This is a genomic window from Acrocarpospora pleiomorpha (assembly GCF_009687885.1).
GTDB lineage: Bacteria > Actinomycetota > Actinomycetes > Streptosporangiales > Streptosporangiaceae > Acrocarpospora > Acrocarpospora pleiomorpha.
In genome coordinates this window covers 56,638-109,940 of record NZ_BLAF01000040.1, presented here as the reverse complement: position 1 = coordinate 109,940, position 53,303 = coordinate 56,638, and the positions used below count along the sequence as shown (strand labels likewise).

Here is a 53,303-nt window from a genome sequence, read left to right as displayed (position 1 = left end):
ATGGGTTGCGGGTGGCTTGTGAGGTTTTGCCGCCGGGGGCTCGTGGGTTGTTGCCAGGGTTGGTCGTGGGGGATGTTTCGCGGCTGGATGCGCAGGTCAAGGAGGATTTCGCTGACGCTGGGCTGAGTCATCTCAATGCTGTGAGCGGGGCCAATCTCGCGATTGTCGCGGGGGCTGTTCTGGTGGTGGGGAGGTTCGCGGGGTTGCCCCTGGTGGCGAGGGGGGCGCTGGTTGTTGTGGCGATGGGTGGGTTCGCGGTGGTCGCGAGGCCGTCGCCTAGTGTGTTGCGGGCGTTGGTGATGGGGACGGTGGCAGCCATCGCGCTCGGGACCGGTCGGTCGCGTGACGGGATGGCGGCGCTGTCGGGGACGGTGTTGCTGCTGATTTTGTTCAATCCCGGGCTGGCTCGGGAGTACGGGTTCGCGCTCTCCGTCGCCGCGACCGGAGGGATCCTGGTGCTCGCGCCGCGCTGGCGTGATCGTATGGCCGTCCGCATGCCCGCCTGGATGGCCGAGGCGATCGCCGTCCCGGCCGCGGCCCAGGCGGCGGTGACGCCTTTGCTGGTGCTCATGTCAGGGGAACTCGGTCTGGCCGCGATCCCGGCCAATCTTCTCGCGGCGCCGGCCGTAGCGCCCGCGACGGTCCTCGGCTTTCTCGCCGCCCTGATCGCCCCGATCAGCATGGACCTGGCACAGCTGATCGTCCGCCCAGCGGGACTGTCCGCCAGCTGGATCATCACAGTGGCTGAATGGGCGGCCGAGCTTCCACTCGCCACGGTCGGATGGCCTGCCGGAATGCTCGGACTCGTCTTGCTGGCAGCGATCTCTGTAGCCGTGTGGCTGGTGCTTCGGCGGCAGACCGGCAGACGATTGGCGATCGCCCTAGCCGGCGGTTCGCTGATCGCGGTTCTGCTCGTGGGCCCCGCGACGTCGACCTGGCCGGCCCGTGGTTGGCTGCTCGTGATGTGCGATGTCGGTCAGGGCGACGCTCTCGTCCTGTCCGCTGGGGAAGGGAAAGCCGTGGTCGTCGACGCAGGCCCGGAACCCGGACCGGTCGATCGATGTCTGCGCAGGCTGGACGTGCACACGGTTCCGCTGCTCGTTCTCACCCATCCGCACCTCGACCATGTCGGCGGCCTGACCGGAGTCCTTCGAAACCGCCGCATCGGCGCCGTAGTCGTCAGCCCCATCCGCGTCTCCCAACGGGAAAGCACCCGCGTCTCGACCGAACTGCGCACCAGAAAGATCCCCGAATGGGTCGTACGCCCCGGCACCCGCTGGCATTTCGGTCAAGCCGAGATCACCGTGCTGGCCCCCAACGCCGAAGACCCCATCCAGGGCCAGGGCGAAGGCTCCATGACCAACAACGCCAGCGTCGTCCTGCTGGTCCGCTGGCCGACGGGATCCGCCCTCCTCGCCGGAGACCTCGAAACCGAAGCCGAAGACACCCTCCTCCGAACCGGCGTCCCACCCGTGGACATTCTGAAGGTCCCTCACCACGGTTCCGGCCGCCAGTCCCCCGCCTTCCTCGCCGCGACCAGATCCCGAGCCGCCCTCATCAGCGTCGGCGCCGACAACAACTACGGCCACCCCGCCCAGACGACCATAAGCCGCCTCACTTGGCTCGGCACCCGCGTCTACCGCACCGACCGCGCAGGCGACCTCGCGGTAATCCCACACCAAGGCCGCCTCGCGGTAGTTCCGCGAGGCACTTCCTGATAGCCCCCTGTCCCTTTCGGCGACGCCACACAGGAGTGAAATTGGGCGAGTTGCCCAACGATGCGGGAGCAGTTGCCGCGCGACTGCCCTGAGGTCGTCAATTTCCGAGCAGAAAGGGCCGGTTTTCGGCCAGGCCTTTCGTGTTGAGGAACATTACAACGGTCCAATTGGTGGTTGACGGCAGTGATCTGCGTACATAGCGTCGCGGGCGGGCCACGAGAGGACGGCGGCGACTCGATGTACAGACGCGGAATGCGGAAGAAGTCCCCCACGCGCACGAGCGACGACGACAGGGACGACAGAGAAAAGGGCGAGTCCTCGGACGAGTCGTCCGGGGGTGATCGCACCACGCCGCCCCTGACCAAGACGAAAGGCAAGCGCACGCTCGAGACGGTGACGACGGAGGTTGCCCCGGGATCCCCCGTCCAGGACGGAGGCGTTGCCGGGGGCCGTACAGACGTTCCCAAGCGTTCCAGGAAAGTCGGTGAGTTCACCGGGACCCAGACGAACATCGGCGGCGAACCGGCGCAGGCGCCCCCTCCACCGCGTGCTCTGCGGAAGACGGCCGTCCTGTGCAAGGACGGCGCCCTGGTCGCCTTGGACCAAGCGGACAGCGAAGATTCGGTTGTGCAGGTGCTCCGGTTCATCCTGACGAACCCGATGTTCGCCGGTCTGCTCGACGCCGCCGCCGCCAAGGCCGCCAAGACGGAGGACGTCGAGGCGCTTGTCGAGCAGCAAGGGCAGCTCGAATCCTCGATCAGACGTCTCAACGAGCTCATGGCGATCACCCAGGGCCTGGTCGCCGGGGCGCAGGTCGTGGTGATCGACAGCAGGGACGATGCCAGCCTGCGGGCGGATCACGATCCGTACGAGAACGTGATCAGGATCGGCGAGATTCAAGCCACCGAGCCCGGCTGGCACCAGGACACCGCGGACTATTGGCCCTGCCTGGTCCGCGTGCTGTTCGAACTCTGCAACGCCGCCCGCGCTGACGTCAACCGCAACATCATGCGAGAGTCGCGCGAGGGCCAGCTGAACTGCGTCTCCTTCGTCCTGTCGATGGAGCTGAACGAGGCCCGCACGAACGTCGAGTTCGACCGGCTCTGGGGCACGATAATGGCCGCCGGCCCGCACCAGGTCAGGAAGGGCGGCCAGACTGTCACGAGCGACGTCCCGGACCTGCGCTTCGTCAAAACGACCGGTCTGAGTCCCAAGTCGACGCGCAGCTCAGATGGCAGGCGCAGGTCATGGGAGGACACGTCGCCGACTACGTGGCCATGTGGTTCGGGAACTACGGGGCGATCTTCAAGGGGAAGAACTCGGAGGACTGGCAGGACCTTCTCGATCTCATCGACCCGCCTCCGGATTCGGATGCGGGCTCGGACAACGAGCCGGAGAACGAGTCGGACGATGAGTCGGACGGTCTGGACAACGAGGACAGGCATGAGATCGTCACAGACGTCGAGTACCTGGTGGGGGTTCAGGTTCCCCCGCTCCACATCGTCGACGTGGTGAAAGTCATGCGCGCCTGGTACAAGCTGAAGAAGTCGAAGGCCTAAGGTCAGCGCGTCGAAGCGCCGCCACGCCACCCGTCGGGGGCCGCAGGGTTCCAGGGCGGGCTCCGCGGGCGGGGCGGCATGGTGATCTTTCGAGTGTGCGCGTCGGGGGGTTCGGGGGCGTGGCATGCTGCGTGGCATGGGGAATGTTGCGGCGGTGACGTTGGTGCTCGGGGATGAGGAGTTGCTTGCGGATCGGGCTGTCGGGGATGTGGTGGCCGAGGTGCGGGCGGGGGGTGCGGACGCCGAAGTGCATGATCTGCTGGGGGGGAAGGTCGAGCCGGGGGAGTTGACCAGGCTGACCTCGCCGTCGTTGTTCGGGGATCAGGCGATCATTGTGATTCGGGCGGCGCAGGATCTGCCCAAGGATGTGATCGCCGAAGTCGTGAAATATGCGGCGAATCCGGGGGACGATGCGGTGGTTGTGCTGGCGCACCCAGGTGGGGTCAAGGGTAAGGCGCTCGTTGATGGCGTGAAGAAGGCCGGCGCGCGTGTTGTCACCGTCACCAAGCTGACCAAGGCGGGCGAGCGGATCGACTTCATCCGGAACGAAGTCCGGCGGACCGGGCATTCGATCACGCCGGCCGCGGCGCAGGCGCTACTCGACGCGGTCGGCAGTGACCTCCGAGAGCTGGCGGCCGCGTGCAGCCAGCTCATCTTCGACACGGGGGACAAGAGCATCGGCGAGGCCGCGGTGGCCCGTTACCACCGAGGCCGCGCCGAGGTCAGCGGCTTCACCGTCGCCGACCTCGCCGTGGAGGGCAAAGCGGGCGAAGCTCTGGAACAACTGCGCTGGGCTCTGGCCACCGGCGTCGCCCCCGTCCTGATCGTCAGCGCCCTGGCCGGCGGCCTCCGCTCCCTCGCCAAAGTGAGCAGCGCCCCCAGGAACGCCAACGAGAACCAGCTCGCCTCCCAACTCGGCATGCCCCCCTGGAAAATCAGAAACGCCCGCCGCCAGCTCAACGGCTGGGGCCCGGAAGGCCTCTCCCGCGCCATCCAGGCCGTCGCCCTAGCTGACGAACAGGTCAAGGGAGGCGGCACCGACCCCGCCTACGCCCTCGAAAACACCGTGCAAACCATCATCGCCAACCGCACCGGCCGATAACCGACTTAGGCGGGGGTGGGTTCTGGGGTGAGGAAGGCGCCGTCCTTGAGTTCGAGGACTCGGTCGGCGAGGGAGATGAGGCTGGGGTCGTGGGTGGCGACCAGGGCGGTGACGTTTTCGCTGCGGACGACCGCGCGGATGAGTTGCATGATCTGGCGGGCGGTCTGGGAGTCGAGCTGGCCGGTCGGCTCGTCGGCGATGAGGAGTTTGGGGCGGTTGGCGAGGGCGCGGGCGATGGCGACGCGCTGCTGCTGGCCGCCGGACAGCTCGTACGGCCGCTGGTTGGCGTGCTGCTCCAACCCCACGAGCGCGAGCAGCAACTCCACCCGTTTCTCCCGCTCGTCGGCCGCCATCCGAGCCAGCCGCATCGGCACCCCCACGTTCTCGGCGGCGGTGAGCACGGGAATCAGCCCGAACGACTGGAAGACGAACCCGACGACATCCCGCCGCAGCTCGAGCAGAGCCTGTTCGGGAAGCTCGGTGACAGCTTTGCCGTCGACCGTCACCGAACCCGCCGCGGGCCGGTCGAGGCCGCCGACCAGGTTGAGCAGGGTGGTCTTGCCCGAACCGGACCGCCCCCGGATGGCGATCAACTCGCCGGGGTTCGCGGAGAAGCTGACACCGCGCAGGGCGACCACGTCGCGCGGGTAAACCTTCCGCAGGTCCCGTACGGAAACCAGAGGCTCACTCATTGTTCTCCTCCCCGGGAGTCGACGGCCAGACGCCGATGTGGTCGCGTTCGAGCTCCAGCCGCACCCGCCGTTCCATCTCGAGCGCGTTCATGAAGTCGCGGGGCAGCTGGAGCCGCCCGACCCGGTCGAGCACCGCGTACTCTTCGGCGATCACATCGCCGTCCTCGGAGGTGCGGCGCAGGGTCTCCGAGGAAGTGCGCCCGTCCCGGATGCCGACCGTCCGGTCGACCTGCTCGGACACGAGCGGGTCGTGGGTGACGATGACCGCGGTGACGCCGAGTTCGCGGTTGGCGCGGCGGAGGGCGCCGAAGACCTCTTCCGAGGTGTCGCTGTCGAGCTCGCCGGTCGGCTCGTCGGCCAGGATGACCTCGGGTTCGTTGGCGAGCGCGACGGCGACGGCGACGCGCTGCTGCTGGCCGCCGGACAGCTCACCGGGCCGCCGGGTGGCGCAGTCGGCGACGCCGAGCAGGTCGAGGAGGTCGCCGGCGCGGCGGCGGGCGTCGCGCTTGTTCCCGGCCAGCCGCATCGGCAGCAGCACGTTCTCCTGCCCGGTCAGGTACGGCAACAGGTTGCGACCCGTCTGCTGCCAGATGAACCCGACCACCGAACGCCGGTAGCGCAGCCGATCCCGCGAGGTCATGGACAGCAGGTCCATCCCGGCCACCCGGGCCAGCCCGGCCGTCGGCACGTCAAGCCCGGACAGCACGTTGAGCAGCGTCGACTTCCCCGACCCTGACGCCCCGACGATCGCGATCAGCTCGCCCTTCTCGATGAGCAGGTCGAGCCCCTGCAACGCGACGACCTCGACGCCTTCGGTCTTGTAGATGCGGACGAGGTTGTCGCAGAGAATATGGGCGTGCTCCCCGAAGGCCGGCCGATTCCGTACGGCCTGCGCCTCCAGATCCGACAGCGTGGTCATGTGGATTCCCCCACTCGAAGTGCGGTGGTGACGCGGCGGCCGGTGCTGGCGTGCCCGAACGCGCCGAGGATGGAGACGACGGCGAGTCCGGCCGCCAGCAGGATGGGCGTGGTGAAGGTCAACGGAAACTCGGTCACCGCTATCCCGGCATAGGCCGACAAATCCAGACCGGGGCCGAGGGCGGCGGGCAGCAGCATGCCGAGCGCGAGCCCGGCCAGCGAGGTGAGCACGATCAACGGCGCCACTTCCAGCACGGTCAGCAGCCTGGCCTGCCGCTGCGACAACCCCAGCGTACGCAGGAAGGACAGCGCCCGGGCCCGGTCGGCCGCCCCGATGACGAGGGCGATGACGACGGCGATCAGCGCGTACCCGGCGAGCGCCACGGTGACGATGGTGAAGCTGGCGATGATCGTCCCGGCCAGCGGCGCCTCGGAGATGCGCGCGCGGGTGGAGTCGAGGGTGTCCACCAACGCGTCGGAGAGCCCGACCGTGCGCTGCAACAGGCCCTGATCGACGTGCCCGCCGATCAGCAGGATGTTGGTGTAGGTCCGCAACCCGGCGATCTTGGGTCCTTCGTACGGCATGACGATCAGGTCGCTGCTCTCGAACGCCAGCCCCGGCAGCTTCTCGATCGACCCCACGTTGGTGAGCTTCATCCGGGTATGCCACCCGATCTCAATCGACGGGTACGGCGTGAGACTCCCCGACACCAGCGCCGGAATACCGTCCCCGACCGGCGGATCCGGCACCACCAGCGGGCTTCCCGCGACCAGCTCCCGATAGGCGGCCAGATCCATGGCGAGCACGGTGGCCGTCCGCCCGCCGGTCGCCACCTGCACGGTCCCCTTGGCGACCGGCAGCACCGACGTCACCCCGGGCAGCGCCCGCACCTTCGCGATCACGTCCGCGGGGATCTCGGCGGCGCGTTCGACCCGCGCGGGCGCGCCGACGGTCTGCCAGGCGGCGGTCCGCTGGGTTTCGAAGATCGCCCCCGAGACCAGGGCGCCTAACACGGACACGGCCAGCGCGGGCAGCAGGATCAGCACCGGCAGCGACGTGGCGCCCCGGGACCGGGCGGCCAGGGTCAGGCCGAGGAAGGGCACGGCCCCGCGGCGCCGGTTGGCCAGCCGTACGATCAGGCGGAGCGGCAGCGGGTAGCAGCGCAGCGTGATCAGCGCGGCGGCCAGGGTGAGCGCGGCGGGGACGAGCAGCAGGAACGGGTCGGCGCCGAGCTCGGCCACGTCGGTGGTGAGGCCGCGGGTGCGCAGCAGGTATGCCCCGCCCAGGGCGAGCACGATCACCAGCAGTTCGAGCGCGATCCGGCGCGGCGACGACTTCGGCGCGACGACGTCGTTGCGGCTGTCGTGCAGGGGCTTGCGGTGCGCGAACGCGAGCCGAACCGCCGCGAAGGCGATGGTCGTCACCGCCAGGATCGCGGGGCTGAGGTGCACGATCGGCGTGATCGGCCCAGGGACCAGGTAGGACGCCGCGTATCCGGCGAGGGCGGCGGGCACGACGATCAGCGCGGTCGCCCCCGTGCCCGCCCTGGTGATCTGGCCGAGCGAGCCGCCGCGCGCCCGCACCAGGCCGAGCCCGGCGCGCATCCGCTCGGCGAGCAGCTGGACGGCGAGCGCGATCACGCCGAGCGCGACCACCGCCAGCCCGCCCAGCATGAGGAACATCAGCGTCTGCGCGGTGCGCAGCTGGGTCAGGAATCCTTCGAGCAGCGGATCCAGGCTGGTGTTCAGCTCGAACCTGGCCGCGGAGATCTGCGCGATGCCGGTGTCGCCGCCCTCGTCCTGCTGCTCCACCCGCTGCCGGAAGTCGACGATGTCCTGGATCATCGGGGTCGCGTTCCTGGCGTTGATCGGGGATCCGTCGATGCCGAGCACCCACGAGTAGTACAGCTCGCGCCGCGAGTTCAGCTCCCGCAGCCCCGCGTCCGGAATGACTCCGACGGCCATCAGGTCGGGTTCGTCGGCCTGCGGGAGCCATCGTACGGTGACCCGTTTGACCTCGGGGTTGTGCTCCCAGAAGCCGTCGGACGGGTCGATCGCCTCGAACAGGCCGACGACTTCGGCCGCGATCGTGTAGCTGTTGCCGAGCAGCACGGTGGTGCCGACCGGGAGCCGCATGGCGTCTGCGGCTTCCGGTACCAGGCCGATCTCGAAGAGCGGGACGTTCTTCAGGTCCGGGTTGCCGGGCACGGTGGCGAGCGTTCTGGGGGCGCCAGGCTCCCGTCCCTCTACATAGCGGATCTTTTCCTCGAGGTTGGACGCCCAGGCCAGATCCACATACCGTTGCGGCGGCGTCGGCCTTCCGATCACTCCGGAAACCGGCGTTCCGTAGGTCTGGGCGGACTGGTGGCTGGTCCCTCCGGCGATGACGGCGGTGGACAGCAGGGGCGGCAGCGCGTTCCGCCACAGCCGGTCCAGCGCGGTGAACTCGCCGCGCTCGTGCAGTTCGTCCTCAGGGGAGTTGGGGCGCAACCGCACCGCCAGGTCGGTCTGCGGGGCCACCACCTCGTCGATCATGGCGGCCAGCGCATCGTCGTACGCGGCTTCGAAACCCCGGGGGAGTCCCGCCATCAGCAGCGACGCGGTGAGGGCGAGCAGCGCGAGCACGGCCGCCGCGCCCCGATGCACCCGGACCAGCTGCCAGGCGTTCATGTCAGTCCTCCCCGATGCGCAGCGCGCGGCCGAGCCCCTGGCGGCGCAGCGTGCGGGCGAGCCCGCCCACCACCGCGAACAGCACCACGGTCACGGCCGCGAGCAGGGCGATCGTCGCGCCCCATGGAATGTCCAGCAGCACGCCGGGCGTGACCGAGGTGGCCTGCCCGGTCAGCACGATGTGCGGCACGACCAGGGTGGCCACGACGGCGGCGAGCACGGTGCCGCCGAGCAGCGAGAGGCCGATGATGAACGCCTGCTCCACCGCGAGCAGCCCGAACACCTGCCGGAAGCTCACCCCGAGCGCGCGCAGCAGCACGAACTCGGTCATCCGCTCCCGGGCCGCCACGGCCGCGTTGACCATGAAGCCGAGCACCGCGAACACCAGCGCCGCCGCGAAGCCGAGGATCAGCGCCCCCTGCAGGCCGCTGGCCAGCGGGTCGTCGCGCAGTTGCCGGGTCAGCGCGGCCCGATCCACCACGGTGTGATCCCATTCGGGGTGCGCGGCCAGCTCGGCCGCGGCCCGCTCGTCCGGGGTGGCCAGCCACCACTCCCCGGCCAGGTGCGGCGGCCGCGCCGTCGTCAGGTCCCGCGCCTGCAAGGTCTCCAGATCGGCGAGTACGGCGGGAGCGTTCCCACTCGTCCCCGGCATCGCGGTCACGATCCCGACCGGCATGACCGGAATATCCTGCCCGTCGATGGACAGCTGCGAGGCCCGCCCCACGGCCAGCTTCGCCGACGCGGCCACGTCGGCGGTGACCACGACCGGCAGCAGCGGCGTCTCGGGCGTCCCCGGAATCACCGCCACGAAGCCCGGGCTCTGCGCTTCGGGGAACTCCTCGGCGTTGGCGCGCGGCACCTGCAGGGTGAGCAGCCCGCCGGCGATGGCCTCCGGCGGCGGCAGCTGCCCGGTGCCCCGGACGATGGCCGTCCACTCGGGCGCGGCGAGCGGCTGCCCGTCGGCGGCGATACCGGACACGCTCATCGTGAACGGCGACCCGATCGCCGGCACCGGCACGTCCAGCAGCAGGCCGGTCAGGCTCAGCGGGTACGCGATGGACCCCGACCGTCCCGCGAACGCGGTCAGGTCCACCGTGAGCACATGGTCGGCGCCGTCCGGAACCAGCAGCCCGGCCCCGGCCTCGTGCCGCGCGCCGAGCGCGTCCCGCAGCACCAGCCGGGGCGCCAGGCTCCGGTAGGACGCGGCCACGTCGGGTTTGCCGAGTTCGAGCCGGACGGTCATCGCGAGCGTCTTCGGCGTTCCGGGAACCTGGACCGCCGGGAACTCGGGCCGCTCCCCGGCCAGATCCCGCCCGAGCGTGGCCACCGGGTCCTCGGCCAGGTCGCCGCGGAGCGTCATCAGCCGGTCCAGCTTGGTCGCGTCGACCGCCAGGAACGTGGCGTCCACCGCGCCCACTTCAACCGAGCCGCGGTAGACCGGGCTGGCCGTGGTCACGCCGGGCAGCTTCGCGAAGGTGGGGCCCCGGCCGAGCGGGCCCAGTTCGGCGCCCGCCACGGGACCCGCCACCCGAAGATCGGCGGAGGCGAGGTGATCGGCCTGATCCCGCTGCGAGTTACGCCAGGTCGCCGCCGTGGCGATCGACACCACGCCGATCGCGATGGCCATGGTGAGCAGCAGCACCGGACCCGAGTAGCGCAGCGGCCGGCGGCTCACCTGCCACGCGCCCAGCGCCGGAGCCAGCGACCGCCGCCTGCTGGTGAGCCGTTCTGCCAGCTTGGCCACGATCGGGACAAGCCGCAGCCCCAGCATGCCGCCGCACAGCAGCGCCAGCGCCGGCCCCATCACGATCAGCGGGTCGATCCCGAGCCCGCCGCCCGCGGTGGACGTCACCGGCGCGCCGTAGCGCCGCAACTGCCACACCGCCAGCGCCGCCACCGCGAGCAGCACCAGGTCGCCGCCCGCCCGCTGGATCAGCCCCTGCTTCTCGCCCCGCCCGCGCGCCGACTGCTCCTCCACGTACGTACGCCGTGCGCCCCGCACCGCCGGCAACGCCAGCAGGATCGCGCAGGCCACCGCCACCCCCGCCGACACCACGAATGTCATCGTGTCCGGCGTGGGCGTGAGCCGTACGCCCGAGGCCTTGAACCACGGGATGGAGCTGACCAGCTGCAGCAGCGGCGGGGCCAGGAACGGCGCGACGATTGCGCACGGCACCGCGACCAGCAGCGACTCCGCGCCCGCGAGCAGGCCGAGGCGCACGCTGCCCGCGCCGCGCGAGCGCAGCAGCGCCACCTCCATGCGCCGGTGGTCGGCGAGCAGGCGCGCGGTCAGCATCAGCGCGTAGGCGGCGAGCAGGAGCAGCTGGAGCACCGGCACCAGCATGGTCGAGCGGGCCACCAGGGCGGCCTGGTCGAGCTGGGCGAGCATGTCGGGCAGGCGGCTGGAGGCCGTACAGGCGGAACAATCCGCTTTGAGGCGATCGCCGAGCCCGGCGACGTGGTCGGCGAACGGCCGTAACTCGTCCCGGGGCAGATCCCGCAGATCCGGTACGGCGAGCCAGGACGCCGTGACATTCGTCGCGAACCTCGCGACGAAGGTCTCTCTGGGCACGACCAGCGGCCCATAAGTCGTGTAGTTGCCGATGGACGAACCCCGGCGAAGCACATCATCCCCGGCCCAGCGGTCACTGTACGGATCGGTGAGCTGGAAGATCCCGGCCAGCCTGACGTCGACCGGCTTGTCGTCGAGGCGTCCGACGATGCGGAACTCGCTGCCGACCGAGACGTTCATGGCCTGGGCGGCGGGCTGGGAGAGCACCGCCTCGACCGGGCCGGACGGCTGGTCCTTCGGCCAGGCGCCGTTGATCAGGCGAGCGTGCCGCTCAAGCCCTTCATAGGCGGCGAAGCGGGTGAGTTCCGGCAGTTCACGCTTTTCCTGGCCGGGCAGGGCGAAGGAGTCGGAGCGGATGTTGACGCTGACCTCGGCCGGGATGTCGCCGTAGGTTTCGGTGAATTCGAGCCGTACGTTCCGGTCGAAGGCCTGGAAGGTGGTCGCGTCCACCGGCGCGCTGACCCGGGCCGACACGGTCTCCAGCGACGCCGTCTCCATGGCGCGCCGGACGCCGACCTCGGTGACCGACACCGCGTACATGGTCAGCGCGACCAGCGCGGTGGTGGCGAGCAGAATGGAGCCGAACGCGGCCACCAGCAGCAGCGGCTCGCTGACCGCGCGCCGCAGGACCAGCGGTGTTCGCCCCCGCATCGACGACCCCCAAGGTTTTCGCCCCGATGTCCGGTATTTCGCTCACCTTAGGGGATTTCGGGCGCTTGACCATGGGTCAAAGGAATAGGTGATCCAGCCGATACGCTGCGGCGATGCACATGTGATATCGAAAACGTGACAATTTCCCTCTTGAGATCACATAGCGATCCCGATACGCGAGGCAAGATCGTTCTGTCTGGTATGGGGATCTTTTGGGCGCATGCCGCACCGGTGAGGGGTTCACTCCTCGCCGGAGAACTTCTCCCAGGCGGACTGGCGGGTGGTCCCGAGGGCGGCGCCGATCCTGGCCCAGGTGACGCCACGGTCGCGCAGCCGCTCCACCCAGACCTTGAGGTTGGCGTCCACCTGCGCGCCAACCGACGCGATCCTGGGCAGGAAGTCGAGAATCTCCTCGTCGGTCATCGCGTCCGGCCAGGGCACTTCCGGTATTTCGGGCAGCTCAGCGGTCGGTACGGACTGCGCGGCCGGAGCGGCTTCGGACTCGGCGATCTCTTTCAGCATCTCCGCACAGAGCTGCACACATTCGTTGCAGATGAAGACACCGGCGCCCGCGATCAGCTTGGCGACCTCGTTCTTCGGCTTGGCACAGAACGAGCAGCGAATGTCCTGCTCGGCGAGGCTGGGGGCGGGCATGGGCACTCCTCATCTGAGTGATGTCAGGCTGACCCTGACATCATGCCCTGTCAGGGTTGGCCTGACAAGGGGAGGCGGGCTCGGAACGACAAAGCAGCCCCCCACATGAGGAGAGGCTGCTCTTTCGCGCCGGTATGACTTCGTCAGATCATGTCGTCGAATTCGCCGTCCTTCATACCGAGCCGGAACGCTTCCCATTCGGCAGGGGTGAAGTACAGCTTGGGGCCTTCCGGATTCTTGGAATCACGGAAGACGATGAGGCGTTCCTGGTCGGCTTTGTGGGCGGCCGCGTCGGTCGGTGAGTGGAGAACGCCGACTTCGACACAGTTCGCGCCGCCGTTGCTGTGCCAGTGGACGTCGGAGGGGTCCATTTTGGACATCCTTACCTTCCTCTCCAATGACCTATGCGGGGATCTTGTCGGCTATCGAACTGATCAGCTCTTGAGATTTTTCTGGGCCGAGCGCCCGAGCCACGAGAAGATCCAGGACCTGGATATATGCGGAAATATCCACATCCTGCTCCATGTAGATGGAGCCCCCCGGAAGTATTCGAAGTATACGACGTCTCGGTCAATAGCCTCCCGAAAGCGGAGGACGTGGAAGCCACCCTGAATGCCTGAATGCGCGCCCGCGCGGAAGGGCGAGATCTGCACGGTGACGTTATTGGGCCGCGACGTCCGCAAGAGATGGGTGTCCAAGGTCTGCCAGCTTGATCGCCTTCGCGGTCACCGGCTCTTGGCCGTGAATGTCAGATGGGTGACGCCAGAGGGCGTCGAGACCGCCTCGATGTGGTACGCCTCCTCCAGCGACTCCAGGCCGTCCCAGAGTCGGACACCGCGGCCGAGCACGATCGGGACCTGTACCAGGTGCATGTGATCGACCAGCCCTTCGGCGAGGAAGTCGCGTACCACCGAGGGCCCGCCGCCGAGACGCACGTCCTGGCCACCGGCCGCCTCGCGGGCCCTCTTGAGCGCCTCGGCGGGTGTGGCGTCAAGGAAGTGGAACGTGGTGTCGCCCTCCATCTCGATCGATGGCCGCGGCCGGTGGGTGAGCACGAAGACCGGCGTATGGAACGGCGGGTTGGCGCCCCACGCGCCCTTGTAGTCGGGGTCGTCCTGCCAGCCCGGCGGGCCGAACTTGCCGGCGCCCATGATCTCGGCGCCGATGCCGGGACCGTGCATCGCGGCGAACACGTGGTCGGCGCCGCCACTGCCGCCCCGGCCGCCGCCCATCTCATGCCAGAACTGGGTGGCGAACATCCACTCGTGCAGGCGTTCGCCGGCGTGCCCGAACGGGGCGCCGGGGGCCTGACCGGCGCCGGTAGCGAAGCCATCGAGCGAGATCGAGAAGTTGTGAACTCGTACGTCGGACATCAGAGTGCTCCTTCGATGGTGAGTTATGGACACCAGCATGGACCAATAGATTAATGACGTCTAATGCTAATATTTCGACAATCTCATCGATATTCTCGATGAATGCTCAACCTGATCCATCTCAAGGTTCTGGCCGCGGTGGCGCGACATGAGTCCGTGACCGAAGCGGCGAAGGAGCTGCACTACTCGCAATCGTCGGTGAGCCACCACCTGGCACGCTTGGAAGCGGCCACCGGCGTCAAGCTCATCCAGCGCGTCGGCCGCGGGATCCGATTGACCCCGGAAGGGCGACTGCTGGCCATCCGGGCCAGCGAGATCGTGGGACGGGTGGACGCGGCCACCAACGAGCTGGCAGCACAGGTCGGCTTGCAGGCGGGGCGGGTTCGCCTGGCCGCCAACGCGTCGGCGCTGAGCACGATCGTGCCCAAGGCGGCCGCCACGCTGGCCCAGGCGCACCCGGGACTCGAGCTGAGCCTGATCGACCGTCACCCGGTCGAAGCGCTACAGATGCTGCGACACGGCGAGATCGACATCGCACTCATCTTCCAGCACGCCGACGCCCCACTCGAAGAAGAGGAGGGATTCCGCCTCGTCCACCTCTGCGACGACCCGATCTACCTCGTAAGCCGGCGACCCGACGACAGCATCGCCAACCATCGCCATTCCGCCTGGATCGGCGGTTGCCGGCGGTGCCAGGACGAGCTGATCACCGTGTGCCGGCAAAAAGGCTTCACCCCACGCATCGCATCACTCAGCGACGACATGGTCGTCGTGCAAGCCCTCGTCGCCGCCGGCAACGGCGTCGCCACCCTGCCCGGACTCGCGCTGCGAGCCCACCGCCGCCCCGACATCCACACCACCGAACTCACCGGCTTCCCCCGCCAGATCTACGCCGCCACCTACGGCGAACCACCCGACCCGCCCGCCACCGCCGCCGTGCTGGCAACTCTTACCGAGGCAGCCAAGCGAGCGACGTCGAATGCGCTGACGACGCCCCTCCACTGACGATCAGGGCTCAACCGTGTCGGCCATCGACGCCGCCGTGCCGGAAGCGGCAAGGCCGGGTGTGATTCCTAGGGCTCCGCGTGTTCGATGCATACCGGCAGTACCAGCCGCAGTGTCGCGCCACTTTGACACGGTACGACTTCTGCTGTCCCGCCATGAGCTTCGGCGACCTGTCGGACGATGGCCAGGCCTAGGCCGGAGCCGGGGTGCGCGCGGGCTGCGGGTGAGCGGTAGAAGCGGTCGAAGACGAATTCGAGGTCGCTTTCGGGGATCCCTGGGCCGGTGTCTGCGACGTCGAGGATGCCCGCCTTGACGCTGATCCGGACTCGGCCGCCGGACGGGCTCCACTTCACGGCGTTGTCGACAAGGTTCGCGACGGCGCGTTCGAGGGCGTCGGGGTCTCCGTGGACGAGAGTGGGCGTGCAGGTCAGCTCGAATCCGATCTTCGGCGCCCGACGCGCCGCGCGGGCTGCGACGCGCTCGGCGACGAGGTCGAGGCGGACGTCTTCGGTGTGGAACGCGGGCTGGCCGTACCTGGCCAGGTCGACCAGGTCGTTGACCAGCGTTTTGAGTTCGCCGGCCTGGCCGAGCGCTTCGGCGGCGAGGAGCGGGGCCTGCGCGTCGGCCAGGTTTTCCGCCAGCAGCTCGAGATTCACGGTCAGGCTCGTCAGTGGTGTTCGGAGTTCGTGCGAGGCGTCGGCCACCAGGCGGCGCTGGGCGCCGACCGACTCGTCCAGGGCAGCGGTCATCGCGGCGAACGCGGAGCCGAGCCGGCCGATCTCATCCCGGCTGTCGGCGGGGATCGGGATGGTCAGGTCGCCCGTCGTGCGGATCAGTTCGACGGTCTCGGTGAGCCGGCCCACGGGGCGTAGGACGCGGCGTGCCGCCAGGCGTGAGGCCAGCGCCGCCAGAAGTCCGGCGACCACCGTCGAGCCGCCGAGCAGCCAGGCCAGTCCGCGTAGCGTGGGCACGGGATCGGCCACCGGGATGGCTGTGCGTACGAGCGCCCCAGGTGAGTCGGGGAACTGGGCGGTGTAGACGCGGTAGGCGACGCCTTTGTACACCGCGTCACGGAAGTAGGCAGGGGCGGTGCCGTTCGCGACGGCGACGTCGCGGGCGGTGAGGTCGACGAACTCCGTCGATGGCCCGGCCTGGACCGGATCCGGCACGATCTGGAGCTGGGTGTTCCCGATCCCGAGCGGAACAGCGGGGAAGTCCGGCTGCGCGTTGGATCTGTTCCACTTGGTCTTGATGGCCCTGGCCACCTCCGGTGCCTGGCCGACCGCCACGACCAGCGAGCTGTCGAGCTGGCCGCGGAGGTTGGCCTCCACAGCCGGATACAGGATCACCGACACCAGCACCAGCGCGCCCGCGACCACGGAACCGCCGGCGATGGCCAACCGGGTGCGCAGGTTCATGGCTCCTCGCGCAGAACGTAACCCAGGCCACGCACCGTCTGGATCAGTCTGCTGCCGCCGTCCGCCTCGAGCTTGCTGCGCAGGTAGCTGATGTAGACCCACAGCGCGTTCGACTCCGGGCCGAAGTCGTAACCCCAGACGGACTCGAAGATCTGGGTACGGCTCAGCACCCGGCCGGGATTGCGCAGGAACAGCTCCAGCAGCGACAGCTCCGTCTTGGTCAACTCCAGGTGCCGACCGGCACGCTCGGCCCTGCAGCCGCTCAAGTCCAGCTCGACGTCGGTGAAGCGCAGCGCCTCGGCCCTGGCGCCGCTGCGCCGGAGCAGGGCTCTGAGCCGGGCCCGCAGTTCGTCCAAGGCGAAGGGCTTGACCAGGTAGTCGTCGGCCCCCGCGTCGAGCCCGGCGACCCGGTCGGTGACCAGGTCCCGGGCCGTGAGCATCAGGATCGGCGTGTTCAGCCCGCCCGAACGCAGCGTCCGGCACACCTCCAGCCCGTTCGGTTCGGGCATGAGGACGTCGAGCACCAGCGCGTCCGGGCGGAACGCGCCGTGCTCGGCGAGGGCCGACGCCCCATCAGCGGCGGACGACACCTCGTAGCCGTCCCGGCGCAACGCAGCCTCCAAGGAGCGCCGCACAGCCGGGTCGTCGTCCACCACAAGTATCCGCATGGGCCCATCCTCATCGTCGACCCTGAAGCTGTGTGTAAGGTGCCGCGGTTGTCAGTCGTTGGCCAGCGACCGCTTCAGATCCCCCAACGCGCTCTTGAGCTGCTCGGAGCTGACCCCGAGCGAGGCGGCGATGTCGCCGAAGGCCTTGGACGTCGGATCGATTCCGCCAGCCGATCCCAACTCCACCACAGCGGCCAGAGCGGCCTTGGCCTCAGCCTGATCGACGCCGAGAGCCGCGGCCACTGACGCCGCCGCGGCGTCCGTGGTGAACGGCGAGCCTTGCGGGCCCTCCTTCTTATCCTGCTTGCCGTGGTCGTCACCCGGCGCGGGTTTGGCGTCCAGCGGTCCAAGACCGTCCTGGACTTGCGCGACTGGCAGCCCCAGGTTGGCCGCGACCGCCGCGTAGAAGGTGTCCGGCGTGACGTCGGTCGAGTTGGCCAGCGACGTCTTGGCCGCGAGCAGCGCGGCATCGAGCCGGTCGGTCGTCACGCCGAGCTTGGCCGCGAGCGCGGCGAAGTCGGTGTCCTCGGCCGTCTTGGACTTCCCGTCCGGCTTGACCGTCGCGGAACTGGACTTCGCGGCGTCCGGTGTCGGGGGCGAATCCGACGCCGACGCCGACGCCGACGCCGACGCCGTACCGGTGGCCGCCAGCGCGGCGAGCGTCACCGCGGTTACCACCAGTCGCGCGAGTTTCGTCATCGTGATGCCTTTCGTCCACTGAGCGCACCGGACGAGACCCGGCGCCGTGGTGACAAACACAAACATCGCGGCCTCAGGTGTGGTTTCGGCCAGCCTTAGAGGTTCCTTAGAACGGCAACCCGATCGCCGCTTCTAGCAGTCATCTCATGAGCGATCTAGGCGGGGGAAGGCGACCTCGCGCAGGACCAGGCGCAGCGCCGCCGCGACGGGGATGGCGATCAGGGCGCCGACGATGCCGAGCAGGGCGGCGCCGATGGTCACGGAGATGAGGGTGACGACCCCGGGGACCTCGACGGCCTTGCCCATGATGTGCGGGACCAGCAGATAGTCCTCCAGCAGCCGGTACGCGATGACGAAGCCGACGGTGGCCAGCGCGACCGGGAAGGAGACGCTCAACGCCACCAGGGAGATGACCACGCCGCCGATGGTGGAGCCCACCACGGGGACCAGGTCCATGAGGGCGACGAAAATGGCCAGGAGCAGCGCGTACGGGACGTGGAAGATCGCCAGCCAGATGAGGGTGAGGACGCCGGCGATCAGGGAGGTCACCAGGTTGCCGAGGACGTATCCGCCGACCTTGCCGAGGATGTCGTCGCTGATAAGGATCGCCCGAGGGCGGCGGGAGTTGGGGACGCAGCGGTAGACGGTGGCCTTGATCCGGGGCAGGTCGGCCAGGAAGTAAATGGTCAGGACCAGCACGATCACCAGGGAGGCGGCCGCTCCCACGACCACTCGCCCCGCCCCGAGGACGCCGCCCACCAGTGCGGTTTCGCCCTTGCCTGTGCCGAATTGCTCGACGAGGTGGGCGAGGTTGAACCGTTCGTTGAGCCGGCCGATGAACGTGTTGTGGCTGGTCGCCTCCCGGAGATAGGTGGGCACCTCATGCACGAACTGGGCGCCTTGAGTGACGATGACCGGAATCGCCAGGGCGAGGAATCCGCCTACCAGCACGAGGGCCCCCACCACGATGGCGAGCACGCTCGCCCAGCGCGGCATGCCATGCCGCACCAGCCAGTTGGCCGCCGGGTCGAGGCCGATCGCGAGGAACAGCCCCAGGCCGATGAGAACCAGCACGTCCTTGATCGCGCCCAGCAGCAGGATCACCCCGTAGGTCGTGGCCACCCCCGCCGCGCCCATCATCCCCACGAAAAACGGAGACCGCCGATTGAACGGTCTCCCCTGCCGCCCGAACGGCTGTTCCTCCGACGAGATCGCACTCGCGGTCTCGACCGCACGCTCAACGGTCCCTTCAGGAGCGGGCTTCCCCGCCTCCGGGTTGGGGGACGCCGGCGGCTTCCCCTCTGGAGATTTCATGACATATCCCGGTCTCCCACCTTTCAGGTCCTTCCCCGTCCCCTGCGACATTCCCCCAGGTCAGGGGGCTTTGCCAGAACTTGGGGGACAATCTGGGAAATTCACGAAGGGCGAAGGGGCCTCCGATATTCCGGCCCGGGTAAATGTCAGTCGGAGCAGGTAAGCTCCCGCGAGTGTCGCGCAGCCAGTGGCCCGCCGCCGGGCCTCCCGCCGCGATCGGAACCACACTGACCACAGCAATCCCGATCAACGCGAAGGTTGTCGATGAAACACACGCTCCTCGCCCTGTCGGTCCCTGATGGGCCGCAGCCCTCCTTGCCTCCTGCGCCGGTCTCGCCGTCAAGGACGACGACCCGGCCCCGGGGGGACCGCTCCGCTGGATCGCCGCGTCGCTGGTTCCGCTGACGCTCTCAACGCGGCTGGGATCTCCGTAGGGATCGCGACAAGACTTGGCCGTTGGCCGTATGGAAGGCGCCAAGACCGGCAGAAGCTCCCAAAACGCCACGCGTCCACCGCTTCGGCCACGGCGTCCTTCGCGGGGATGCCGGTGTCCACGCTCATCTGTTGCCAGGCGGGCGTCTTGCTTGTGCCTGGCCATCCGTTCGGATGGCCGGTGTCACCTGTCCGGACACGCGAAGAAACGCCGCCTCCGGGCAGGGAGGCGGCGTTCTCGGTTGGGCTACTTGGCGGCCTGGAGGGCGGCCGCGCGCTTGGCGATGGCCGACTTGCGGTTGGCGGCCTGGTTCTTGTGGATGACGCCCTTGCTGACGGCCTTGTCCAGCTGACGGCTGGCGGCGCGCAGAGCGATCAGGGTCGCCTCGGCGTCGCCCTGGTCGGCGGTCTCGCGGAACTTGCGGACCGCGGTCTTGAGGGACGACTTGACTGCCTTGTTGCGCAGCCGGGCCTTCTCGTTCTGCTTGTTGCGCTTGATCTGGGACTTGATGTTCGCCACGAAGGAAGCCTCGGATTTGAAGTCTTGGTCGGATGGATCGCGCACGGCTCGTTGAGAGGGCGCGCCACACGCAGTTGGACAGGATACCAACAGCCCAGGCGGGCACTCAAATCATGAGCTTGGGGCGGGCTCCTGCCTACGCCAGTTTAGCCTGAACCACGGCTCCGGCCCGCCATTACGACCCGAACAATGCCAGCTGGATCGTTTTCCTCCTCAGCCGATGCCGGTCGGGGTGATTTGCTGGCGATTTCCGGCGGGGTTTCTAGCGTGGGGCACTCCCGGTGGGCCGGACGGATCATGGCAGGGGGCATCGCCGCCCACGCGGGGATTCCTCCGTAGGCCAGACTTCAGCTCGGGCCGGAGCACCGGGTAGGGCTATTCCTCCTTGGCCCGGACCCAGGACTGCTCATACTCGCGCCAGTCCTCCTCGGTCGCGGCGAAGTCGACATACAGGGCGAGCCCCAGGTTGGCGCGAGGGCCATGGTCGGTGAGGGCGAGCCTGGTCCCCTCCGCGGCCATCGCGACACTCTCCGCGTAGTCGCTGATGCCGACCATATGGTCGTGGTACGCCGGAGCCCCGATGAGCAGGTCGGTCGTGTCAGGGGTGAGCTCCAGGGCCATGGCCGTCTGCCGGGCGACATATCCCCCGTACAGGGATTGCAGGGGTGTCCAGGAGTCGTACGTCATGATCGCGACCTGGTCGGTGAGTTCGGCCATCTGGCGGAAGTATTCCGGGGACCAGTACTTGGGATGGCCCCCAATCGTGCGGAAGAGGAAATTGGCGCCGCTGACCGGTTCGATCTGATGGGTGGCCACCGAGAGCACGGCCGAGCCGATCGCCTGCCGGGTTTCGCGCATCAGGGCCAGGTAGTCGGCGTCGCCGTCGTCGACCGGCTCGAAGTCGTAGTGGATGCCGTCGAAGCCGAGATCCACGAGGGTTTTCGCGCCCGCGACCACCCGAGCCCGGGTCGCCTGATCCGCGAGGTTCAGATGGCCTTCGTCGTCCGGGTTGACCGTTTGGCCAAGCCAGGCGGAGATCCGTACTCCGGGAAGGCGGGCTTTCCACCAGGTCAGAAGGTTTGCCGCGTTCGGGTATTTCGCGGCGGGTAAGGTGCCGTTCGCGTCGAGGGGGCCGCTGTGGACGTACACGTCCTTCATGGAACCGAGCCGGGATGCGAGGATGTTGACGTCGGCGGCGGTGCGGCGGCCGTCCACCCAGGCGTGGCCGAGCCAGAGGGCGTCATTTCCAGTGGATTTGGCCCATGGCGCCGGAGTCCCGGCATAGTCCAGGCGCAACATGGCCGCGACGATCAGCACGAGCGTCAGCGGCACGGCCGCGATGATCGCGAGCCACTTGAGGACGCGCCGGGTGGTCAAGGAAGGCATCCGGACATGCCACCATGGAGGGTGGCTGCTCCGCCAGCCTTGAACGCCTCAGACCCTGTTGAAACGGACTTCGGTGCGCACTCAGACTGGCCAGACCGACCCTACGTTGATCCGCAACTTCTGCATCATCGCGCATATCGACCACGGCAAGTCAACCCTTGCCGATCGCATGCTGCAGATCACGGGCGTGGTCGACGACCGGTCCATGCGCGCGCAGTATCTGGACCGGATGGACATCGAGCGCGAGCGCGGCATCACGATCAAGTCGCAGGCCGTGCGGCTGCCCTGGAACGGGCACGTGCTCAACATGATCGACACCCCGGGGCACGTGGACTTCTCCTACGAGGTGTCGCGGTCGCTGCAGGCGTGCGAGGGCGCGATCCTGCTCGTCGACGCGGCCCAGGGGATCGAGGCGCAGACGCTGGCCAACCTGTACATGGCCATGAACGTCAACCTGCACATCATCCCGGTGCTGAACAAGATCGACCTGCCCGCCGCGCAGCCGGACAAATACGCGGAGGAGATCGCGCACCTGATCGGCTGCGAGCCGTCGGATGTGCTGCGGGTCTCCGGCAAGACCGGGGTGGGGGTGCGCGAGCTGCTCGACCACGTGGTGGACAGCGTGCCGCACCCGGTCGGCGACGCGGACGCGCCGGCCCGGGCGCTGATCTTCGACTCGGTGTACGACACGTATCGCGGGGTCGTCACCTATGTCCGGGTTATCGACGGGCATCTGGGCAAGCGTGAGCGCATCCTGATGATGTCCACGCAGGCGCAGCACGAGACGCTGGAGATCGGCGTCATCTCGCCCGAGCCGAAGGTCTCCGACCTGGGGCTCGGCGTGGGCGAGGTGGGTTACCTGATCACCGGTGTGAAGGACGTGCGGCAGTCGCGCGTCGGTGACACCGTGACGAGCGCCGCCAAGCCCGCCGGCGAGGCGCTGGGGGGATACGAGCATCCCAAGCCGATGGTGTATTCCGGGCTCTACCCGATCGACGGGGACGATTTCCCCGAGCTCAGGGAGGCGCTCGACAAGCTCCGGCTGAACGACGCCGCGCTGGTCTACGAGCCGGAGAGCTCGGCCGCGCTCGGGTTCGGCTTCCGCTGCGGCTTCCTCGGGCTGCTGCACATGGAGATCGTGCGGGAGCGGCTGGAGCGCGAGTTCAACCTGGCGCTGATCTCGACCGCGCCGAACGTGATCTACCGGGTCGTCATGGAGGATGGCCGGGAGATCGTGGTGACCAACCCGTCCGAGTTCCCCGAAGGCAAGATCGCCGAGATTCACGAGCCGGTGGTCAAGGCGACGCTGCTCGCCCCATCCGAGTACATCGGGGCGATCATGGAGCTCTGCCAGGGGCGGCGCGGGGCGCTGCAGGGCATGGACTACCTGTCCGAGGACCGGGTCGAGATCCGCTACACGCTGCCGCTCGGCGAGATCATCTTCGACTTCTTCGACCAGCTCAAGTCCAAGACGCGGGGGTACGCGTCGCTGGACTACGAGCCGTCCGGCGAGCAGGACTCGGATCTGGTCAAGGTGGACATCCTCCTGCAGGGCGAGGCGGTGGACGCGTTCAGCGCGATCGTGCACCGGGACAAGGCGTATGCCTACGGCGTGGAGATGGCCAAAAAGCTCAAGGACCTGATCCCGCGGCAGCAGTTCGAGGTGCCGATCCAGGCCGCCATCGGGGCTCGGGTGATCGCGCGCGAGAACATCCGGGCCATTCGCAAGGACGTGCTCGCCAAGTGTTACGGCGGTGACATCAGCCGCAAGCGCAAGCTGCTGGAGAAGCAGAAGGAGGGCAAGAAGCGGATGAAGATGGTCGGCCGGGTGGAAGTTCCCCAGGAGGCCTTCGTCGCCGCGCTGTCCACGGGGGAATCGTCCGCGGACAAGCCCAAGAAGTAACCGCGTTTATCGCGTGAGGCGGCGGACGGTCAGGGCCGCGCCGCAGAGCAGGATGCCCTGGGCGGTGCGCAGGTCGATGCCGGTCAGGTCGCGGACCCTGGTCAGGCGGTTGTCGATCGTGTTGGCGTGCACGCCCAGGTCGGCGGCGGTGCGGCGGCGGTCGAAGTCGCAGGCCAGGTAGCGGTTGAGGGTTTCCAGGAGTTGCTCGTCGAGGGGGGCGAGCAGGGCGGTCAGCTCGTCGGCGCTGTCGCCGGGGGTGCTCAGGTGGTAGTCCAGGAGCACGTCGCGGATGCCGTACACGCCGGAGGGGAGGTTGTTCTGCTCGGTGATGGCCGCGACGCGGGTGGTTTGGGTGGCGGCGGGTTGGATGTCGGCGAGGGTGGGGGCGTGCGCGAGGGCGAGCCGCACGGGGGCGCCGAGGGAGGTTTCCAGGCGGGTGGACAGCCGGGCGAGGGGGCGTTCAATGCTGGGCTGGGCCGGGAGGAGGGCGTGGCCGCCCTGGCCGTCCAGCAGGGTGAGGACGGGGTGGCCCGCGAGCGCGTCGAACTCGCGCTGCACGCTGCGCATCGTGCGCCTGGCCATGATCGCCTGACCGGTGGCGACGGCTCGGGTGGGCTGGTCGGTGGGTAATTTTTCGGTTGATATGCGGATTGCGATGACGTGGTAGGGCGGAGTGAGTTCCACGTCGTAGCGGGTGGCCTGGTCGTGGCGGCCTGAGATCAGGGCGTGCGCGACCGTACGAAGGGTCTCCCGGCGTTCGGACATGAGGGCGGACTGCTCCGCCAGGTACGCCTCGGTGATCGTCGCCGTGAGGATTTCCAGGGTGTTCAGCTGGAGGGTGGCGAGGTAGCGCAGGGCCTCCTCCTCGCCGGGTCTGGTGGCGGCGCAGAGCGTCTCCCAGATCACCCGATAGCCAATGTAATAGGCCGTCATCAGGTCCCTGAGCTGCACGCCCTCGTCCACTCGCTGGGCGGTTCTGTCCCGGAAGAGCTGCATGTCGGCGCCGGTGAGCTGATGTCCCTGGGCCAGGGCGAGGAACAGCCTGATGCCGTGCCGCGCGGTGGCGGCGATCTCCACATCCCGCATGTCGGAGGGGAGATCGCGGAGCGCGGCGTGCTGGTCGGCCACGATCTGGCGGGCGATCTGGTTCGCCTGGGGAAGGCAGCGCGCGGCGATCACGGCCGCGGTCGCGCGGATCTCGTCCACTCCTCATTGTGACATGTCACAACATCGGGATGAGCGGGCTGGGACGACCGCAGATTGCCTGGCCAGCCGGGCAAGGGAAGAGTTGGTCCCGCATTCTGGGACCGGCTCTCAGAGGGGGCTCGATCGGCATGTCTGAAACATTGTTCGATTACGCGGAACGGGTCTGGCAGGGTGAGCTGGACAGCAGTTGGTTCGGGGACGAAGTCCAGGACGTCACGAGGGGCGTCGGCTGGTATCCCTCCTTCGGCAACTCGATCACCTTCACCACGGGCGGCGAGCTGATCCTGTTCGACACCGGCTCGCCGTTCGGGGCGGCAAGCCTGTTTCGTGCCGTACGCGCCTGGACGCCCAATCCGCTGAGCATCGCGTTCTACTCCCACGGCCACATCGATCATGTCTTCGGCATGGGGCCCTTCGACGAGGAGGCCGCCGCCCTCGGCCGCCCCCGCCCGATCGTCGTCGCGCACCAAGGGGTGACCGAACGATTCGCCCGGTATGCGCTGACTCGCGGCTATAACAGGGTGATCAATCGCCGCCAGTTCCAGGATCCGTCCCTGGAGTGGCCGTCGTCCTACCGGTTCCCCGACGTCACGTACCACGACACGATGACCCTCACCCGGGGCGATCTGATGTTCCGTCTCTTCCACGTCAAGGGGGAGACGGACGACGCGACCATCGCGTACATCCCGCAGCGCAAGGTGCTGTGCATGGGTGACATGTTCCTCTGGGTGGCCCCCAACTGCGGCAACCCGCAGAAGGTCCAGCGTTTCCCCGCCGAATGGGCGCAGGCGCTCCACCGCGTCGCCGGCCTCGGCGCCGAGATCATGCTCCCCAGCCACGGCGCGCCCGTCTTCGGCGCGGAGCGCATCACTACCGCCCTGCTCGAAACCGCCGAATGGCTGGAAAGCCTGGTCGAACAGACCCTGCGACTCCTTAACGAGGGCGCCCGCCTCGACGAGATCATCCACGCCGTCCGACCGCCCGCGCACCTCGCCACCCGCCCCTTCCTCCAGGCCCGCTACGACGAGCCCGAGTTCGTGGTCCGCAACCTCTGGCGCCAGTACGGCGGCTGGTACGACGGCAACCCCGCCAACCTCAAACCCGCCCCCGACCCGGTCGTCGCCCAGGCCGTCGCCGAACTCGCGGGCGGCGCCCAGGCCCTGGCCGACGCCGCCCTCCGCGCCGCCTCCGACGGCGACCTCCGCCTCGCGGGCCACCTGGCCGAAATGGCCGCCCTGGCCGACCCATCCGACGAGGGCATCCACCGCGTCCGCGCCGACGTCTTCAGCGCCCGCGCCAAAACCGAACACTCCCTGATGGCCCAGGGCGTCTTCACTTGGGCAGCAGCCGAATCCCAGGCCATCATCGACGGCCACAACCCGGAAACCCGCTCCCCGTTCCGCCGTTAGAACATCCCTAGGGTTGTTTCGAGCGGCCCAACGCTTCCCATAAACCGAAGATGTCTTCGGGATTTCCGAATGGTCAATGATCGTGGATGAATCGAGCGGGCTCAGAATCTTCCTTCGAGTGTGAGCATCAGGCAGCCCATCCGTCGGGATGAGCCCGTGCCGCGGCCGGGCCGAAAATGTCGGTGGGCTCTTCTATCGTGGGTTCTCGAACGTGCGTGCGATACTGGGGAGGCTGGAGTGATTGCGGATGCGGTGGCGGCGGAGCGGTTCATGCGGGCCGCGATGCTGGGTGTGGCGATGGCGGTGGAGGCGCAGCGGATCCTTCGGGTGCATATGGGGGAGGGGTCTGGGGGTGAGGTCGCGGTGGATATTCCGTTTCCGGACTCGACGGTGATGGCGGCGGTGCTTGATGCGGCGGCCACGTGTTTCCCGGAGGCCATCGGGCCGCCGGAGTCGGCGCGGCAGGCGGTGTTACGTCCGCTGTTAGACCTGGCGGCGCTTGCGGAGAACTCCTGAACTCTCGGTGACGTGGGTGGGAGGTTGGTGCGGTCGTGGAGCCGGTAGCGTCTTTGTATGTACATACTCTCCGTGAATGTCGGGCGGGCGGTTGACGCTGCGTGGGCGGGCAATCTGAAGCGGACGGCGATCGACAAACGTCCGGTTGAGGGCCGGGTCGCGGTGATGGTCAACGGGCTCGGTGGGGATCAGCGGGCCGACATGGTGGCGCACGGGTCTCCTGATCAGGCTGTCTACGCGTACGCGCGGGAGGATTACGACTGGTGGGAGCCGCAGTTGGGGCGTGAGCTGCGGAATGGGAGGTTCGGGGAGAACCTGACCACGTCGGGTGTTGATCTGGGTCAGGCCATGCTGGGGGAGCGGTGGCGAGTGGGCACGGCTGTGCTTGAGGTGACCGCTCCACGTATTCCGTGTGTGGTGTTCCGGAACTGGCTCGATGAGCAAGGCTGGATCAAGCGGTTCACCGCCGCCGCACGCCCCGGGACGTATTTCCGGGTTGTCGAACTGGGGGAGTTGGGTGTCGGAGACGACATCGAGGTCCTGTCCCAGCCGCACGACAGCGTCACGATCACAGAGGCATTCCACGCCTATCACGGCAGCCGCGACCTGATGCGCAGAATCCTGTCCTTCCCCGGCCACGCCTCGGCCTGGGATCGCGTGGCAGAACGCGTCCTCAAGGGCGAGATCAACCAATAGAACTCACCGGCGAAGCGGGGAGCACACGTGGGGTTAAGCATACGTGGGGTTAATTGAGTGGAGGTGGTGGAGGAGGTTTGGTTAGAGTCCTTGCTCTTTGCTCAGATCGCGAAGGGAGATCCTCATGGGCGACGACGCCCCCAACGTGTGGATTCAGGCTGACATCGTGACTCCGATGGCCATTCGGGTGGCGGCCACGCTGCGGATCGCCGACCACATCACGCAGGGCATCACGACCGCCGCCGAGCTCGCCAAGGCCACGGACACCGACCAGGACGCGCTGGAGCGTCTGCTTCTTCATCTCGTCACCGCTCGCATCCTGAGCCGCCACCAAGACCATTACGCTCTGACCCCGGGCGGCGAGACCCTTCGCGACGACCATCCCGAGGGGCTGCGCCCGATGCTGGACGTGGCGAGCATGATCGGGCGGGCCGATCTCGCCTTCATCCACCTGCTGCACAGCATCCGCACCGGGGAGCCGTCCTTCGCCCGCCAATACGGCCGCCCCTTCTGGGAGGACGTCGCCGCCGACCCCACCCGTCTGGCCGAATACGACATCCAGATGGGTGTGGACGTCTCCGGTGACGCCCCGCACATCGTGGCAGGATTCGACTGGGGTTCACTCACCCACATCATGGACGTCGGCGGCGGCAACGGCACCCTGCTCACCGCCATCCTCAACGCCTACCCCACCCTCCGGGGCACCGTCTTCGACCAGCCGGACACCGCGGCGGCCGCCCACGAAACCCTCACCCGGGCAGCCCTGACCGACCGCGCCGACACCATCGGCGGCAGCTTCTTCGACCCTCTCCCCAAGGGCCCCGACGGCTACCTCCTCTCGGCCGTCATCCACGACTGGGACGACCCCTCCGCCATCGCCATCCTCCGCCGCTGCGCCGAAGCCGCCACCCCTGACGCCTCCGTCTTCGTCATCGAGAAAATAGGCGCCGACGGCGAATCCCTCCGCACCGGCATGGACCTCCGCGTCCTCGTCTACATGGCCGGCAAGGAACGCACCACAACCCAGCTGACCACCCTCGCCAGCACCGCCGGCCTCACCCTCACCGCCATCCACCCCGCAGGCGACCTCTCCATCCTCCAGTTCAAGCGCTGACCCACCCTTGAACAACACCGAGCGGGCCGCGCCGGAGCCGCTGCTTCCGGCGCAGCCCGCTCGTGGCGGCCAGCGGCGTGACCACCGGCAAGTCGCTGTGGATCGGTGTCAGCGGGCGGCGGTGGCGTCGTCGGGGGCGCTGGCGCGTAGGCGTCCGAGTGCCGTGCCGAGGGCCGCGCCGCCGACCGCGCCCATCGTCCAGAAGGCGATCATGCCGACGAGGAATTCCGGACGCAGTACGTCGAGGACCGCCGCTTGCCACGTCGGGGGTACGGCGTCGCCGGTGCTCAGGTAACCGGCCCGCTCGTGCGCCCAGACCACGGCCTCGGGAATGCCGACGGCGAGCACCGCCACCAGGGCGGCGAGCCCGGCCAGGGCTCCGGCGCGCAGCCCTGAGCCGAAGGATCGGTTGCGCCAGGCCGTGGTGAGCGCGACGGCGAGCAGCAGGACGCTCGGGACGGCCATCCAGAAGCCGAGCACGCCGCCCCGGCCGTTTTCCAGCGACCAGCGCGAGGCGGCGAACGACACAGCTGCCACGACGACCGCCACCCCGGCGGCCCGTACCCACGCGCCGGGCGGTTGCCCGTACCGCAGCGCGGTCCACACCCCGCCGAGGGCGAACCCGCGGCGCTCGGCCGGCGGGTCGATCGCCGCGAGCTCGGACCGGAGCGCGGCACCCCACGCGGACCGGCTCTCGGGTAGGTCGGCGGTGGCCAGGTCGAGCAGGAGCTGCCAGCCGTCGCGTACCGCGTGCCGACGGCCCGCGGTCTCGGTGCGGGAGCCGAGCGCCGCTCCGAGGACGGGCCACGGCAGTGCCCAGATCAGCGCGCCAAGGAAGACCTCGAACGGTACCAGCAGGTCGCCGTCGGCGAGGTTCGCGACGATCGGGAACCTGTCGGGCTCCGCCAGGTAGGCGGCGCGCAGCGGCAGATGCGCGGACGCGGTGCCGACGGCGACGGCGACGAGGGTGAGCAGCCCGGCGACGGTTCCGGCCCCGAAGCCGCGGGCACGGGCCACGGCGGCCGCGGCCAGGCCGGCGAGCACGGCGCACCCGACCGCCGCGAGCAGTCCGAGCACGACGGCCAACAGCGCCATGTCGAAGCCCCAGCGCGGGCCGTACGTGACCGTGGCGAGATAGGCGCGCTCCAGGCCGGCAGTGAGCACCCCGGCGACAGCGGTGACAGCGATCAGTCCCGGCCACACGGGGCGTCCGATGCTGTCCCGCAACGCGACGCGGGTGCGGGTGGCGAGAGTGCCCGCACCGCCCTGGCGTACAGCGTCACGCAGCCGGACCGTGAGCACCACGATCGCGAGCAGGGGCGCCGGTGCGAGCACCACCAGGAAGAGGAGGAGTAGGAGCATCTAGGGCCTCCGAACGGCAGGGGCGGCCGGGGTCGAGGTCAGGTGGTTCTGGGCGTGAGCCGGACCGCGTCCGCGGCGGGTGCGCCCTCGCTGGCCCGCGCCGACGTGGCGACGGTGCGCGCGAGCTCGGCGCCCGCGGTGGTGAGCCGGTACAGGTGCCGGGCCGGCCGCCCGCGCGGCGGGTCGGCCTCCCAGCAGGTCTCCACCTGCCCGCGCTCGGTGAGGCGGATGAGGATCGGGTAGACCGTGCCCGCCTTCAGGCCGAGGGCGCGGCACAGGTCGTAGCCGTGGCTCCAGTCCGCGCCTGTCTCGGCGAGGGCGCTGAGCACAGCCGCGGTCTGCGGCGAGGGTCGTCGTGCGCGTGCCATGACTCCAATATCTACCTAGATAGAGTTAGTGCGCAAGACCTCCCTTGCGGCGCGGCGCCAGCGATGTCGGCGGCAAGAGCGGCGGCTCCGATCGGGCTTTGCCATCGGGAGGAAGCCAGCTGACGTGGACGCGCCCGGCCGAGGAACCCGGCCGGGCGCGTCGATTGCATTGTGATCGTGGGCGGTCAGGGGGTGTGGGCCGCCTGGAGTTGTTGGGGTTAGCGGAGGACGGTGTAGAGGGCCTTGGTTAGGGAGGCCTTGTTGTCGTCCTGGTCGATGGACCACATCATGGAGCCGCCGAGGCCCTTGAGGCGGATGTAGGCCGCCTTTTCGAGGAGGACGGCGGGGTCGTCGTAGGACCAGAACTCGTTGCCGTCGTAGAGCCAGAGGGTGCCGGTGAGGAGGTCGCGGTAGCGCTTGCCGGGCTTGTTGACCAGGTCCTTGTAGTCTTCGACGCCGGCCGCCCACTTGCCGGGCGCGGGGCCGGTGGCGGGCTTCCAGAGGCCGTTGCCCCCGGTCACGCCGGTCCAGCCCTGGCCGTACGCGGGGATGCCCACCACGATCTTGCGCTTGGGTGCGCCGCGGGAGATGTAGTCGCGGACGGTCTGGTCCACGCTGTACTTGACCGGGTTCGGGTCTTTCCTGTCGGTGAACAGGTTGCCGTTGTGGCCGGTCCGGGGCTCCCAGGGGCCGTGCAGGTCGTACCCCTGGATGGTGGCGAAGTCGAGGTAGCTGAAGACCTTCTGGACCTCGAAGCCGGCGTCGATCTTCGCGGCGGCGGCCGGGAGGAAGGCGGTGAGCTCGTCCTTGCGGTCGTAGGCCTTCATCTGGCGGCGGAGTTCGGCCAGGAAGAGGGTGAAGTTCTGCTTGTCCTCGGGCCGGATCACGTTGCCGGCGTTGCCGTCGGAGCCGGGCCACTCCCAGTCGAGGTCGATGCCGTCGAAGACGCCCGCGCCCGCGCCGGGGGCCGAGCCGGGCAGGTTGCCCTTGAGCCACAGGTCGATGCAGGAGGCGGCCAGCTTGGAGCGCCCCTCGGGGGTGAGGACGGCGTCGGAGAAGTACGCCGAGCCGGTCCAGCCGCCCAGCGAGATCAGGACCTTGAGCTTGGGATACTTGGCCTTCAGCTTCTTGAGCTGGTTCATGTTGCCCTGCAGCGCGCCGGTGCCGTCGTCGGCGACACCGTCCACGCTCTGCTCGGCGGGCACGCCGCGCTGCCAGTCGGCCCACGGGTCGGCCGAGAAGCAGTCACCTTGCTGGTTGACGAAGCCGAACGCGTAGTTGATGTGGGTGAGCTTGGCGGCGGCGCCGCTGGTGTCCATGTCCTTGACGTGGAAGTTCCGTCCGTAGATGCCCCATTGGATGAAGTAGGCCACCCGCTTGAACTGCGAATCGTGCGTACGCGTCTGCGCCTGCGCCGGGGGTGCGAGCGCCACCCCTAAGAGGCCGGCGACGGCGGCGGCGAGCAGAGGGCGAAGAAGTCTCGTCACAGGTGTCTCCGCTGGTGAAAGGAGAAACTTATAGGAAAGTTTCCTTTAAGTTTCTGGGATCATAGAATCCCCTGACCGCCGCGTCAATGACGCTCGCGCGGTCTTAGCAGGGGGCCGGGCGCGGCAGACTGGGGGCATGCCTTCCGTGCTGCCTGATGGCGACCCCGTGCCGGAATCCGGCGAGCTGCCGGGCGGCGCGCTCGCGACACTCGGGGAGCGGCCGTTCGGGTTCTACGTGCACATCCCGTTCTGTGTGACCCGCTGCGGATACTGCGACTTCAACACCTACACGGCCGCCGAGCTGGGCCCGGGCGCGTCCCACCAGGACTACGCGGACACCGCGATCGATGAGGTACGGCTCGCGCGGCGCGTGCTCGGCGACACCGCGCTTCCGGTGCAGACCGTCTTCTTCGGCGGCGGCACGCCCACGCTGCTGGCCGCCGACGACCTTGTCCGGATATTGCGGGTGATCGACGCGGAGTTCGGGCTCGCGGCGGGCGCCGAGGTCACCACGGAGGCCAATCCGGAGTCGGTCGGGCCGCGTTCGCTGGAGACGCTGCGGGCGGGCGGGTTCACCCGGGTGAGCTTCGGGATGCAGAGCGCGCGGGAGCACGTGCTGCGGGTGCTCGATCGGCGGCACACGCCGGGGCGGGCGGCGCAAGCCGTACAGGAGGCTAAAGAGGCCGGGTTCGCGCATGTCAACCTGGATCTGATCTACAGCACGCCGGGGGAGAGCGACGACGACTGGCGGGCGTCGCTGGAGGCGGCGATCGAGGCCGGGCCCGATCATGTGTCCGCGTATTCGCTGATCGTCGAGGATGGGACCAAGCTGGCCGCGCGCATCCGCCGGGGCGAGCTGCCGATGCCCGATGACGACGTGGCCGCCGACCGCTACCTCATCGCCGACGAACTGCTCTCCAAAGCCGGGTACGGCTGGTACGAGGTGTCCAACTGGGCCACCTCAGCAGCCGGCCAATGCCGCCACAACCTGCTCTACTGGACGGGCGGCGACTGGTGGGGCGTCGGCCCTGGCGCGCACAGCCACATCGGCGGCACCCGCTGGTGGAACGTCAAGCACCCCGCCGCGTACGCCTCCCGCCTGGCCGCCCAAAAATCCCCCGCCCACGCCCGCGAGATCCTCACCTCCGACGACCGCGCGATCGAACGCGTCATGCTCGAACTCCGCCTCGCGGACGGTTTCCCGCTCGCCGACTTCGCTCCCCGGGTACGGCCCGCCGTGGCCCAGGCACTGACCGACGGCCTATTGGAGGTAGACGCCTTCAAAGCGGGCAAGGCCGTCCTCACCCTGCCCGGCCGCCTGCTGGCGGACGCCCTTATCCGCGACCTGACCTGAGGCCGTGTGGGTCAGCCTTCATCGCGAACCGTGACGAAGTCGATCAACTCTTCCACGCGGGCCAGCAACTCCGGCTCCAAATCCGCATATGTCGACACCCGTCCAAGAATGTGACGCCAGGCTTCCGCCGGATCGCGTCGCCAGCCGAGAGCGGCGATGACGCCTTCCTTCCACGGCACCCCACGCGGCACGACCGGCCACGCCGCGATCCCGGCCACGGAGGGCTTGACCGCCTGCCAGATGTCCACATACGGATGCCCCACGACCAGCACATCAGGCCCCGCGACCTGAGCGGCGATGCGGCTCTCCTTGGACCCGGGCACCAGATGATCGACCAGAACCCCGAGCCGCCGCCCGGGTTCCGGGCCGAACTCCGCGACGATCTCCGGCAGGTGGTCGACCCCTTCCAGGTATTCGACCACCACCCCCTCCACCCGCAGATCATGCCCCCAGATCTTCTCGACCAGCGAGGCGTCGTGCACGCCCTCCACGTAGATCCGACTCTCCCGCGCGACCCGGGCCCGCAGCCCGTCGACCGCGATCGATCCGGAGGCACTGCGCCGGGGCTTCGACGGACCCGACGGCCGCACCAGCGTCACCGGCTTGCCGTCCAGCAGGAACGCGGCGGGGGCGAGCGGAAAGAGCCGCCGTCGCCCATGCCGGTCCTCCAGCGTGACGGCCTCCTTGTCACAGGCCACCACGGCCCCGCAGAACCCCCCGTCCGCGTCCTCGACGACCAGGTCGAGTTCCGCGGGGATCTGCGGGATCTTGCCCCGCAGCGGCCGTCGCCAGTCTTCGGAGAACACGTCCCGCTCGTACATGCCGAGAAAACTAGTACATCAACTGCCGCTTGCGGGCGCCGCTGCGCTTGACCAGCACCACGATGGTCACCACCACCGCGAACAGGAATCCGAGGATGGGCAGGGCGAGCATCGCGAGACCGCCGCCCACGGCCGCGGCGGTCTCACCGGCCGCGAGTTCCTTGCCGACGCCGAACTTGACGCCCTCGCCGACGCAGTTGACCTGGTACTGCCCGGCGGCCGGAACGCCCACCTGGAAGAGCAGCTCCCAATTGTCGCCATTCACCGTCAAGTTTTGTGAAATGGTCGGCTGGGTCAGGGTTGGTTTTTGGCTGGGGTCGGCGCCCTGCACCTGGCACTCGACATCGGTGGCCTGGTTGGCGGAGGCCCAGATCGCGGGCTTGTCGGCCGGGTTGAGCTGGACGGTGACGGTCTCTCCGCTGGAGAGGGTCGTCGTCGGCGCGGCCTCGCTGATGGTGGAGAAGATGGATCCGGCGAAGCCGGCGACACCCACGACGAGTAAGACTACGAACAGGACCCAGGAAAGCACGATCCACAGCACTCGGGGCCGGATCGGGGGGCGCGGGGCGGCATACGGGGGCGGCGGAGCGCCGTACTGGCCGTAGTTCTGCTGGCCGTAGTTTTGGTTATAGGGAGAACTCATAAGACCAAATTGTGGGGGTTCCCACTTGCGGGTCGTTTGCAGTCGACTTGGTCTTCTTGCCCGGCTGGTGTTATCGCACCCTGCGGACGCTGGCCGTACACTTGGCACTCGGGACAATCGAGTGCCAGGGGAGGTGAGCACGTGGTTGACGACCGGAAGCTGGCGGTGCTACGCGCCATCGTCGAGGACTATGTGTCCACCAACGAGCCGGTGGGCTCCAAGGCGCTGGCCGATCGCCACAACCTGGGTGTCTCGCCCGCCACCATCCGTAACGATATGGCCGCTCTGGAGGAGCAAGGCTACATCCACCAGCCGCACACGAGCGCCGGGCGGGTGCCCACCGACAAGGGTTACCGGCTGTTCGTGGACCGGCTGTCCCAGGTGAAACCGCTGACCGGGGCCGAGCGCCGGGCGATCGAGACCTTCCTGGCCGGAGCCATCGACCTGGACGAGATCGTGACCCGCACCGTGCGGCTGCTGGCGCAGCTCACCAGGCAGGTCGCGGTGGTGCAGTATCCGTCGCTGACCAGGTCCACGGTCCGGCATGTGGAGATCGTTCCGCTGGCCGACCGCCGGGTCATGCTGGTGCTGATCACCAACACCGGCCGGGTCGAGCAGCGGGTGGTCGACCTGCCCGACGCGATCGGCGACGACCGGGTGGCCCACCTGCGGGCGGTGCTGAACGCCTCGCTGGACGGCTGCGGTCTGTCCAACGTGCCGGACAGGGTGGCCGACCTGCCCGAGCGGCTGTCGGCGGAGGACCGCCCCGTCGCGGTCACGCTGCTGTCGGTGATCCTGGAAACGCTGGTCGAGCGGCATGAAGAGAAGATCGTCTTCGCCGGGGCGGCCAACCTCGCGGCGGCCGACTTCAGCGTGGGCCTCCGCGACGTGCTGGAGGCTTTGGAGGAACAGGTCGTGCTGATGCGCCTGCTGGGCGAGACCGGCGACCTGTCCGAGCTGACCGTCCGGATCGGCTCGGAGAATCCGTACACGGGGCTGCGCGGCACATCGTTCGTCGCCGCGGGATACGGTGCGGGCGACAAGGAACTGGCCCGGCTCGGAGTGCTGGGCCCGACGCGAATGGACTATCCGGTGACGATGGGTGCGGTGCGCGCCGTGGCGCGTTATGTCGGCCAGATCCTGGCGGGGTCATAAGTGGCCAAGGACTATTACGCGACCCTCGGGGTGCGCCGGGACGCCAGCCAGGACGAGATCAAGAAAGCCTACCGGCGGCTGGCGCGCGAGCTCCATCCGGACGTCAACCCCGACCCGGAGACGCAGGAGCGGTTCAAGGAGATCACGCAGGCCTACGAGGTCCTGTCGGATCCGCAGAAGCGCCAGATGCACGATCTGGGCGGCGACCCGTTCGGCGGCGGCGGTGGCGCGGGCGCCGGCGGCTTCGGCCAGGGCTTCCCCTTCAGTGACATCATGGATGCCTTTTTCGGTACGGCTTCCGCCTCTCGTGGCCCCCGTTCCCGGGCCCGCCGCGGGCGCAACGCCACCATCCGGGTCGAACTGGACCTGGCCGAGTCGGGCTTCGGCACCACCCGCGAGCTGGTGGTCGACACCGCCGTGCTGTGCGAGGTCTGCCAGGGCTCCGGCGCGGCCGCCGGAACCCATCCCGACACGTGCGACATGTGCCACGGCCGGGGTGAGGTGTCGCAGGTGACACGCTCGTTCCTGGGCCAGGTCATGACCTCGCGGCCCTGCCCCCAGTGCGGCGGGTATGGCAGCGTGATCCGGCATCCGTGCCAGGAGTGCTCGGGCGACGGACGCGTGCGCACCCGCCGTACGATCAAGGTCAGGATCCCGGCGGGCGTGGAGGACGGCACCCACATCCAGTTGGCCGGGGAAGGGGAGATCGGGCCGGGCGGCGGGCCGCCCGGAGACCTGTTCCTGGAGATCGTCGAGCGGCCGCACGCCATCTTCGAGCGGCGCGGCGACGACCTGCACTGCACGGTGCAGATCCCGATGACCGCCGCCGCTCTGGGCACCTCGCTCAGCATGGAGACCCTGGACGGCACCGAGGAGATCGACGTCCGCCCGGGCACCCAGTCCGGCCAGGTCATCCCGCTGTACGGCAGGGGCGTGCAGCGCCTCAACGAGACCGGCCGCGGCGACCTGCTGATCCACGTCAACGTGGAGACGCCGCTCAAACTCGACGCCCAGCAGGAGGAGCTGCTCCGGGAGCTGTCCCGGCTGCGCAACGAGGAACGCCCGCCCGGCAAGTTCACCCCCGGCCAGCAGGGCTTCTTCTCCCGCCTGAAGGACGCGTTCAACGGCCGCTGAAAACACGATGCGGGGGTGATGGTCATGACTGTGCCCGTGTTCCTGCACGACCTGGATGCCCGCTCGCGCATCCTGCTCGACGGCCCGGAAGGGCGGCACGCCGCGTCGGTGCGGCGCCTGCGCGCGGGCGAACGCGTCGACCTGACCGACGGCGCGGGCGCCGTGGCCGAATGTGTGGTCGCGGTGGCCCGCAAGGACGCCCTCGACCTGGACGTGCTGCGCCGCTATGACGTGCCCGCGCCCGAGCCGCGGCTGGTCGTCGTGCAGGGCCTGCCCAAAGGCGATCGGGGCGAGCTGGCGGTGGAGACGATGACCGAGGCCGGGGTGGACGAGATCGTCCCGTGGGCGGCCGGGCGCTGTGTCACCCAGTGGAAGGGCGAGCGCGGTGAGAAATCACTGGCGCGATGGCGTTCGACCGCGCGGGAGGCCGCCAAGCAGGCCCGCCGCTTCCACCTGCCGGAGATCGCCGACCAGGCGAGCACCACCCGGGTCACCGCCCTGCTCGCGGACGCCGCCCTCGCCGTCGTCCTGCACGAGGAGGCGGCGGAGCCGTTGAGCCGCCTGGACCTGCCGGAAAAGGGCGACATCGTCCTCGTGGTCGGCCCGGAGGGCGGCATCACCGACGACGAAATCACGAAATTTCGGGAAGCGGGCGCGACGCCGGCCCTGCTCGGTCCCACGGTGCTGCGCACCTCGACGGCAGGCGTCGCCGCGGCAGCCGTCCTCCTGGCCCGAACCGGGCGCTGGTAACGGCCAGGTCTGACTTATGTGGCTGTGGCCAGACCTGAGGCCGACTCTGTGGCGGGACCGCTGCTGACCAGCGGGGTGGGTGTGGTCGAGCACCCGTCTCCCGAACAGCCGCTCGGCGTCGGGCTCGGCGACGGCGTTGGCGACTCCGACGGGCTCGGCTTCGGGCTGGGGCTGTTCGGCGAGGGCGACTCGTCCGGCGGGCAGTCCTCGTCGTCGGTGGGCTCAGGCTCCACGACGGTGGGCGTCGTGGTCGGTGAGGCGCACGGGTCGGGTGTGGTGGCCGCAGGCGTCGGGGACGGGGGAGTGGTCGCGGTGGACTCCGCGGAGACCTCGCCCGTGACGCTGGGCGTCGCCGGCAGGATGGTGAGGGGGGCCGTCGGCTGCGGCGGCGGTGGCTGCTGGGTGGCGCCGATCTCGGGGAGCTCGCCGGTTTCGTTGCCGGTGGTCAGGCCGATGCCGGTCTGCACCTGGTCGCGGAGGCCGGGGACGACCATGACGACGGTGCCCGCCACCAGGGCGGCGGCGGCCACCGAGGCGCCGATCCGCCACCAGAACAGGTTGCGCAGACCGTTGAAGCCACGGTTCTCGATGCGCTGCCTGATGATGTCCAGGCCTTCCGGAGACGGCACGACCGAGTCAGCCTCCGCGCGCATCGCACGGCGGAGCAGATCGCCGTACTCGTCGGGGGGGATGGTCATGAGAACTTCTCCAGTACCTGCCGTAGTGCGGCCATGCCGCGCGCCGTGTGACTCTTCACCGCACCCTTGCTGATGCCCATCGCGCTGGCGATGTCGGCCTCGGAGAGATCGCCGTAGTAGCGCAGCACCAAGGCCTCACGCTGCCGGGTGGGCAGGCCGCGTAACGCCTCGATGACCGCGGTGCGTTCGAGCTCGCCGATCGCGCCGTTCTCCGCGCTCGGCGCGTCCGGCAGGCCCTTGGGGGCGTACTTCTCGACGACGGCGCGATGACGCAGCACGGAGCGCGATCGGTTGACGACCGACTGGCGCAGGTAAGCGAGTGCCTTGTCGGGATCGCGCAGTCTGCGCCAGGCGCCATGAAGGGCGACGAACGCGTCCTGGACGACCTCCTCGGCGCTGGCCACATCGCGGACCAGCAACACTGCGAGACGCACAAGTGACCGATAGTGCGCACTGTAGAGCGCCGTTACGGCCATGTCGGCATCCCACCCGACGGGCACCGCTCCCAGCGACCTTTCGGCCACGAGGGTCTCGGTGGTCACATCAGTAGGACGCTCGTCCTTGCCCGAGGGTTTACGCTCTTCCGAATCTTTAGGGGGCATGGCCCAGTTGTGTCCTCGCCCGACACGGGGGTTTAGTTGACGGTGCAGTGTCGCACATAAACCCTATCCGGGCGGATCTTCTGACGGGACCATCACGGGATTACCGATTGGCAACGCTAGGCTTCCGGCTGTGAGTGATTGCCTGTTCTGCACGATAGTGGCCGGGGGGATTCCCGCCACGGTCGTCCACGAGACCCCGACCACGCTGGCCTTCCGGGACATCAATCCGCACGCGCCGGTGCACGTTCTGGTCATCCCCAAAGAGCACGTCGAGGACGCGGCGGCGCTCGCCCAGGCCGGGCTGGCCAACGACGTGCTCCTCGCCGCGGCGGCTGTCGCCGCTCAGGAGGGCATCGTCGAGTCTGGATATCGTGTGATTTTCAACACCGGCCCGGACGCCGGGCGGACGGTCTTCCACGCGCACGCGCACGTGCTCGGCGGCACCGGTCTCAGCCTGCGCCTCGGCTAGCATTGGTGAGAAATTAGGGAGGCGAGCAGGCCGCAACGGCCGCCCATGTCCGAGACGCGAGAAACACCGAAGACCCACGCGAAAGTGGTCATCCCCGACGAGCACGCGATGATCAGCATTCTGGGTTCGCGAGACGAGCTGCTGAGAGTCATCGAGAAGTCGTTCCGGGCCGACATCCACGTGCGGGGCAACGAAATCACCATCACCGGGCCGCCGGACGAGAGCGGCGTGGTCGTCCGCCTCTTCGAGGAGCTCGTGGAGCTGGCCAAGTCCGGCGCCGAACTCACCCCCGACTCCGTCGAACGCAGCATCGCCATGCTCCGGATGAGCTCCGGCAAGCCCGCCGAAGTGCTGTCGATGGACATCATCTCCTCGCGTGGGCGGACGATCCGGCCGAAGACCGTGAACCAGAAGCGGTATGTGGACATGATCGACCGGCACACGATCGTGTTCGGGATCGGGCCGGCCGGGACGGGCAAGACCTATCTGGCGATGGCCAAGGCCGTGAAGGCGCTGCAGGAGAAGAAGGTCAACCGGATCATCCTGACCCGGCCCGCCGTCGAGGCGGGGGAGCGGCTCGGGTTCCTGCCCGGCACGCTGTACGAGAAGATCGATCCGTACCTGCGGCCGCTGTATGACGCGTTGCACGACATGCTCGACCCTGACTCGATCCCGCGGCTGATGTCGGCGGGGACGATCGAGGTGGCGCCGCTGGCGTACATGCGCGGCCGGACGCTCAACGACGCCTTCATCATCCTGGACGAGGCGCAGAACACCTCGCCGGAGCAGATGAAGATGTTCCTCACCCGGCTGGGGTTCAACTCCAAGATCGTGGTGACCGGCGACGTGACCCAGATCGACCTTCCCGGCGGGCAGGACAGCGGCCTGAAGGTGGTCCAGGGTATCCTCGACGGCATCTCCGACATCCATTTCAGCCGGTTGACCAGCGCCGACGTGGTCCGCCACAAGCTGGTCAGCGAGATCGTGGACGCCTACGGCAAGTATGACGCGGCGATCGCCTCCGACCCGCGCGCGGCCGGCAACCGGTCCAGGAGCCGTCGATGAGCATCGAGGTCGCCAACGAGTCCGGCACCGACATCGACGAGGGCACCCTGGTCGCCCTCGCCGGGCACGTGCTGGGCCGGATGGGCATCAACCCCCTCGCCGAGCTGTCCATCCTGGTGGTGGACGAGGCGGCGATGACCGCCCTGCACGAGCAGTGGATGGGCGAGCCAGGCCCGACCGACGTGCTGGCCTTCCCCATGGACGAGCTGCGCCCGCATCAGGCCAGGTCGGAGGAGACCTCGCCGGATCCGGCGCTCCTCGGCGACGTCGTGCTGTGCCCCGCCGTGGCCGCCAAGCAGGCCGCCGAGGCCGGGCACAGCGCCCAGGCCGAGCTGGAGATGCTCTGCACCCATGGCATCCTGCACCTGCTGGGCTACGATCACGCCGAGCCCGAGGAGCACGCTGAGATGTTCGGCCTGCAGGGCGAGTTGCTCGAATCGTGGCGGGAGGTGCGCCCGAAGCCGTGACTAACGGCTGGTTGTTCTCGGCCGTCGCGCTCATCGTGACCGGCGGCCTGCTCGCGAGTGCGGAGACCGCGCTCACGCGGATCTCGCGCGTGCGCGCCGAGGAGTTCGTCAAGGAAGGCCGCCGCGGGGCCGTGCGGCTGCAGGCGATCGTGGCCGATCCGCCGCGCTACCTGAACCTGCTCCTGCTGCTGCGGCTCAGCTGCGAACTGGCCGCCACCGTGATCGCGACCCTGCTGTTCATCGACTGGCTCGGCGACACCGGCCCGGCCTACGCGGTGGCCGCCGCCGTCATGATCCTGGTCAGCTACGTGATCGTCGGCGTCTCGCCGCGCACCCTCGGCCGCCAGCACGCCGAACCGGTCGCGCTGGCCAGCGCCCCCATCGTGTACGGCTTGACGCGCATCTTCGGCCCGCTGCCCAAGCTGCTGATCCTGCTGGGGAACGCCGTCACGCCCGGCAAGGGCTTCCGCGAGGGCCCGTTCACCTCCGAGGCCGAGCTGCGCGACCTGGTCGACCTGGCCGAGGAACGCCGCGTCATCGAACCGGACGAGCGCGAGATGATCCACTCGGTCTTCGAGCTGGGCGACACCCTGGTCCGCGAGGTCATGGTCCCGCGCACCGACATGGTCTTCATCGAACGCAACAAGACCCTGTCCCAGGCGCTGTCCCTGGCGCTCCGGAGCGGATTCTCCCGCGTGCCCGTAACCGGCGAGAACGAGGACGACGTCATCGGCATCGCCTACCTCAAGGACATCGTCCTGCGCATGCAGGACACCGGCGAGACCGACATCCGCATCGAGGAGCTGATGCGCCCCGCCACCTACGTCCCCGAGAGCAAGCCGATCGACGAGCTCCTCCGCGAGATGCAGGCCCGCCAGATCCACCTGGCCATCGTCATCGACGAGTACGGCGGCACCGCGGGCCTGGTCACCATCGAAGACGTGATCGAGGAGATCGTCGGAGAGATCGCCGACGAGTACGACCACGAGGCCCCCCGCGTCGAGTGGCTCTCCGAAGGCGCCGCCCGCGTCACCGCGCGCCTGTCCATCGACGAGCTGGCCGAGATGTTCGACACCGAGATCGAGGTCGAGGACGTCGACACCGTCGGCGGCCTGCTCGCCCACGCCCTCGGCCGCGTCCCCATCGCCGGCTCGGAGGCCTCCGTCAAGGGCCTGCGCCTCACCGCCGAGAACCTGGCCGGCCGCCGCAACCGCATCAGCACCGTCGTCGTCCGCCGCATGACGGACGAATCCGTCGGCGTGGCCGGGTAGCACCGCCGCGTCAGCGCCAGCGGACGGGGATGACCCGGCGGGGCTGGCCGGGGTGGGTGTGCTCGTCGAAGAGCAGCCATTCGGTGATGGCGATGTGGAACACGCGCTCGCCCGGGGCCAGGTGGACCGGGTCGGGGGAGTCGGTCTCCGTGGCGGTGCCGGTGAAGGTGGTGCCCTGGCCGTGCGGGGTGAGGATGGTGCCGGCGGCGCGGGGGTCGTGGCGGAGGTTGCGGGCGTGCATGCGATCCACGTGGGCGACGAAGTGCAGCCGGTCGGGGGCGAAAGTGGCGTGGTAGGTGAGCGTGCACAGGGTGGGCGAGCCGTCGGGGGCCAGAGTGGCCAACTGCATGACCCGGGACGTGGAAACATGTTCTATGAGAAGCCGCCGATTGAGCGCGTGTTCGCTGATCACACGAGCAGGGTGGCGTGCCCTGGTTGGAACGCTCTTGCAGACGATCCCGGCAAACCTCGCAAGCGTTCTTTAAGCGGATTGCAAGCACCGTGGTGCATCTTCTACTCAAGGCGCTCGGGAGGGGTTCGGAGCGCTGAAGGGGTCAACCGGGGCGCCGGGAGGGGTTCGCGGCGCACCGGCCGATCCTTGGGGGGAAACATCGATTAGAGGGCTCTCGTGAAAGCGGGGGCCCTCTAATGGTGTTTGCGGGGGTGCTACCGGAAGATTGCCGCTTTGGCGATGGGGAAGGAAGCCCGTCGGGGATCTTGACGGGGGAGCCGGTATGCGGATCGTTGGGCTTGCTGTTGCCTGTTGTCTGGGTGTGGCTGGATGCGGTGGGGGGTCGGGCCCGCAGGCGAGTCCGCGGAGCACGCCGCAGACGGCACGGTTGCAGGCGTTGCTGGGGCGGGTGCCGGACATGCCGGACGGGTTCTCGGACCGGGCCAGGGATCAGTGGCGGCCCCCCTTCACGCCGGTGAACGGGAGCTGCCGGACACTTTTCTCGCTCATCGGAGGGCGTCCGCCCAAGGAGGATCTGACCGCGGCGACGGCGGTGACCTATCAGGGGGTCGGGGTCGGGTCGATGGCGGCGGTGAGCCTGGCGGTGTATCAGGGGGATTCGTCGCAGCGGCAGCTCGACGCGATGCGGGAGGCCATGGCGGGCTGCGCGACCGCCGACGACACCACGCCGGGCGCGAGCAACCGGCTGACCGCGTCCGCGCTTTCGATGAACGAGGACGGCTGGGTCACGGGGCGGTTGAAGGGGCGGGTAGGCGGATATCCGTACGAGATGCATCTGGTGATCGCGCGGCAGGGGCGTACCCTCGTGGGGTTGCTGAACGCCGGGGTGCGCGATCCGGACGTCAAGCGGACCGAAGAGCTCGGCCGTTTGCTGATGGCCAAGGTCGGTACCCTTGATCTGTGACGCTGGACGCTGAAGATACCAAGATCATTACCCTGGCCCGGTCGGCCCGTGCCCGGAGCGGTTCCGCCGAAGGGGCGGCCGTGCGGGACGAGACCGGGCGCACGTATGCGGCGACCGACGTCGACCTGCCCTCGCTCAAGCTGTCGGCCGTGCAGGTGGCGGTGGCGATGGCGGTGTCCAGTGGCGCCGAGTCGCTGGAGGCGGCGGCCCTGGTGACCGAGGCCGAGGATCCCTCCCCCGACGATGTCGCGGTGATCGAGGACATGGGCAACACGATCCTCTACCTGGCCGGTCCCGACGGGGTGCTGAAAGGCAGATATGTCTGACTTCCGGGCCGGGTTCGCGGCGTTCGTCGGACGGCCCAACGTCGGCAAGTCCACCCTGATGAACGCCCTGGTGGGCACCAAGGTGGCGATCACCTCGTCCAAGCCGCAGACCACCCGCCGCGTGATCAGGGGCATCGTGCACCGGCCGGACGCGCAGCTGGTCATCGTGGACACGCCGGGCCTGCACCGGCCGCGCACCCTGCTCGGGGAGCGACTGGACAGCCTGGTGCTGTCCACGTTGAGCGAGGTCGACGTGCTCGGCTTCTGCGTCCCGGCCAACGAGCCGATCGGCAAGGGCGACCGGTTCATCGCCGAGAAACTGGGCGCGGTGAAGAAGACCCCGGTCATCGCCGTGGTCACCAAGTGCGACCTGGCGAGCCGCGAGCAGGTCGCCAAGCAGCTGCTGGCCGTCTCCGCGATCGCCGAGTTCGCCGAGATCATCCCGGTTTCGGCGGTGGGCGACGACCAGCTGGACGTGCTCGCCGACCTGCTCATCGAGCGCCTGCCGGAGTCCCCGCCGCTGTACGCGGGCGGCGAGCTGACCGACGAGCCCGAGCAGGTCCTGGTCGCCGAGCTCATCCGCGAGGCGGCCCTGGAAGGCGTGCGCGACGAGCTGCCGCACTCGATCGCCGTGGTCGTGGAGGAGATGGGCCCGCGTGAGGGCCGCGAGGACCTGCTCGACATCTACGCGTTCATGTACGTCGAACGCCCCACCCAGAAGGCCATCGTGATCGGCCCCGGCGGCGCCCGCCTGAAGGACGTCGGGACCCGGGCCCGCCACCAGATCGAAGCCCTGCTCGGCAGCCGCGTCTACCTCGACCTGCGGATCAAGGTCGCCAAGGACTGGCAGCGCGATCCCAAGCAGCTCCGCCGCCTGGGCTTCTACGACTGAACAGGCCGCCGCCGGATCAGGGCGGCACAGGCGAAACCCGCGACCACGATGGAGGCCAGCAGGGCGGCGAACCAGCCGTACAGGATCGTGGGGTGCACGTTCAGCACGCCCGCGATGCCGAAGCTGAGGCGGTCGGCGAGGGTGTGCGGGTCGGTGAGGAACATCGCCAGGGAGAAGGCCGCGACCGCGCCGGGCAGGATGGCCAGGCCGGTGAACAGCCAGCCCCGGGACATGCCGAGGATGCCCAGCGTCGAGGCGGCCAGGCCGGAACCGACCACGAACCAGCCCGCGCCGTCCTCGGTGCCGTGCACGGCGTAGGTGACGTCGGTGTGCAGCAGGCCGAACTCGGCGGTCAGGCCGGCCCACGGGAGCACGCCCGTGACGGCGAGGGCCAGTCCGGCGACGACGACGCCGAGGGCGGGGATCAGGCTCGGTTGGGGTTCGTCTGCCACATTTCCCACCCTACGGGAGAGTCTTGTCGGCGAGCCGCTCTCCCCATTCGAGGCGGCGCCGGAGTTCCACCGTGTCGGGCGCGAGCGCGGACACCAGCGTGCCGGGACCGGCCAGCGGGAGCACCGCGCAGCCCTCGGCCAGATGGCGTTCCCTGGGCAGGTCGCCGGCCAGCAGGGTGCTGCCGGCGCAGCGGGCCGAGCCGAAGACCGCGGGGCTGTCGTGGGTGGCGGGGTCGCCGATGACGAGCTCCTGGCGGAGCAGCGGGACGCCGCCGACGGTGGCGTCGAAGCGGGTGTGGCAGCGTCCGGACGGCTCGCCGTGCCGGCCGAATACGAGCTCCTCGCGCCAGAAGAGGGCCGCGTCGGGGGCGAGCTCCAGCCGGACCTGGACGCGGAGGTCGCAGCCGTCGGCCAGGACGATGGGTTCGGGGGAGTAGCGCAGGGACGCGCCGGAGCCGACCCGCGCGGTCACGGTCAGCAGGGAGCGGCCGGGCAGGGCGAGGGTGCTCGCCACCGAGAACACCGACAGCGAGGTGAGCGGGGCGACATCGAGGGTGAGGTCGAGGTGGTCGCCGCCGAGCGGGCCCGCCGCGGTGGAGACCAGGTGCACGACGCCGGGGCCGGTCTGACGCAACGTCAGAGGCGGATCGGAGCGCAGGGTCTCCAGCCGGGTGCCGCCGTCGTGCTCGGTGCGGATGACCGCCCGGGCGTGCAGCCCGGGCGGGTCAGCCCGTGTGCGCGTGCTGGTGTTGCCAGGCGTCGACGATGCCGACCACCCATTCGGCGACCGAATGGGCACCCTTGTCCTCCCTGATCGAGGTGAAAAGCACGGGTTTGCCGTCCCGCACCTTGGCCGCGTCGCGGGACATCACGGTGAGGTCCGCGCCGACCATTGGCGCCAGATCGGTCTTGTTGACCACTAGCAGGTCGGCCGCGGTGACGCCAGGACCGCCCTTGCGGGGCACCTTGTCGCCGCCGGACACGTCCAGCACGAAGATCTGCCGGTCGGCCAGGCCGCGGCTGAAGGTCGCGGTCAGATTGTCGCCGCCGCTCTCCACGATCACCAGATCGAGCGGCCCGAACCGCTCCTCCAGCGTCTCGACCGCGTCGATGTTGGCGGCGATGTCGTCCCGGATCGCCGTGTGCGGGCAACATCCGGTCTGCACCGCGAGGATGCGGTCGGCGTCGATGACGCCCGCGCGGCGCAGGAAGTCGGCGTCCTCGGTCGTGTAGATGTCGTTGGTCACCACACCGAGCCGCAGCGACGGCCCCAGGCTGCGGCACAGCGCCGCCACCAGGGCGGTCTTGCCGCTGCCGACCGGGCCGCCGATGCCCAGGCGCAGCGCCCGGCCGTGCCCGTCCGGCGGGTGGTGGTGATCCTCATGGTTAGCTGACAAAGAGCCTTACCTCCGTACGTAGGTGCTGTTCAGCCAGCAGATCGAGAGCGGGGGCGGCATGAGCGGGCAGGTCCGACCAGTCGTCGGCCTGGATGACGCACGCCTCGTGGGCCGCGTCGTTGAGTGCGGGAGCGAGATCGGCGAGCAGCCGGTGCACGAGCACCGGGTCGAGCCCGAGCAACCGGACCGCCGCCGTCGCCGGAGCGGTCACCGAGGTGTAGGCCGCGGCCAGCGCCGCCTGGCGCGGCTCACACCCCGCGGCCGCCGCGGCCGCACCGAGCGCGACGGGGTGATGAGCCCCATCCGGTACGGCTGACGCGAGCGACTCCAGCGCCTCGGACGGCCAGATCCGGCGCGTGGTCCTGACCAGCAACCGGCCCTGGGTCCGGCTGGCCTCCCGTTGCGCCGGTGAGGAGATCCGGGCGTCGGCCTCGGCGTCCAGCCGCTCCCAGCGCCCGGGCCGGGGGTCGGCCCCGACCTCGCACGCGGCGGCGGCCAGGGCCGCGGTGACCACTCCGGCCGTGGCGAGCCGGCCACGGAGGAACCGCGCCAGGTCCTCCGGGCCGGTGATCGCCCCGACGCGTACGGCCTCCTCCGCGCCGCCCGAGTGGGCGTGACCGCCCGCGGGCAGCCGGGAGTCGGCCAGCAGGAGCATGGCCATATCGCCGTGCATCCGGATCCTTTCCGTCAGAACAGGAAGTACCGCTGAGCCATGGGCAGTTCTTCGGCGGGAGCCGGTTCGATCAGCTCGCCGTCGATCCGGACCTCGAACGTGTCCGGCCGGATGTCGATGTCGGGCAGGGCGTCGTTGAGGCGCATCGCGTCCTTGCCGCGCGAGCGCACGTCGGCGACCGGGACCAGCCGCCGGTTGACGTTCAGGCGATCGGCGAGGCCGTCCTCGATCGCCAGGGGGGCCACGAAGTGCACGGAGGTGGCGGCCGGGGTCGCGCCGTACGCGCCGAACATCGGGCGGGGCAGCACCGGCTGCGGGGTCGGGATGGAGGCGTTGGCGTCGCCCATCTGCGCGTACGCGATGACTCCGCCCTTCACCACGAGATCCGGCTTGACCCCGAAGAAGGCCGGGCTCCACAAGACCAGATCGGCGAGCTTGCCCGGTTCGACCGAGCCGACCTCCCCGTCCAACCCATGCGCGATAGCCGGATTTATCGTATATTTCGCGACATATCGGCGGGCTCGGAGGTTGTCCGCCGGATCCGTGCCCGGGAGCGCGCCCCGGTGTTTCTTCATCACATGCGCGGTCTGCCAGGTCCTGATGATCGTCTCACCGACCCGGCCCATCGCCTGCGAGTCGGAGCCGATCATCGAGATCGCGCCCAGATCGTGGAGCACGTCCTCGGCCGCCATCGTGGCCGGCCGGATCCGGGACTCCGCGAACGCCAGATCCTCCGGGATCGAGGGGTTCAGGTGGTGGCACACCATGAGCATGTCCAGATGCTCGTGGTGGGTGTTGATCGTGTGCGGCCGGGTCGGGTTGGTCGAGGAGGGCAGCACGTTGCGGTGCGCGGCCACTTTCATGATGTCCGGCGCGTGCCCCCCGCCCGCCCCCTCGGTGTGATACGCGTGGATCATCCGGCCGCCGATGGCCGCCAGCGTCGACTCCACGAACCCCGCCTCGTTGAGCGTGTCGGTGTGGATGGCCACCTGCACGCCGGTCGCGTCGCAGACCGCCAGGCAGGCGTCGATCGCGGCGGGGGTGGTGCCCCAGTCCTCGTGCAGCTTGAACCCGGACGCCCCGGCGCGCAGCTGCTCGCGCAGGCCTTCCTCGCTGACCGTGTTGCCCTTGGCGAGCAGGGCCACGTTGACCGGCATGGCGTCCATGGACTCCAGCATGCGCGCGAGATACCACACGCCGGTCACGGTGGTCGCCTTGGTGCCCTCGGCCGGTCCGGTGCCGCCGCCGATGAGCGTGGTCACCCCCGCGGACAGCGCCTCGTCGACGATCTGCGGGCAGATCAGGTGCACGTGCGAGTCGACCGCGCCCGCGGTGACGATCTTGCCGTTACCGGCCAGGATCTCGGTCGAGGGGCCGATCACGAGGTCGGGGTGCACGCCGTCCATGGTGTCCGGGTTGCCGGCTTTGCCAAGGGCGACGATCCGGCCGTCCCTGATGCCGATATCAGCTTTTATCACGCCCCAGTGGTCGAGGATGACCGCGCCGGTGATGACCAGGTCGGGGGCGCCCTCGGCGCGGGTCGTGCGCGCCTGGCCCATCGACTCGCGGATCACCTTGCCCCCGCCGAACACCGCCTCGTCACCGGCGCCCGAGGGACCCATCGAACGATCCTCGGTCACTTCAATCAACAGGTCGGTATCGGCCAGCCGAATCTTATCGCCCGTCGTAGGGCCATAAAGGGCGATATATCGGGCGCGGTCGAGGCTATTCATCGAGAGGCCCTGCCCATTCCAAACGAAGGCCGGGCACAATCCTGTTTCCGGCCAGTGGTACCAATGTCACATCACGCTCAATACCCGGCTCAAACCGGATCGCGGTTCCCGCCGGAACGTCCAGCCGGGTGCCCCACGCGGCGTCCCGGTCGAACTCCAGGCCCGGATTCGCGGCCGCGAAATGGTAGTGCGAACCCACCTGAATCGGCCGGTCGGCCGTATTCACCACCCGGACCGTCACCCGCTCCCGCCCGGGATTCAGCTCCACCGGCTCCCCGCCGGGCACGATCTCGCCGGGGACACTCATGAGATCGGGTGGTGCACGGTGACGAGCTTGGTGCCATCCGGGAACGTGGCCTCGATCTGCACCGACTCCAGCATCTCGGGCACTCCCTCCATCACGTCCTGGCGGCGGAGCACCTTGCGTCCCGCGTCCATCAATTCGGCCACCGTACGGCCGTCCCGCGCGCCCTCCAGCAGATAGGAGGCGATCAACGCGGTGGCTTCCGGATGATTGAGCCGAAGACCCCGGCCCATACGATCGCGAGCCACACCGGCCGCGACATGAATGAGAAGGCGTTCCTGCTCGTGTGGAGTGAGCCGCATGACGGGACGATAGGTACGCGCCGTTTCCCCGGTGTTACAGAGATATTTCAGCCATGAGTCCTTTCACCCCACCGGCACCGGGGCGAACAAGGGACTTCGGTGAATTCCCGGTAATGCGCATTTAACCTAGCGGAACTTACCGTGAAATGTCGCTCGATCACCTTGTCGGCAGATGGGTCGGTGCGGGGGCCGTATCGGCAAGGAGGAAGTAATTGCGGAATTCAACCTGGCGTGCCGGGGCCGTAACCGCGGCTCTGCTCACCGCGCTCGCCGCCTGTGGCGGAGATCCGGCGACGACCGAGGGAACGGCTTCCGGAGGTGGCGGCGACACCATCAAGGTGGGCCTCCTGCACTCCCTCAGCGGCACGATGGCGATCAGCGAGGTTACCGTCAGGGACGCCGAACTGCTGGCGATCGAGGAGATCAACAAGGCCGGCGGCGTGCTCGGCAAGCAACTCGAACCCGTCGTGGAGGACGGCGCTTCCGACTGGCCCACCTTCGCGGAGAAGGCCACCAAACTGATCGCGCAGGACAAGGTGGCCACCGTTTTCGGCGGCTGGACCTCGGCCTCCCGCAAGGCGATGCTCCCGGTCTTCGAACAGCGCAAGGCGCTGCTGTGGTATCCGGTGCAGTACGAGGGGCTGGAAAGCTCGCCGTACATCTTCTACACCGGGGCGACCACGAACCAGCAGATCATCCCCGGCCTTGACTATCTCAAGGAACAGGGCAAGAAGAAGATATTCCTGGTCGGCAGCGACTATGTCTTCCCGCGCACCGCGAACAAAATCATCAAGGCGTACGCGGCGGCCAACGGAATGGAGATTCTTGGCGAGGAATACACCCCGCTCGGCCACACCGAATACTCCACGCTGACCAACAAGGTGGTGCAGGCCAAGCCGGACGCGGTGTTCAACACGCTGAACGGCGACAGCAACGTGGCCTTCTTCAAGCAGTTGAAGAGCGCCGGCGTCACCGCCGAGTCCATGCCGGTCCTGTCGGTGAGCGTCGCCGAGGAGGAGGTCACCGGCATCGGCGTCGACAACATCGTCGGCCACCCGGTGGCGTGGAACTACTACCAGACCACCGAGACCGCGGCCAACACCAAGTTCGTCGAGGCCTTCAAGGCCAAGTACGGCGCGGCCAAGGTCACCTCCGACCCGATGGAGGCCGGCTACAACGCGGTCTACCTGTGGGCCGAAGCGGCCAAGAAGGCCGGCACGGTCGAGGTGGAAGCGCTCAAGAAGGCGGCCGGCGGCATCGCGCTGGAGCGCCCGGAGGGCCTGGTCACGATCGACGGCGAGACCCAGCACATGTACAAGACCGCCCGGATCGGCATCATCCAGCCGGACGGCCTGATCAAGGAAGTCTGGAACTCGGGTGAGCCGATCAAGCCCGACCCCTACCTGAAGACGTACCCGTGGGCCGGAGGCCTGGCCTCCTAGCCGTTCCCTCGTACGGGCTCCGGAGCCGCCAAGTCAACGAGAAAGCCGTCCCAAGCCAACCGCATGACCTCCGTCCGGGGGACTCGCCGCTGCGGTTGTCCAGATCACGACTTTCTCATTGAACCTGCGGGGATGACCGCAGGCGGCTCCGGAGCCGAGGCACATCCACGGATATATCGGGAAATTTATGGAAGGGGCATGGTGGAGGGATTCCTCAACCAGCTGCCGATCGGGCTGTCGATCGGCGCGGTCCTTTTGCTCATCGCGCTCGGGCTGACGTTCACGTTCGGGCAGATGGGCGTGATCAACATGGCCCATGGCGAGTTCATCATGGCGGGGGCGTACACGGCCTTCCTGCTGCAGGACTTCGCCGGGCGGAGCGCGGTGCTGGTGGCGCTGCCGGTCGCGTTCGTGGTGGCCGGGCTGATGGGGCTGCTGCTGGAACGCCTCGCGATCCGGCACTTCTACGGACGGCCGCTGGACACGCTGCTGCTCACCTGGGGCGTCAGCCTGGTGCTCCAACAGGTGGCGCGGGACCTGTTCGGCGCGCCGAACGTGCAGGTGCTCTCGCCGACCTGGCTGCAGGGGGCGATCGGGCCGATGCCGTACAACCGGCTGTTCATCCTGGCCCTGGCCGTCGGCAGCGTGGTCGCCATCTGGATCTACATGAACCGCAGCGCGCAGGGCCGCCGCATGCAGGCGGTCATGCAGAACCGGCAGCTGGCCGCGACCAGCGGAATCAACACCGGCCGCGTCGACCAGCGCACGTTCTTCATCGGCTCCGGGCTCGCCGGGATCGCCGGGGTGGCGCTGACCCTGATCGGCCCGGTCGGGCCGACGCTCGGCACCTACTACATCGTGGACGCGTTCCTGGTCGTCGTCGCGGGCGGGCTCGGCCAGCTGCGCGGCGCGGTCATCGCGGCGGCGGCGCTCGGCCTGCTCAACTCCTACGCCGAGTTCTGGACCAACGCCAGCCTGGCCAAGGTCATCGTGTTCGCGGCCATCATCGCGTTCCTCCAGTTCCGTCCGCAGGGCCTGTTCGTCCTCCGTTCAAGGGCACTCACATGACCGCAGTCCTGGAGAAGCCGACCCAGCAACTCACGCCCAAGGAACCGCGCCAGTGGAAGGGCCCGGCCGTGTTCGTCGCGGTCGCGATCATCGCGCTGGTGGTCATGCCGCTGGTGCTGGAACCCTTCCGTCTTGGCCTGCTGGCCAAATACCTCTGCTACGCCATCGTCGCGCTCGGGATCGGCCTCGCCTGGGGGCAGGGCGGCATGCTCACCCTCGGCCAGGGTGTCTTCTTCGGCCTGGGCGGCTACGCGATGGGCATGTATCTGAAGCTCAACGACGCCGGCGGGGACCTGCCCGACTTCATGGTGTGGAGCGGGGTCGAGGACCTGCCCGCGCTCTGGGCGCCGTTCGGCAATCCGGTGTTCGCGCTGGCCATGGTGGTGGTCGTGCCGCTGGTCGTGGCGGTGCTGCTGGGCACGCTGGTGTTCCGGCAACGCGTGCGCGGGGCGTACTTTGCGATTCTCACCCAGGCACTGGCGGCCGCGATGGTGATCCTGCTGATCGGCCAGCAGGGGCTCACCGGGGGGACCAACGGGCTGACCAACTTCTTCGACTTCTTCGGCAACGACGTGGCCGCCGAGTCCACGCAGCGCGGGCTCTACCTGACGGTGGCGATCGTGCTGGGCGTGCTCTACCTGGCGGCCTGGCAGCTGGTGCGCAGCCGGTTCGGGCGGCTGCTGCTGGCCGTGCGGGACGGGGAGGACCGGGTGCGGTTCCTCGGCTACAACCCCGCCACCGTGAAAACGATCACGTTCGCCATCTCGGCGGTGATGGCGGGCATCGCCGGGGCGCTGTTCGTGCCCGTCGTCGGGATCATCTCGCCCGCGCTGCTCGGCGTGGTGCCCTCGCTGGAACTGGTGGTCGCGGTCGCCGTCGGCGGGCGGTTCGCGCTGGCCGGGGCGGTGCTCGGCGCGGTCGTCATGGGCTACGCCAAGACCTACTTCAGCGAGGAACTGCCGGACGCCTGGCTCTACCTGCAGGGCGCGCTGTTCATCCTGGTCATGACGCTCGCCCCGAAGGGCATCGTGGGCGTGGCCACGGCGCTGCGCGCCCGGGTGCGGAAGGAGGCGTCGGCATGACGGCGCTGCTGGAGGTTCGCGACCTCTCCGTGGTGTTCGACGGCTTCCGGGCCATCGACGGCGTGGACTTCACCGTGGACAGCGGCGAGTTGCGCTTCCTGATCGGCCCGAACGGCGCCGGCAAGACCACCCTCATCGACATCATCACCGGCCTCACCAAACCGACCACCGGCACCGTCGTCTTCGACGGGAACTCGCTGGCGGGCAAGCGCGAGCACGAGCGGGTCCGGCTCGGCATCGGCCGCACCTTCCAGACCTCGGTGGTGTTCGAGGACCTCACCGTGCTGGAGAACCTCGACCTGGCGGCCTCGTTCCGCCGCCCGCTCTGGTCGCTGCTGCGGCGGCGCAAGGGCGTGATCGCCGCCGTCGAGCAGGCCCTGGAGACCACCGGCCTGGCCGACCTGGCGCCCCGCAA

Annotated in this window: 54 protein-coding genes (1 of these 54 running past the window's edge); 24 read left to right on the top strand and 30 right to left on the bottom strand. The window is 68.9% G+C overall.

Features of this window, described 5'->3' with window-relative positions; translation table 11 throughout:
• Window positions 1-11: 11 nt before the first annotated feature.
• The 3 genes from Aple_RS31000 to holA all read left to right on the top strand — a co-directional run bounded on the left by Aple_RS31000 (window position 12) and on the right by holA (window position 4,379).
• Window positions 12-1,718 carry a ComEC/Rec2 family competence protein gene (locus Aple_RS31000; RefSeq protein WP_308805525.1) on the top strand — a complete coding sequence of 569 codons (1,707 nt, stop codon included), beginning with the start codon at window positions 12-14 and terminating at the stop codon, window positions 1,716-1,718.
• Between the two features lie 174 nt (window positions 1,719-1,892).
• Entirely contained in the window at window positions 1,893-3,233 is a 1,341-nt protein-coding gene (locus Aple_RS30995) for a hypothetical protein (RefSeq protein WP_155348253.1), read from the top strand.
• Between the two features lie 180 nt (window positions 3,234-3,413).
• Window positions 3,414-4,379: a DNA polymerase III subunit delta gene (gene holA / locus Aple_RS30990; protein ID WP_246264895.1), complete on the top strand. Its 966-nt coding sequence runs from the start codon at window positions 3,414-3,416 to the stop codon at window positions 4,377-4,379.
• Between the two features lie 5 nt (window positions 4,380-4,384).
• Here holA and Aple_RS30985 read toward each other — a convergent pair whose 3' ends face one another.
• From Aple_RS30985 to Aple_RS30955, 8 genes are all read right to left on the bottom strand, one after another.
• Complete coding sequence (locus Aple_RS30985; RefSeq protein WP_155348251.1) at window positions 4,385-5,071, bottom strand: ABC transporter ATP-binding protein; 687 nt, start codon at window positions 5,069-5,071, stop codon at window positions 4,385-4,387.
• The gene (locus Aple_RS30980; RefSeq protein WP_155348250.1) at window positions 5,064-5,990 is read right to left on the bottom strand and encodes an ABC transporter ATP-binding protein; all 927 of its coding nucleotides are present in this window, start codon (window positions 5,988-5,990) and stop codon (window positions 5,064-5,066) included. Before Aple_RS30980 ends, Aple_RS30985 begins: the two co-directional genes overlap by 8 nt.
• The gene (locus tag Aple_RS30975; protein ID WP_155348249.1) at window positions 5,987-8,659 is read right to left on the bottom strand and encodes an FtsX-like permease family protein; all 2,673 of its coding nucleotides are present in this window, start codon (window positions 8,657-8,659) and stop codon (window positions 5,987-5,989) included. The genes Aple_RS30980 and Aple_RS30975 overlap by 4 nt, the downstream gene beginning before the upstream one ends.
• A gap of 1 nt (window position 8,660) precedes the next feature.
• Window positions 8,661-11,882: an ABC transporter permease gene (locus tag Aple_RS30970; protein WP_155348248.1), complete on the bottom strand. Its 3,222-nt coding sequence runs from the start codon at window positions 11,880-11,882 to the stop codon at window positions 8,661-8,663.
• Between the two features lie 240 nt (window positions 11,883-12,122).
• Window positions 12,123-12,536, bottom strand: a complete 414-nt coding sequence (locus tag Aple_RS30965) for a ClpX C4-type zinc finger protein (protein ID WP_155348247.1) — start codon at window positions 12,534-12,536, stop codon at window positions 12,123-12,125.
• 143 nt (window positions 12,537-12,679) lie between these two features.
• A complete protein-coding gene (locus Aple_RS30960) occupies window positions 12,680-12,916 on the bottom strand; it encodes a DUF397 domain-containing protein (RefSeq protein ID WP_155348246.1) in 237 nt (78 codons plus the stop codon).
• Between the two features lie 54 nt (window positions 12,917-12,970).
• The gene (locus tag Aple_RS56400; protein ID WP_373869657.1) at window positions 12,971-13,219 is read right to left on the bottom strand and encodes a Scr1 family TA system antitoxin-like transcriptional regulator; all 249 of its coding nucleotides are present in this window, start codon (window positions 13,217-13,219) and stop codon (window positions 12,971-12,973) included.
• A gap of 42 nt (window positions 13,220-13,261) precedes the next feature.
• On the bottom strand, window positions 13,262-13,909 hold the full coding sequence (locus tag Aple_RS30955) for a dihydrofolate reductase family protein (RefSeq protein WP_155348245.1): 648 nt from the start codon (window positions 13,907-13,909) through the stop codon (window positions 13,262-13,264).
• Between the two features lie 102 nt (window positions 13,910-14,011).
• On the opposite strand from Aple_RS30955, the gene Aple_RS30950 reads away from it, so the two are divergent.
• Window positions 14,012-14,914 carry a LysR family transcriptional regulator gene (locus Aple_RS30950; protein ID WP_155348244.1) on the top strand — a complete coding sequence of 301 codons (903 nt, stop codon included), beginning with the start codon at window positions 14,012-14,014 and terminating at the stop codon, window positions 14,912-14,914.
• Between the two features lie 68 nt (window positions 14,915-14,982).
• On the opposite strand, the gene Aple_RS30945 is transcribed toward Aple_RS30950, so the two are convergent.
• The 6 genes from Aple_RS30945 to Aple_RS30920 form a co-directional block, all read right to left on the bottom strand.
• Entirely contained in the window at window positions 14,983-16,332 is a 1,350-nt protein-coding gene (locus tag Aple_RS30945) for a sensor histidine kinase (protein ID WP_155348243.1), read from the bottom strand.
• Window positions 16,329-17,000, bottom strand: a complete 672-nt coding sequence (locus Aple_RS30940) for a response regulator transcription factor (protein ID WP_155348242.1) — start codon at window positions 16,998-17,000, stop codon at window positions 16,329-16,331. The genes Aple_RS30945 and Aple_RS30940 overlap by 4 nt, the downstream gene beginning before the upstream one ends.
• Before the next feature lie 51 nt (window positions 17,001-17,051).
• Complete coding sequence (locus Aple_RS30935; RefSeq protein ID WP_155348241.1) at window positions 17,052-17,699, bottom strand: hypothetical protein; 648 nt, start codon at window positions 17,697-17,699, stop codon at window positions 17,052-17,054.
• Between the two features lie 144 nt (window positions 17,700-17,843).
• Window positions 17,844-19,013: an AI-2E family transporter gene (locus Aple_RS30930; protein WP_155348240.1), complete on the bottom strand. Its 1,170-nt coding sequence runs from the start codon at window positions 19,011-19,013 to the stop codon at window positions 17,844-17,846.
• Between the two features lie 679 nt (window positions 19,014-19,692).
• Window positions 19,693-19,965 (bottom strand): 30S ribosomal protein S20, encoded by a 273-nt coding sequence (gene rpsT, locus Aple_RS30925; protein ID WP_155348239.1) that lies wholly within the window; start codon window positions 19,963-19,965, stop codon window positions 19,693-19,695.
• Between the two features lie 375 nt (window positions 19,966-20,340).
• Entirely contained in the window at window positions 20,341-21,351 is a 1,011-nt protein-coding gene (locus tag Aple_RS30920) for a glycosyl hydrolase family 18 protein (RefSeq protein ID WP_155348238.1), read from the bottom strand.
• 73 nt (window positions 21,352-21,424) lie between these two features.
• Between Aple_RS30920 and lepA the strand changes: the two genes are divergently transcribed.
• Window positions 21,425-23,254 carry a translation elongation factor 4 gene (gene lepA / locus Aple_RS30915; RefSeq protein ID WP_155348237.1) on the top strand — a complete coding sequence of 610 codons (1,830 nt, stop codon included), beginning with the start codon at window positions 21,425-21,427 and terminating at the stop codon, window positions 23,252-23,254.
• Window positions 23,255-23,260: 6 nt separating this feature from the next.
• Here lepA and Aple_RS30910 read toward each other — a convergent pair whose 3' ends face one another.
• Window positions 23,261-24,460, bottom strand: a complete 1,200-nt coding sequence (locus Aple_RS30910; RefSeq protein ID WP_155348236.1) for a PucR family transcriptional regulator — start codon at window positions 24,458-24,460, stop codon at window positions 23,261-23,263.
• 128 nt (window positions 24,461-24,588) lie between these two features.
• Here Aple_RS30910 and Aple_RS30905 point away from each other — a divergent pair, with 128 nt between their 5' ends.
• From Aple_RS30905 to Aple_RS30890, 4 genes are all read left to right on the top strand, one after another.
• Window positions 24,589-25,869 carry an alkyl sulfatase dimerization domain-containing protein gene (locus Aple_RS30905; RefSeq protein WP_155348235.1) on the top strand — a complete coding sequence of 427 codons (1,281 nt, stop codon included), beginning with the start codon at window positions 24,589-24,591 and terminating at the stop codon, window positions 25,867-25,869.
• A gap of 237 nt (window positions 25,870-26,106) precedes the next feature.
• A complete protein-coding gene (locus Aple_RS30900) occupies window positions 26,107-26,385 on the top strand; it encodes a hypothetical protein (RefSeq protein WP_155348234.1) in 279 nt (92 codons plus the stop codon).
• A 57-nt stretch (window positions 26,386-26,442) separates the two neighbouring features.
• Entirely contained in the window at window positions 26,443-27,081 is a 639-nt protein-coding gene (locus Aple_RS30895; RefSeq protein WP_155348233.1) for an MOSC domain-containing protein, read from the top strand.
• 124 nt (window positions 27,082-27,205) lie between these two features.
• Window positions 27,206-28,195 carry a methyltransferase gene (locus Aple_RS30890; protein ID WP_155348232.1) on the top strand — a complete coding sequence of 330 codons (990 nt, stop codon included), beginning with the start codon at window positions 27,206-27,208 and terminating at the stop codon, window positions 28,193-28,195.
• A 108-nt stretch (window positions 28,196-28,303) separates the two neighbouring features.
• Here Aple_RS30890 and Aple_RS30885 read toward each other — a convergent pair whose 3' ends face one another.
• From Aple_RS30885 to Aple_RS30875, 3 genes are all read right to left on the bottom strand, one after another.
• Window positions 28,304-29,557 carry a hypothetical protein gene (locus Aple_RS30885; RefSeq protein ID WP_155348231.1) on the bottom strand — a complete coding sequence of 418 codons (1,254 nt, stop codon included), beginning with the start codon at window positions 29,555-29,557 and terminating at the stop codon, window positions 28,304-28,306.
• A 38-nt stretch (window positions 29,558-29,595) separates the two neighbouring features.
• Window positions 29,596-29,925 carry a PadR family transcriptional regulator gene (locus Aple_RS30880; RefSeq protein WP_155348230.1) on the bottom strand — a complete coding sequence of 110 codons (330 nt, stop codon included), beginning with the start codon at window positions 29,923-29,925 and terminating at the stop codon, window positions 29,596-29,598.
• Window positions 29,926-30,143: 218 nt separating this feature from the next.
• A complete protein-coding gene (locus Aple_RS30875) occupies window positions 30,144-31,412 on the bottom strand; it encodes a glycoside hydrolase family 18 protein (protein ID WP_155348229.1) in 1,269 nt (422 codons plus the stop codon).
• A 136-nt stretch (window positions 31,413-31,548) separates the two neighbouring features.
• Here Aple_RS30875 and hemW point away from each other — a divergent pair, with 136 nt between their 5' ends.
• Window positions 31,549-32,766 carry a radical SAM family heme chaperone HemW gene (gene hemW / locus Aple_RS30870; RefSeq protein ID WP_155348228.1) on the top strand — a complete coding sequence of 406 codons (1,218 nt, stop codon included), beginning with the start codon at window positions 31,549-31,551 and terminating at the stop codon, window positions 32,764-32,766.
• An 11-nt stretch (window positions 32,767-32,777) separates the two neighbouring features.
• Here the strand turns inward: hemW and Aple_RS30865 are convergent, their stop codons facing one another.
• On the bottom strand, window positions 32,778-33,587 hold the full coding sequence (locus Aple_RS30865) for a DUF3097 domain-containing protein (protein ID WP_155348227.1): 810 nt from the start codon (window positions 33,585-33,587) through the stop codon (window positions 32,778-32,780).
• Window positions 33,588-33,597: 10 nt separating this feature from the next.
• On the bottom strand, window positions 33,598-34,230 hold the full coding sequence (locus tag Aple_RS30860) for a hypothetical protein (RefSeq protein WP_155348226.1): 633 nt from the start codon (window positions 34,228-34,230) through the stop codon (window positions 33,598-33,600).
• Window positions 34,231-34,371: 141 nt separating this feature from the next.
• Here Aple_RS30860 and hrcA point away from each other — a divergent pair, with 141 nt between their 5' ends.
• Genes hrcA through Aple_RS30845 form a run of 3 tightly spaced genes read left to right on the top strand, consistent with a single transcriptional unit; the run spans window position 34,372 to window position 37,269 of the window.
• On the top strand, window positions 34,372-35,385 hold the full coding sequence (hrcA, locus tag Aple_RS30855; RefSeq protein WP_155348225.1) for a heat-inducible transcriptional repressor HrcA: 1,014 nt from the start codon (window positions 34,372-34,374) through the stop codon (window positions 35,383-35,385).
• Window positions 35,386-36,519 carry a molecular chaperone DnaJ gene (gene dnaJ, locus Aple_RS30850; RefSeq protein WP_155348224.1) on the top strand — a complete coding sequence of 378 codons (1,134 nt, stop codon included), beginning with the start codon at window positions 35,386-35,388 and terminating at the stop codon, window positions 36,517-36,519.
• A 24-nt stretch (window positions 36,520-36,543) separates the two neighbouring features.
• Window positions 36,544-37,269, top strand: coding sequence for a 16S rRNA (uracil(1498)-N(3))-methyltransferase (locus tag Aple_RS30845; protein ID WP_155348223.1), 726 nt, complete (start codon window positions 36,544-36,546; stop codon window positions 37,267-37,269).
• Between the two features lie 14 nt (window positions 37,270-37,283).
• Here Aple_RS30845 and Aple_RS30840 read toward each other — a convergent pair whose 3' ends face one another.
• Together Aple_RS30840 and Aple_RS30835 are read right to left on the bottom strand one after the other, a co-directional pair.
• The gene (locus Aple_RS30840) at window positions 37,284-37,967 is read right to left on the bottom strand and encodes a hypothetical protein (protein ID WP_155348222.1); all 684 of its coding nucleotides are present in this window, start codon (window positions 37,965-37,967) and stop codon (window positions 37,284-37,286) included.
• Complete coding sequence (locus Aple_RS30835) at window positions 37,964-38,443, bottom strand: SigE family RNA polymerase sigma factor (RefSeq protein WP_155338116.1); 480 nt, start codon at window positions 38,441-38,443, stop codon at window positions 37,964-37,966. Before Aple_RS30835 ends, Aple_RS30840 begins: the two co-directional genes overlap by 4 nt.
• Before the next feature lie 256 nt (window positions 38,444-38,699).
• Between Aple_RS30835 and Aple_RS30830 the strand changes: the two genes are divergently transcribed.
• From Aple_RS30830 to Aple_RS30815, 4 genes are read left to right on the top strand one after another with little or no spacing between them, the layout of a single operon-like run.
• Window positions 38,700-39,038 (top strand): HIT domain-containing protein, encoded by a 339-nt coding sequence (locus Aple_RS30830; RefSeq protein ID WP_155348221.1) that lies wholly within the window; start codon window positions 38,700-38,702, stop codon window positions 39,036-39,038.
• A 45-nt stretch (window positions 39,039-39,083) separates the two neighbouring features.
• Window positions 39,084-40,103 carry a PhoH family protein gene (locus Aple_RS30825; protein WP_155348220.1) on the top strand — a complete coding sequence of 340 codons (1,020 nt, stop codon included), beginning with the start codon at window positions 39,084-39,086 and terminating at the stop codon, window positions 40,101-40,103.
• Window positions 40,100-40,570, top strand: a complete 471-nt coding sequence (gene ybeY / locus Aple_RS30820; protein WP_155348219.1) for an rRNA maturation RNase YbeY — start codon at window positions 40,100-40,102, stop codon at window positions 40,568-40,570. The genes Aple_RS30825 and ybeY overlap by 4 nt, the downstream gene beginning before the upstream one ends.
• Window positions 40,567-41,841, top strand: a complete 1,275-nt coding sequence (locus Aple_RS30815) for a hemolysin family protein (protein ID WP_246264894.1) — start codon at window positions 40,567-40,569, stop codon at window positions 41,839-41,841. The genes ybeY and Aple_RS30815 overlap by 4 nt, the downstream gene beginning before the upstream one ends.
• A gap of 10 nt (window positions 41,842-41,851) precedes the next feature.
• Here Aple_RS30815 and Aple_RS30810 read toward each other — a convergent pair whose 3' ends face one another.
• Window positions 41,852-42,253: a pyridoxamine 5'-phosphate oxidase family protein gene (locus Aple_RS30810; RefSeq protein ID WP_155348217.1), complete on the bottom strand. Its 402-nt coding sequence runs from the start codon at window positions 42,251-42,253 to the stop codon at window positions 41,852-41,854.
• A gap of 427 nt (window positions 42,254-42,680) precedes the next feature.
• On the opposite strand from Aple_RS30810, the gene Aple_RS30805 reads away from it, so the two are divergent.
• Genes Aple_RS30805 through era form a run of 3 tightly spaced genes read left to right on the top strand, consistent with a single transcriptional unit; the run spans window position 42,681 to window position 44,435 of the window.
• Window positions 42,681-43,217, top strand: coding sequence for a hypothetical protein (locus tag Aple_RS30805; protein WP_155348216.1), 537 nt, complete (start codon window positions 42,681-42,683; stop codon window positions 43,215-43,217).
• Complete coding sequence (locus tag Aple_RS30800) at window positions 43,214-43,543, top strand: cytidine deaminase-like protein (protein WP_155348215.1); 330 nt, start codon at window positions 43,214-43,216, stop codon at window positions 43,541-43,543. The genes Aple_RS30805 and Aple_RS30800 overlap by 4 nt, the downstream gene beginning before the upstream one ends.
• Window positions 43,536-44,435, top strand: a complete 900-nt coding sequence (gene era, locus Aple_RS30795; RefSeq protein ID WP_155348214.1) for a GTPase Era — start codon at window positions 43,536-43,538, stop codon at window positions 44,433-44,435. The genes Aple_RS30800 and era overlap by 8 nt, the downstream gene beginning before the upstream one ends.
• On the opposite strand, the gene Aple_RS30790 is transcribed toward era, so the two are convergent.
• From Aple_RS30790 to Aple_RS30760, 7 genes are read right to left on the bottom strand one after another with little or no spacing between them, the layout of a single operon-like run.
• Window positions 44,426-44,887, bottom strand: a complete 462-nt coding sequence (locus tag Aple_RS30790; RefSeq protein ID WP_155348213.1) for a hypothetical protein — start codon at window positions 44,885-44,887, stop codon at window positions 44,426-44,428. The two genes, era and Aple_RS30790, sit on opposite strands and share 10 nt — an antisense overlap.
• A 10-nt stretch (window positions 44,888-44,897) precedes the next feature.
• Window positions 44,898-45,686 (bottom strand): urease accessory protein UreD, encoded by a 789-nt coding sequence (locus tag Aple_RS30785; protein ID WP_246264893.1) that lies wholly within the window; start codon window positions 45,684-45,686, stop codon window positions 44,898-44,900.
• On the bottom strand, window positions 45,613-46,284 hold the full coding sequence (ureG, locus tag Aple_RS30780) for an urease accessory protein UreG (protein ID WP_155348212.1): 672 nt from the start codon (window positions 46,282-46,284) through the stop codon (window positions 45,613-45,615). The genes Aple_RS30785 and ureG overlap by 74 nt, the downstream gene beginning before the upstream one ends.
• Window positions 46,274-46,957, bottom strand: a complete 684-nt coding sequence (locus Aple_RS30775; protein ID WP_155348211.1) for an urease accessory protein UreF — start codon at window positions 46,955-46,957, stop codon at window positions 46,274-46,276. Before Aple_RS30775 ends, ureG begins: the two co-directional genes overlap by 11 nt.
• A 14-nt stretch (window positions 46,958-46,971) precedes the next feature.
• Window positions 46,972-48,690, bottom strand: a complete 1,719-nt coding sequence (locus tag Aple_RS30770; RefSeq protein ID WP_155348210.1) for an urease subunit alpha — start codon at window positions 48,688-48,690, stop codon at window positions 46,972-46,974.
• The gene (locus tag Aple_RS30765) at window positions 48,683-48,997 is read right to left on the bottom strand and encodes an urease subunit beta (RefSeq protein ID WP_155348209.1); all 315 of its coding nucleotides are present in this window, start codon (window positions 48,995-48,997) and stop codon (window positions 48,683-48,685) included. The genes Aple_RS30770 and Aple_RS30765 overlap by 8 nt, the downstream gene beginning before the upstream one ends.
• Complete coding sequence (locus Aple_RS30760) at window positions 48,994-49,296, bottom strand: urease subunit gamma (protein ID WP_155348208.1); 303 nt, start codon at window positions 49,294-49,296, stop codon at window positions 48,994-48,996. Before Aple_RS30760 ends, Aple_RS30765 begins: the two co-directional genes overlap by 4 nt.
• 212 nt (window positions 49,297-49,508) lie before the next feature.
• Between Aple_RS30760 and urtA the strand changes: the two genes are divergently transcribed.
• From urtA to urtD, 4 genes are all read left to right on the top strand, one after another.
• Complete coding sequence (gene urtA, locus Aple_RS30755) at window positions 49,509-50,738, top strand: urea ABC transporter substrate-binding protein (protein ID WP_155348207.1); 1,230 nt, start codon at window positions 49,509-49,511, stop codon at window positions 50,736-50,738.
• A 201-nt stretch (window positions 50,739-50,939) separates the two neighbouring features.
• Window positions 50,940-51,806 carry an urea ABC transporter permease subunit UrtB gene (gene urtB, locus Aple_RS30750; protein WP_155348267.1) on the top strand — a complete coding sequence of 289 codons (867 nt, stop codon included), beginning with the start codon at window positions 50,940-50,942 and terminating at the stop codon, window positions 51,804-51,806.
• Window positions 51,803-52,888 carry an urea ABC transporter permease subunit UrtC gene (gene urtC, locus Aple_RS30745; RefSeq protein ID WP_155348206.1) on the top strand — a complete coding sequence of 362 codons (1,086 nt, stop codon included), beginning with the start codon at window positions 51,803-51,805 and terminating at the stop codon, window positions 52,886-52,888. Before urtB ends, urtC begins: the two co-directional genes overlap by 4 nt.
• Window positions 52,885-53,303: the 5' portion of an urea ABC transporter ATP-binding protein UrtD gene (gene urtD / locus Aple_RS30740; protein ID WP_155348205.1), read on the top strand. It continues 343 nt past the right edge of the window; only the first 419 of its 762 coding nucleotides appear in the window; it begins with the start codon at window positions 52,885-52,887; the stop codon falls past the right edge of the window. The genes urtC and urtD overlap by 4 nt, the downstream gene beginning before the upstream one ends.

Bases quoted from the DNA above. Each gene is read 5' to 3' on its own strand.
- Aple_RS30775 (WP_155348211.1), bottom strand. From the start codon at position 46,957: ATGCACGGCGATATGGCCATGCTCCTGCTGGCCGACTCCCGGCTGCCC.
- Aple_RS30945 (WP_155348243.1), bottom strand. From the start codon at position 16,332: ATGAACCTGCGCACCCGGTTGGCCATCGCCGGCGGTTCCGTGGTCGCG.
- Aple_RS30965 (WP_155348247.1), bottom strand. From the start codon at position 12,536: ATGCCCGCCCCCAGCCTCGCCGAGCAGGACATTCGCTGCTCGTTCTGT.
- Aple_RS30840 (WP_155348222.1), bottom strand. From the start codon at position 37,967: ATGACCATCCCCCCCGACGAGTACGGCGATCTGCTCCGCCGTGCGATG.
- Aple_RS30890 (WP_155348232.1), top strand. From the start codon at position 27,206: ATGGGCGACGACGCCCCCAACGTGTGGATTCAGGCTGACATCGTGACT.
- Aple_RS30980 (WP_155348250.1), bottom strand. From the start codon at position 5,990: ATGACCACGCTGTCGGATCTGGAGGCGCAGGCCGTACGGAATCGGCCG.
- Aple_RS30770 (WP_155348210.1), bottom strand. From the start codon at position 48,690: ATGAATAGCCTCGACCGCGCCCGATATATCGCCCTTTATGGCCCTACG.
- Aple_RS30940 (WP_155348242.1), bottom strand. From the start codon at position 17,000: ATGCGGATACTTGTGGTGGACGACGACCCGGCTGTGCGGCGCTCCTTG.
- Aple_RS30765 (WP_155348209.1), bottom strand. From the start codon at position 48,997: ATGAGTGTCCCCGGCGAGATCGTGCCCGGCGGGGAGCCGGTGGAGCTG.
- Aple_RS30920 (WP_155348238.1), bottom strand. From the start codon at position 21,351: ATGCCTTCCTTGACCACCCGGCGCGTCCTCAAGTGGCTCGCGATCATC.
- Aple_RS30845 (WP_155348223.1), top strand. From the start codon at position 36,544: ATGACTGTGCCCGTGTTCCTGCACGACCTGGATGCCCGCTCGCGCATC.
- Aple_RS30760 (WP_155348208.1), bottom strand. From the start codon at position 49,296: ATGCGGCTCACTCCACACGAGCAGGAACGCCTTCTCATTCATGTCGCG.
- Aple_RS30955 (WP_155348245.1), bottom strand. From the start codon at position 13,909: ATGTCCGACGTACGAGTTCACAACTTCTCGATCTCGCTCGATGGCTTC.
- Aple_RS30930 (WP_155348240.1), bottom strand. From the start codon at position 19,013: ATGAAATCTCCAGAGGGGAAGCCGCCGGCGTCCCCCAACCCGGAGGCG.
- Aple_RS30860 (WP_155348226.1), bottom strand. From the start codon at position 34,230: ATGAGTTCTCCCTATAACCAAAACTACGGCCAGCAGAACTACGGCCAG.
- Aple_RS30985 (WP_155348251.1), bottom strand. From the start codon at position 5,071: ATGAGTGAGCCTCTGGTTTCCGTACGGGACCTGCGGAAGGTTTACCCG.
- Aple_RS30835 (WP_155338116.1), bottom strand. From the start codon at position 38,443: ATGGCCGTAACGGCGCTCTACAGTGCGCACTATCGGTCACTTGTGCGT.
- urtC (WP_155348206.1), top strand. From the start codon at position 51,803: ATGACCGCAGTCCTGGAGAAGCCGACCCAGCAACTCACGCCCAAGGAA.
- ybeY (WP_155348219.1), top strand. From the start codon at position 40,100: ATGAGCATCGAGGTCGCCAACGAGTCCGGCACCGACATCGACGAGGGC.
- holA (WP_246264895.1), top strand. From the start codon at position 3,414: ATGGGGAATGTTGCGGCGGTGACGTTGGTGCTCGGGGATGAGGAGTTG.
- Aple_RS30975 (WP_155348249.1), bottom strand. From the start codon at position 8,659: ATGAACGCCTGGCAGCTGGTCCGGGTGCATCGGGGCGCGGCGGCCGTG.
- Aple_RS30885 (WP_155348231.1), bottom strand. From the start codon at position 29,557: ATGCTCCTACTCCTCCTCTTCCTGGTGGTGCTCGCACCGGCGCCCCTG.
- Aple_RS30865 (WP_155348227.1), bottom strand. From the start codon at position 33,587: ATGTACGAGCGGGACGTGTTCTCCGAAGACTGGCGACGGCCGCTGCGG.
- Aple_RS30935 (WP_155348241.1), bottom strand. From the start codon at position 17,699: ATGACGAAACTCGCGCGACTGGTGGTAACCGCGGTGACGCTCGCCGCG.
- Aple_RS30905 (WP_155348235.1), top strand. From the start codon at position 24,589: ATGTCTGAAACATTGTTCGATTACGCGGAACGGGTCTGGCAGGGTGAG.
- Aple_RS30880 (WP_155348230.1), bottom strand. From the start codon at position 29,925: ATGGCACGCGCACGACGACCCTCGCCGCAGACCGCGGCTGTGCTCAGC.
- Aple_RS30950 (WP_155348244.1), top strand. From the start codon at position 14,012: ATGCTCAACCTGATCCATCTCAAGGTTCTGGCCGCGGTGGCGCGACAT.
- Aple_RS30960 (WP_155348246.1), bottom strand. From the start codon at position 12,916: ATGTCCAAAATGGACCCCTCCGACGTCCACTGGCACAGCAACGGCGGC.
- hemW (WP_155348228.1), top strand. From the start codon at position 31,549: ATGCCTTCCGTGCTGCCTGATGGCGACCCCGTGCCGGAATCCGGCGAG.
- Aple_RS30970 (WP_155348248.1), bottom strand. From the start codon at position 11,882: ATGCGGGGGCGAACACCGCTGGTCCTGCGGCGCGCGGTCAGCGAGCCG.
- era (WP_155348214.1), top strand. From the start codon at position 43,536: ATGTCTGACTTCCGGGCCGGGTTCGCGGCGTTCGTCGGACGGCCCAAC.
- Aple_RS30825 (WP_155348220.1), top strand. From the start codon at position 39,084: ATGTCCGAGACGCGAGAAACACCGAAGACCCACGCGAAAGTGGTCATC.
- Aple_RS30895 (WP_155348233.1), top strand. From the start codon at position 26,443: ATGTACATACTCTCCGTGAATGTCGGGCGGGCGGTTGACGCTGCGTGG.